The organism is Klebsiella sp. JB_Kp004 (genome assembly GCF_040065795.1).
Taxonomy (GTDB): domain Bacteria; phylum Pseudomonadota; class Gammaproteobacteria; order Enterobacterales; family Enterobacteriaceae; genus Klebsiella; species Klebsiella quasipneumoniae.
The window spans coordinates 1-55,828 of sequence record NZ_JBEAKW010000005.1; the positions used below are offsets into that span (position 1 = coordinate 1).

Annotated in this window: 55 protein-coding genes, 1 other RNA gene, 1 pseudogene and 1 other annotated feature; of the genes and pseudogenes, 34 read left to right on the top strand and 23 right to left on the bottom strand. The window is 55.7% G+C overall.

All coding sequences use genetic code 11. From position 1 onward, the window contains the following. Positions 1-214: 214 nt before the first annotated feature. Positions 215-1,057: a formyltetrahydrofolate deformylase gene (gene purU, locus ABLX76_RS06015; protein ID WP_004203178.1), complete on the bottom strand. Its 843-nt coding sequence runs from the start codon at positions 1,055-1,057 to the stop codon at positions 215-217. Between the two features lie 42 nt (positions 1,058-1,099). Beyond that, positions 1,100-1,558: a YchJ family protein gene (locus ABLX76_RS06020; RefSeq protein WP_348874224.1), complete on the bottom strand. Its 459-nt coding sequence runs from the start codon at positions 1,556-1,558 to the stop codon at positions 1,100-1,102. A 112-nt stretch (positions 1,559-1,670) separates the two neighbouring features. Between ABLX76_RS06020 and rssA the strand changes: the two genes are divergently transcribed. From rssA to galU, 3 genes are all read left to right on the top strand, one after another. Next, on the top strand, positions 1,671-2,573 hold the full coding sequence (rssA, locus tag ABLX76_RS06025; protein ID WP_004203175.1) for a patatin-like phospholipase RssA: 903 nt from the start codon (positions 1,671-1,673) through the stop codon (positions 2,571-2,573). Positions 2,574-2,662: 89 nt separating this feature from the next. Next, complete coding sequence (gene rssB, locus ABLX76_RS06030; protein ID WP_032453277.1) at positions 2,663-3,676, top strand: two-component system response regulator RssB; 1,014 nt, start codon at positions 2,663-2,665, stop codon at positions 3,674-3,676. A 197-nt stretch (positions 3,677-3,873) separates the two neighbouring features. Beyond that, on the top strand, positions 3,874-4,776 hold the full coding sequence (galU, locus tag ABLX76_RS06035; RefSeq protein ID WP_023290127.1) for a UTP--glucose-1-phosphate uridylyltransferase GalU: 903 nt from the start codon (positions 3,874-3,876) through the stop codon (positions 4,774-4,776). Positions 4,777-4,899: 123 nt separating this feature from the next. Here galU and hns read toward each other — a convergent pair whose 3' ends face one another. Together hns and ABLX76_RS06045 are read right to left on the bottom strand one after the other, a co-directional pair. Next, positions 4,900-5,307, bottom strand: a complete 408-nt coding sequence (gene hns / locus ABLX76_RS06040) for a histone-like nucleoid-structuring protein H-NS (RefSeq protein ID WP_002910103.1) — start codon at positions 5,305-5,307, stop codon at positions 4,900-4,902. Between the two features lie 422 nt (positions 5,308-5,729). After that, positions 5,730-5,861: a hypothetical protein gene (locus ABLX76_RS06045; protein WP_032428897.1), complete on the bottom strand. Its 132-nt coding sequence runs from the start codon at positions 5,859-5,861 to the stop codon at positions 5,730-5,732. A gap of 7 nt (positions 5,862-5,868) precedes the next feature. On the opposite strand from ABLX76_RS06045, the gene tdk reads away from it, so the two are divergent. Beyond that, positions 5,869-6,486, top strand: coding sequence for a thymidine kinase (tdk, locus tag ABLX76_RS06050; RefSeq protein ID WP_032429180.1), 618 nt, complete (start codon positions 5,869-5,871; stop codon positions 6,484-6,486). A gap of 146 nt (positions 6,487-6,632) precedes the next feature. Here tdk and adhE read toward each other — a convergent pair whose 3' ends face one another. Continuing rightward, a complete protein-coding gene (adhE, locus tag ABLX76_RS06055) occupies positions 6,633-9,308 on the bottom strand; it encodes a bifunctional acetaldehyde-CoA/alcohol dehydrogenase (RefSeq protein ID WP_023290125.1) in 2,676 nt (891 codons plus the stop codon). Positions 9,309-9,385: 77 nt separating this feature from the next. Between adhE and ABLX76_RS06060 the strand changes: the two genes are divergently transcribed. From ABLX76_RS06060 to ABLX76_RS06095, 8 genes are all read left to right on the top strand, one after another. Beyond that, positions 9,386-9,601 carry a hypothetical protein gene (locus ABLX76_RS06060; protein WP_032428896.1) on the top strand — a complete coding sequence of 72 codons (216 nt, stop codon included), beginning with the start codon at positions 9,386-9,388 and terminating at the stop codon, positions 9,599-9,601. Between the two features lie 183 nt (positions 9,602-9,784). Continuing rightward, positions 9,785-10,432 carry a YchE family NAAT transporter gene (locus ABLX76_RS06065; protein ID WP_002910095.1) on the top strand — a complete coding sequence of 216 codons (648 nt, stop codon included), beginning with the start codon at positions 9,785-9,787 and terminating at the stop codon, positions 10,430-10,432. Positions 10,433-11,175: 743 nt separating this feature from the next. After that, entirely contained in the window at positions 11,176-12,810 is a 1,635-nt protein-coding gene (oppA, locus tag ABLX76_RS06070; protein ID WP_023290124.1) for an oligopeptide ABC transporter substrate-binding protein OppA, read from the top strand. Positions 12,811-12,895: 85 nt separating this feature from the next. Then, positions 12,896-13,816 (top strand): oligopeptide ABC transporter permease OppB, encoded by a 921-nt coding sequence (gene oppB, locus ABLX76_RS06075; RefSeq protein WP_002910089.1) that lies wholly within the window; start codon positions 12,896-12,898, stop codon positions 13,814-13,816. A 14-nt stretch (positions 13,817-13,830) separates the two neighbouring features. Further along, positions 13,831-14,739: an oligopeptide ABC transporter permease OppC gene (gene oppC, locus ABLX76_RS06080; protein ID WP_004145396.1), complete on the top strand. Its 909-nt coding sequence runs from the start codon at positions 13,831-13,833 to the stop codon at positions 14,737-14,739. 11 nt (positions 14,740-14,750) lie between these two features. Further along, positions 14,751-15,764 (top strand): ABC transporter ATP-binding protein, encoded by a 1,014-nt coding sequence (locus ABLX76_RS06085; RefSeq protein WP_023290123.1) that lies wholly within the window; start codon positions 14,751-14,753, stop codon positions 15,762-15,764. Next, positions 15,761-16,765: a murein tripeptide/oligopeptide ABC transporter ATP-binding protein OppF gene (oppF, locus tag ABLX76_RS06090; protein ID WP_002910083.1), complete on the top strand. Its 1,005-nt coding sequence runs from the start codon at positions 15,761-15,763 to the stop codon at positions 16,763-16,765. Before ABLX76_RS06085 ends, oppF begins: the two co-directional genes overlap by 4 nt. A gap of 54 nt (positions 16,766-16,819) precedes the next feature. Then, complete coding sequence (locus ABLX76_RS06095) at positions 16,820-17,647, top strand: ion transporter (protein ID WP_032428894.1); 828 nt, start codon at positions 16,820-16,822, stop codon at positions 17,645-17,647. A gap of 63 nt (positions 17,648-17,710) precedes the next feature. On the opposite strand, the gene ABLX76_RS06100 is transcribed toward ABLX76_RS06095, so the two are convergent. Together ABLX76_RS06100 and cls are read right to left on the bottom strand one after the other, a co-directional pair. Beyond that, entirely contained in the window at positions 17,711-18,040 is a 330-nt protein-coding gene (locus ABLX76_RS06100) for an HI1450 family dsDNA-mimic protein (RefSeq protein ID WP_002910079.1), read from the bottom strand. A 34-nt stretch (positions 18,041-18,074) separates the two neighbouring features. Beyond that, positions 18,075-19,535 carry a cardiolipin synthase gene (gene cls, locus ABLX76_RS06105; protein WP_023290121.1) on the bottom strand — a complete coding sequence of 487 codons (1,461 nt, stop codon included), beginning with the start codon at positions 19,533-19,535 and terminating at the stop codon, positions 18,075-18,077. A gap of 143 nt (positions 19,536-19,678) precedes the next feature. On the opposite strand from cls, the gene ABLX76_RS06110 reads away from it, so the two are divergent. Further along, a complete protein-coding gene (locus ABLX76_RS06110; protein WP_023290120.1) occupies positions 19,679-19,852 on the top strand; it encodes a YciY family protein in 174 nt (57 codons plus the stop codon). 276 nt (positions 19,853-20,128) lie between these two features. Here the strand turns inward: ABLX76_RS06110 and ABLX76_RS06115 are convergent, their stop codons facing one another. Both ABLX76_RS06115 and ABLX76_RS06120 read right to left on the bottom strand, forming a co-directional pair. After that, positions 20,129-20,764, bottom strand: a complete 636-nt coding sequence (locus ABLX76_RS06115) for a YceI family protein (protein WP_348874227.1) — start codon at positions 20,762-20,764, stop codon at positions 20,129-20,131. A gap of 698 nt (positions 20,765-21,462) precedes the next feature. Continuing rightward, positions 21,463-21,759 (bottom strand): YciI family protein, encoded by a 297-nt coding sequence (locus ABLX76_RS06120; protein WP_002910042.1) that lies wholly within the window; start codon positions 21,757-21,759, stop codon positions 21,463-21,465. 210 nt (positions 21,760-21,969) lie between these two features. Between ABLX76_RS06120 and tonB the strand changes: the two genes are divergently transcribed. Continuing rightward, a complete protein-coding gene (gene tonB, locus ABLX76_RS06125) occupies positions 21,970-22,716 on the top strand; it encodes a TonB system transport protein TonB (protein WP_032453270.1) in 747 nt (248 codons plus the stop codon). A gap of 43 nt (positions 22,717-22,759) precedes the next feature. Here tonB and ABLX76_RS06130 read toward each other — a convergent pair whose 3' ends face one another. From ABLX76_RS06130 to pfkB, 3 genes are all read right to left on the bottom strand, one after another. Further along, positions 22,760-23,632, bottom strand: a complete 873-nt coding sequence (locus tag ABLX76_RS06130; RefSeq protein WP_069602893.1) for a fructosamine kinase family protein — start codon at positions 23,630-23,632, stop codon at positions 22,760-22,762. 105 nt (positions 23,633-23,737) lie between these two features. After that, positions 23,738-24,022 (bottom strand): type V toxin-antitoxin system endoribonuclease antitoxin GhoS, encoded by a 285-nt coding sequence (ghoS, locus tag ABLX76_RS06135; protein WP_348874230.1) that lies wholly within the window; start codon positions 24,020-24,022, stop codon positions 23,738-23,740. A gap of 93 nt (positions 24,023-24,115) precedes the next feature. Then, positions 24,116-25,048 (bottom strand): 6-phosphofructokinase II, encoded by a 933-nt coding sequence (gene pfkB / locus ABLX76_RS06140; protein ID WP_023290115.1) that lies wholly within the window; start codon positions 25,046-25,048, stop codon positions 24,116-24,118. Between the two features lie 355 nt (positions 25,049-25,403). Between pfkB and ABLX76_RS06145 the strand changes: the two genes are divergently transcribed. The 10 genes from ABLX76_RS06145 (at position 25,404) to ihfA (ending at position 34,265) form a co-directional block, all read left to right on the top strand. Further along, positions 25,404-26,162 (top strand): YdiY family protein, encoded by a 759-nt coding sequence (locus ABLX76_RS06145; protein WP_004203142.1) that lies wholly within the window; start codon positions 25,404-25,406, stop codon positions 26,160-26,162. A gap of 269 nt (positions 26,163-26,431) precedes the next feature. After that, complete coding sequence (locus ABLX76_RS06150) at positions 26,432-26,665, top strand: hypothetical protein (RefSeq protein ID WP_048297753.1); 234 nt, start codon at positions 26,432-26,434, stop codon at positions 26,663-26,665. Between the two features lie 431 nt (positions 26,666-27,096). After that, positions 27,097-29,025, top strand: a complete 1,929-nt coding sequence (thrS, locus tag ABLX76_RS06155; RefSeq protein ID WP_017900777.1) for a threonine--tRNA ligase — start codon at positions 27,097-27,099, stop codon at positions 29,023-29,025. Between the two features lie 3 nt (positions 29,026-29,028). Next, entirely contained in the window at positions 29,029-29,571 is a 543-nt protein-coding gene (gene infC, locus ABLX76_RS06160; protein ID WP_004189469.1) for a translation initiation factor IF-3, read from the top strand. A 92-nt stretch (positions 29,572-29,663) separates the two neighbouring features. Continuing rightward, positions 29,664-29,861: a 50S ribosomal protein L35 gene (gene rpmI, locus ABLX76_RS06165; protein ID WP_001124225.1), complete on the top strand. Its 198-nt coding sequence runs from the start codon at positions 29,664-29,666 to the stop codon at positions 29,859-29,861. Between the two features lie 50 nt (positions 29,862-29,911). Next, entirely contained in the window at positions 29,912-30,268 is a 357-nt protein-coding gene (rplT, locus tag ABLX76_RS06170) for a 50S ribosomal protein L20 (RefSeq protein ID WP_000124850.1), read from the top strand. A 118-nt stretch (positions 30,269-30,386) separates the two neighbouring features. Further along, positions 30,387-30,511 (top strand) — a sequence feature (Phe leader region). Further along, positions 30,392-30,436, top strand: a complete 45-nt coding sequence (gene pheM / locus ABLX76_RS06175; RefSeq protein ID WP_001386830.1) for a pheST operon leader peptide PheM — start codon at positions 30,392-30,394, stop codon at positions 30,434-30,436. Its footprint overlaps the feature before it by 45 nt. A gap of 63 nt (positions 30,512-30,574) precedes the next feature. After that, complete coding sequence (gene pheS / locus ABLX76_RS06180) at positions 30,575-31,558, top strand: phenylalanine--tRNA ligase subunit alpha (protein WP_002909105.1); 984 nt, start codon at positions 30,575-30,577, stop codon at positions 31,556-31,558. Between the two features lie 15 nt (positions 31,559-31,573). After that, the gene (gene pheT, locus ABLX76_RS06185) at positions 31,574-33,961 is read left to right on the top strand and encodes a phenylalanine--tRNA ligase subunit beta (RefSeq protein ID WP_348874233.1); all 2,388 of its coding nucleotides are present in this window, start codon (positions 31,574-31,576) and stop codon (positions 33,959-33,961) included. Between the two features lie 4 nt (positions 33,962-33,965). Then, on the top strand, positions 33,966-34,265 hold the full coding sequence (gene ihfA / locus ABLX76_RS06190) for an integration host factor subunit alpha (protein ID WP_002909098.1): 300 nt from the start codon (positions 33,966-33,968) through the stop codon (positions 34,263-34,265). 52 nt (positions 34,266-34,317) lie between these two features. On the opposite strand, the gene ABLX76_RS06195 is transcribed toward ihfA, so the two are convergent. Genes ABLX76_RS06195 through ABLX76_RS06205 form a run of 3 tightly spaced genes read right to left on the bottom strand, consistent with a single transcriptional unit; the run spans position 34,318 to position 36,885 of the window. After that, complete coding sequence (locus tag ABLX76_RS06195; protein WP_074442547.1) at positions 34,318-34,671, bottom strand: RidA family protein; 354 nt, start codon at positions 34,669-34,671, stop codon at positions 34,318-34,320. Next, a complete protein-coding gene (locus tag ABLX76_RS06200) occupies positions 34,668-35,933 on the bottom strand; it encodes a D-amino acid dehydrogenase (RefSeq protein ID WP_348874367.1) in 1,266 nt (421 codons plus the stop codon). The genes ABLX76_RS06195 and ABLX76_RS06200 overlap by 4 nt, the downstream gene beginning before the upstream one ends. Positions 35,934-35,970: 37 nt before the next feature. Then, complete coding sequence (locus ABLX76_RS06205; RefSeq protein ID WP_023290110.1) at positions 35,971-36,885, bottom strand: LysR family transcriptional regulator; 915 nt, start codon at positions 36,883-36,885, stop codon at positions 35,971-35,973. Positions 36,886-37,161: 276 nt separating this feature from the next. Here ABLX76_RS06205 and ABLX76_RS06210 point away from each other — a divergent pair, with 276 nt between their 5' ends. Together ABLX76_RS06210 and btuC are read left to right on the top strand one after the other, a co-directional pair. After that, positions 37,162-38,595: a H+/gluconate symporter gene (locus ABLX76_RS06210; protein ID WP_023290109.1), complete on the top strand. Its 1,434-nt coding sequence runs from the start codon at positions 37,162-37,164 to the stop codon at positions 38,593-38,595. A 120-nt stretch (positions 38,596-38,715) separates the two neighbouring features. Then, complete coding sequence (gene btuC / locus ABLX76_RS06215; protein WP_065881301.1) at positions 38,716-39,693, top strand: vitamin B12 ABC transporter permease BtuC; 978 nt, start codon at positions 38,716-38,718, stop codon at positions 39,691-39,693. Positions 39,694-39,738: 45 nt separating this feature from the next. On the opposite strand, the gene ABLX76_RS06220 is transcribed toward btuC, so the two are convergent. Next, positions 39,739-40,539, bottom strand: a complete 801-nt coding sequence (locus tag ABLX76_RS06220; protein WP_004203125.1) for a MetQ/NlpA family lipoprotein — start codon at positions 40,537-40,539, stop codon at positions 39,739-39,741. 236 nt (positions 40,540-40,775) lie between these two features. Here ABLX76_RS06220 and ABLX76_RS06225 point away from each other — a divergent pair, with 236 nt between their 5' ends. The 4 genes from ABLX76_RS06225 to selO all read left to right on the top strand — a co-directional run bounded on the left by ABLX76_RS06225 (position 40,776) and on the right by selO (position 44,178). Further along, positions 40,776-41,327 carry a glutathione peroxidase gene (locus ABLX76_RS06225; protein WP_004203124.1) on the top strand — a complete coding sequence of 184 codons (552 nt, stop codon included), beginning with the start codon at positions 40,776-40,778 and terminating at the stop codon, positions 41,325-41,327. Beyond that, the gene (gene btuD, locus ABLX76_RS06230; protein ID WP_348874236.1) at positions 41,327-42,076 is read left to right on the top strand and encodes a vitamin B12 ABC transporter ATP-binding protein BtuD; all 750 of its coding nucleotides are present in this window, start codon (positions 41,327-41,329) and stop codon (positions 42,074-42,076) included. Before ABLX76_RS06225 ends, btuD begins: the two co-directional genes overlap by 1 nt. An 81-nt stretch (positions 42,077-42,157) precedes the next feature. Beyond that, a complete protein-coding gene (locus tag ABLX76_RS06235; protein ID WP_002909082.1) occupies positions 42,158-42,622 on the top strand; it encodes an NlpC/P60 family protein in 465 nt (154 codons plus the stop codon). A gap of 113 nt (positions 42,623-42,735) precedes the next feature. Then, the gene (gene selO, locus ABLX76_RS06240) at positions 42,736-44,178 is read left to right on the top strand and encodes a protein adenylyltransferase SelO (RefSeq protein WP_101977398.1); all 1,443 of its coding nucleotides are present in this window, start codon (positions 42,736-42,738) and stop codon (positions 44,176-44,178) included. A 29-nt stretch (positions 44,179-44,207) separates the two neighbouring features. Here selO and hemP read toward each other — a convergent pair whose 3' ends face one another. From hemP to ABLX76_RS06260, 4 genes and pseudogenes are all read right to left on the bottom strand, one after another. After that, entirely contained in the window at positions 44,208-44,387 is a 180-nt protein-coding gene (gene hemP, locus ABLX76_RS06245) for a hemin uptake protein HemP (protein WP_086076121.1), read from the bottom strand. Positions 44,388-44,542: 155 nt separating this feature from the next. Then, positions 44,543-45,589 carry a 3-deoxy-7-phosphoheptulonate synthase AroH gene (gene aroH / locus ABLX76_RS06250; RefSeq protein WP_032453261.1) on the bottom strand — a complete coding sequence of 349 codons (1,047 nt, stop codon included), beginning with the start codon at positions 45,587-45,589 and terminating at the stop codon, positions 44,543-44,545. Positions 45,590-45,743: 154 nt separating this feature from the next. Continuing rightward, positions 45,744-46,577 carry a pyruvate, water dikinase regulatory protein gene (locus ABLX76_RS06255; protein ID WP_002909061.1) on the bottom strand — a complete coding sequence of 278 codons (834 nt, stop codon included), beginning with the start codon at positions 46,575-46,577 and terminating at the stop codon, positions 45,744-45,746. A gap of 147 nt (positions 46,578-46,724) precedes the next feature. Next, a pseudogene (locus tag ABLX76_RS06260) lies at positions 46,725-46,840 on the bottom strand (hypothetical protein); the annotation flags it as partial. A gap of 75 nt (positions 46,841-46,915) precedes the next feature. Here ABLX76_RS06260 and ppsA point away from each other — a divergent pair. After that, positions 46,916-49,294: a phosphoenolpyruvate synthase gene (gene ppsA, locus ABLX76_RS06265; RefSeq protein ID WP_004203115.1), complete on the top strand. Its 2,379-nt coding sequence runs from the start codon at positions 46,916-46,918 to the stop codon at positions 49,292-49,294. 86 nt (positions 49,295-49,380) lie between these two features. Here ppsA and rprA read toward each other — a convergent pair. Together rprA and ydiK are read right to left on the bottom strand one after the other, a co-directional pair. Then, positions 49,381-49,488, bottom strand: an RNA gene (gene rprA, locus ABLX76_RS06270) — antisense sRNA RprA. Positions 49,489-49,677: 189 nt separating this feature from the next. Then, positions 49,678-50,790 carry an AI-2E family transporter YdiK gene (gene ydiK / locus ABLX76_RS06275; protein ID WP_023290101.1) on the bottom strand — a complete coding sequence of 371 codons (1,113 nt, stop codon included), beginning with the start codon at positions 50,788-50,790 and terminating at the stop codon, positions 49,678-49,680. 218 nt (positions 50,791-51,008) lie between these two features. On the opposite strand from ydiK, the gene ABLX76_RS06280 reads away from it, so the two are divergent. The 3 genes from ABLX76_RS06280 to ABLX76_RS06290 all read left to right on the top strand — a co-directional run bounded on the left by ABLX76_RS06280 (position 51,009) and on the right by ABLX76_RS06290 (position 54,924). Beyond that, entirely contained in the window at positions 51,009-54,065 is a 3,057-nt protein-coding gene (locus tag ABLX76_RS06280) for an FAD-binding and (Fe-S)-binding domain-containing protein (RefSeq protein WP_032453253.1), read from the top strand. Beyond that, positions 54,062-54,472, top strand: coding sequence for a 1,4-dihydroxy-2-naphthoyl-CoA hydrolase (menI, locus tag ABLX76_RS06285; protein ID WP_023290099.1), 411 nt, complete (start codon positions 54,062-54,064; stop codon positions 54,470-54,472). Before ABLX76_RS06280 ends, menI begins: the two co-directional genes overlap by 4 nt. 203 nt (positions 54,473-54,675) lie before the next feature. Continuing rightward, positions 54,676-54,924, top strand: a complete 249-nt coding sequence (locus tag ABLX76_RS06290; protein ID WP_004203110.1) for a GlsB/YeaQ/YmgE family stress response membrane protein — start codon at positions 54,676-54,678, stop codon at positions 54,922-54,924. A gap of 98 nt (positions 54,925-55,022) precedes the next feature. On the opposite strand, the gene ABLX76_RS06295 is transcribed toward ABLX76_RS06290, so the two are convergent. Then, positions 55,023-55,343 (bottom strand): hypothetical protein, encoded by a 321-nt coding sequence (locus tag ABLX76_RS06295; RefSeq protein ID WP_072419985.1) that lies wholly within the window; start codon positions 55,341-55,343, stop codon positions 55,023-55,025. Positions 55,344-55,828 lie beyond the last annotated feature (485 nt).

Below are 55,828 nucleotides of genomic sequence, written 5' to 3' on the forward strand. Positions count from 1 at the left end.
AGTCGATGACGGCAGATTTACAGTCTGCTCCCTTTGGCCGCTCGGGAACCCCACCACGGGGTAATGCTTAGTACTGGCCTGCTTCCTTCTCGGGAAGCGGGGCGCATCATACCAAATGATGCGCCCCTGTAAAGCATTCCTTTGACAAAAATAAACTGGTTGCCTGATTTTTACCCGTAACGCCGGAAAGCTAACCAATTCATTTCTCAGTCGATTAAAGAATAATCGTCCGGTTACCGTAGACGAAGACGCGCTGCGCCAGGACCTGATACAGCGCCCGGCTCAATACGTTTTTTTCGACATCGCGCCCGGCACGCATCATATCTTCTGCGGTATAAGTATGATCGACGTGAATGACGTCCTGCATAATGATGGGACCTTCGTCCAGGTTATCATTCACGTAGTGGGCGGTGGCGCCGATGATCTTCACGCCGCGCTCATAGGCCTGATGATACGGACGCGCGCCGATAAACGCCGGCAGGAACGAGTGGTGAATATTAATGATCTTGTTCGGGAAACGAGCGACAAATTCCGGCGTAAGAACGCGCATATACTTGGCCAGCACCACGTAATCCGGTTCATGGGCGGCAATCGCGTCGCCCATCTGCTTGTCGTGCTCTTCGCGGCTCAGCCCTTCATGGCTGACCAGTTCAAACGGGATGCCAAAACGTTCCACCAGCGGGCGCAGGGTGTCATGGTTGCCAATAACCGCGGCAATGTCGACATCCAGCCCGCCGTAGTTGGCTTTCATCAGCAGATCGCCGAGGCAGTGCGCCTCTTTCGTCACCAGAATCACTACCCGGCGGCGGCCTGCCGGATTGAGTTCACGAATCGAGCCTTCCGGCAGGGCGCTGTCCAGATCGGCCAGCAGAATAGCGTCGTTGAAGATGCCTTCCAGTTCGGTGCGCATAAAGAAACGACCGGTACGGTGGTCAACAAATTCGTTGTTCTGCACAATGTTAAGTTCGTGCTTGTAGCAGATATTGGTGATACGCGCGATGAGGCCTTTCTGATCAGGGCAAATAGTGCGTAGTACTTTACGTTGTAATGAATGCATCGCGAGGAAAATCCTGTAGTGTTTGCAAGCGCTGCGGTAGCGTTACTGGCCGCAGCATTTTTTAAATTTGTTACCTGAACCGCAAGGGCAGGGGTCGTTACGGCCAATCAGCGGCCGTGTCCCGTCGATATAGTACCACTGTCCATTTTCTTTTAAGAATCTGGAACGTTCAATAATGGCGCCCGGGCGGTTATTGTCATTAAAGCGGGCGATAAAGCTGACAAAGCCTTCATTGGCGGCTCGTCCATCATCGCTGGCGAACAGGGTTAAGCCCAGCCATTCGGTGTGGGCAAAGCCTTTCTCCAGTTCGGCGCGAAACTGCTGCGCCTGACAGGACGGATGCCAGGTTTTGATCAGATAGTCGGCATCTTTCGTGACGAACGCGCTGTAACGGGAGCGCATAAGCTGTGACGGGCCTGGCGCAAGCTCAGCGCCGGACAGATATCGCTGGCAACATGAGCTATACTCCAGTGCGCTGCCACAGGGGCATAATTGCGACAAAACTGCCTCCATGGAAGAAAGAGTAACGGCGCTTCTACGCCAAAGGGCTTTATGTTAACTGAGCCGTGACAATGTTGCCACGCTCAGAGTGGAAGGATAGTTATCAGTACTAATGAGAAAGCTTAAAATTGGTCTGGCGTTAGGTGCGGGCGCCGCCCGCGGATGGTCGCACATTGGCGTCATCAACGCCCTCCAGCAGGCCGGCATTGAGATTGATATCGTGGCCGGTTGCTCTATCGGTTCGCTGGTAGGGGCGGCGTATGCCTGTAACCGACTCCCGGCCCTTGAGTCCTGGGTCTGCTCTTTCAGTAACTGGGACGTTTTGAAACTGATGGACCTCTCCTGGCGCCGCGGTGGACTACTGCGGGGTGAAAAGGTGTTCAATCATTATCGCCGCATCATGCCCGTGACCGATATCGAACACTGCGAGCGGCGATTTGCCGCCGTCGCGACAAATTTAAGCACTGGCCGGGAGCTGTGGTTTACCGAAGGCGATCTGCACTTAGCGATTCGAGCCTCCTGCAGTATGCCGGGGTTAATGTCGCCGGTCAGGCATAACGGTTACTGGCTGGTCGATGGCGCGGTGGTCAATCCGGTTCCCGTATCGCTTACGCGGGCAATGGGGGCGGATATCGTGATTGCCGTGGATTTGCAACATGATGCCCACCTTATGCAGCAGGATTTATTCTCCCTCGAAACGCCGCGGCGGGAAGCCGAAGCGAAGGAGGGGCCATGGCATACTCGTCTGCGCGCACGCTTGACGCAAATGAGTTCCCGCCGTACGGCCGTGACGCCGACGGCGATGGAGATCATGACCACCTCTATCCAGGTCCTGGAGAACCGTCTTAAACGCAATCGTATGGCGGGTGACCCGCCGGATATCCTGTTGCAACCGTACTGTCCGCAAGTCTCGACGCTTGATTTCCATCGCGCCGGCGAGGCGATTACCGCAGGGCAGTTGGCGGTAGAAAAGAAAATGGATGAATTATTACCCTTAGTGCGTACCGCGATTTAACGCACGAGTACCTGACTTAAGCAAATTCTGACAGGCGATAGTGAGAATAGCGTGCCACTATTGAATTATCGTCAGCCAGGGGAGATATCATGACGCAGCCATTGGCGGGAAAACAGATTCTGATAGTTGAAGACGAACCCGTTTTCCGCTCACTCTTGCATGGATGGCTGACCTCGCTGGGAGCAACAACCTTCCAGGCGGAAGATGGCAAGGATGCCCTGCATAAAATGACGGAGGTGCATCCGGACCTGATGATTTGCGACATTTCGATGCCGAGAATGAACGGTCTGGAGCTGGTGGAAACGTTGCGTAATCGCGGCGAGCAGCTACCGATCCTGATGATTTCCGCTACCGAAAACATGGCCGATATAGCCAAAGCGTTGCGGCTTGGCGTTCAGGACGTGTTGTTAAAGCCAGTAAAAGATTTCGATCGCCTGCGCGAAACCGTTTATGCCTGCCTCTATCCTGCGATGTTCAGTTCACGGGTGGAAGAGGAAGAGCGATTATTTGAGGACTGGGACGCGCTGGTCAGTAATCCCACTGCGGCTTCACGATTACTGCAGGAATTACAGCCGCCGGTGCAACAGGAAATGTCGCACTGCCGCATTCATTATCGCCAGCTGGTGTCGGCGGATAAACCCGGTCTGGTACTTGATATCGCGCCGCTCTCAGACAATGATTTGGCCTTCTATTGTCTGGATGTCACACGGGCAGGAGATAATGGCGTCCTGGCCGCTTTATTATTGCGCGCGTTGTTCAATGGCTTGCTACAGGAGCAGCTGGCGCATCAGGGACAGCGGCTACCAGAAATGGGGAGTCTGCTAAAACAGGTGAATCAGCTCCTGCGTCAGGCAAACCTTCCCGGCCAGTTTCCTTTGTTAGTGGGGTATTACCACAGCGGACTGAAAAATTTAATTCTGGTGTCGGCGGGACTTAATGGCACGCTGAATACCGGTGAGCATCAAATTCAGATTAGCAATGGCGTTCCTTTGGGCACCCTGGGTGATGCTTACCTTAATCAAATTAGTCAACGCTGTACCTCATGGCAGTGCCAAATTTGGGGGGCGGGAGGCCGTTTACGCTTAATGTTGTCTGCGGAGTGAGCAATTGCGTTTATATCTAAGCAGACGGGATTACCCGTTGTCCTTTAGCGGTGGTAACATCGAGCAGTTTTATGCGTAAAAGTCCTAATTCGAGGCTATCGGAAGCTTTTCAGACCAGTGAATACGCGGTTGACTGATATACTCGACACGTTATTTGTAACGAGAAGTTTAAAAAACAAACAGTCCAGGAGATTTCAATGGCTGCCCTTAATTCTAAAGTCAGAAAAGCGGTTATCCCGGTTGCGGGATTAGGCACCAGGATGCTGCCGGCCACCAAAGCGATTCCAAAAGAAATGCTGCCGCTGGTAGATAAGCCGTTAATTCAGTACGTTGTTAATGAATGTATCGCTGCAGGAATTACTGAAATTGTTCTGGTAACGCACTCGTCCAAAAACTCTATCGAAAACCATTTCGATACCAGTTTTGAGCTGGAAGCGATGCTGGAAAAACGTGTGAAACGCCAGCTGCTGGAAGAAGTACAGTCTATTTGTCCGCCGCACGTAACCATTATGCAAGTTCGTCAGGGCCTGGCAAAAGGTCTGGGACACGCGGTGCTTTGCGCCCATCCGGTGGTGGGTGATGAGCCGGTCGCAGTTATTCTGCCAGACGTTATTCTGGATGAATATGAATCCGATCTGAGCCGCGATAACCTCGCAGAGATGATCTCTCGTTTCGATGAGACCGGCGCCAGCCAGATTATGGTTGAGCCTGTCGACGACGTGACCGCTTACGGTGTCGTTGACTGCAAAGGTGAATCTCTCAAGCCGGGAGAAAGCGTGCCGATGGTAGGCGTGGTCGAGAAGCCAAAAGCTGACGTCGCCCCGTCCAACCTGGCGGTGGTGGGGCGCTATGTCCTCAGCGCCGATATCTGGCCGCTGCTGGCGAAGACTCCTCCGGGTGCCGGTGATGAAATTCAGCTGACTGACGCGATTGATATGCTGATCGAAAAAGAGACGGTCGAAGCTTATCATATGAAAGGCAAGAGCCATGACTGCGGTAATAAGCTTGGCTACATGCAGGCGTTCGTCGAATATGGTATTCGCCACAAAACGCTGGGTGACGATTTTAAAGCCTGGCTGGAAACCGCGGTTGCTAAGTAATCTGCAGCGCTGCTGAAAGCACAAAACCGGGAGTCGCAGATGCGCTCCCGGTTTTTTATATCGGCCCCTGGGGGCAAAAAAAATCCCGCCGCAGCGGGATTTTTTATATCGTAACAACGGAGATTAGATCAGGAAATCGTCCAGTGATTTACCTTGCTCATCCATTGCTTTTTTGATCACCGCCGGGGTACGGCCCTGGCCGGTCCAGGTTTTGGTTTCGCCGTTTTCGTCGACATAGCTGTATTTAGCCGGACGTGCAGCACGCTTGGTTTTGGTACCGGCTTTAACGGCTGCCATGGTGCTCAGCAGTTCATTCGGATCAATACCGTCAGCGATCAGCATTTCACGATATTGCTGCAGCTTACGCGTACGCTCTTCAATTTCTGCCGCGGCGGCGTTTTCTTCTTCACGGCGCTCGTTAACAACGACTTCTAATTTTTCCAGCATTTCTTCGAGCGTTTCCAGGGTGCATTCTCTTGCCTGCGCACGAAGAGTACGGATGTTGTTCAAAATTTTAAGTGCTTCGCTCATTGTAGTAATCTCAAACTTATATTGTGGGGTGGTTTGTTGAACTAATAATAGAGCGATAAAATGCGTTGTGCAATAGGGGGGAATGTAAGGAATTCAAAATTACTGGTTATTTGTCGCGAGAATTAATTAATTTAAGTTAAAATTCCCGTGCCGCTTCACATCTTTCATCCTTATAGCGATGAGCAGAAGGTAAGCTAAAACACTGAGACGGTATGCTTTTTCTGAGGTTCGGTGAGAAAAATTATCCTTTACATGGGTAAATAACCCTTGTCAGTATTAGCGCATTTTTGGTTATGAGGCTTAATATAAAACAACGCGCGGCGCCGCTTATAGCCCCATAGGTAACCGCCCTATAAGCACGAAAAGACAATGGTTACCCCGCCAGTAGCGTAGCGGGGCGTACAAATAATGGCCCTGAAAATTCAATTCATCCTCTTAATCCTTTGGCTTTGCAGGCTCTTCAGCTGCGATACAATACCCCTGCCGAATGGGCGGCTGTACGCATAAAATATGGTACAATCGCCGCCGCGATAAAACACTTTGATTGGGGTCACGCAGCCGATGGCACAACTTTATTTCTACTACTCTGCAATGAATGCAGGTAAGTCGACCGCTCTGTTGCAATCTTCGTACAATTATCAGGAGCGGGGGATGCGTACCGTCGTTTATACCGCTGAGATTGATGACCGCTTTGGCGCCGGAAAAGTCAGCTCGCGTATCGGTCTCTCCTCGCCGGCCCGATTGTATAACCCACAGACGTCGCTATTTAACGATATTGCCGCAGAGCACAAGCTAAAGCCGATTCACTGCGTGCTGGTGGATGAAAGCCAGTTTCTGACGCGCGAGCAGGTTCACGAGCTGTCTGAAGTTGTCGATACGCTGGATATTCCTGTGCTTTGCTATGGTTTGCGGACAGACTTTCGCGGTGAGCTCTTTACCGGCAGCCAGTATTTACTGGCCTGGTCAGATAAGCTGGTGGAGCTGAAAACCATCTGTTTCTGCGGCCGGAAGGCCAGTATGGTGCTGCGCCTCGATCAGGAGGGGCGTCCTTACAACGAGGGCGAGCAGGTCGTCATCGGCGGCAATGAGCGGTACGTGTCAGTTTGTCGTAAGCATTATAAAGAGGCGCTGAGCGTCGGCTCGTTAACTCAGGTACAAAACCAGCACCGCCCCAGCTAATACGCGCAGAAGCTCGTCCAGGCGCCTGTGGGCGCCTTTTTATTGCCTGCGCTCCGTTGGGCCAGCAGGCGTTAAAGCTTGGCTGTCGGCGGGCAAAAAAAAGCCCCGTCAGATGACGGGGCTTGCAGAACGTTTATGCTTGTCGATTAAGCGGATTTTTTCGCTTTTTTCTCAGCTTTCACCGGAGCTGCTTCGGCTTTCGCGGCTGCTTCGCCTTCGACGAACTCGCGACCGTAGTAGGTATCCAGCAGGATCTGTTTCAGCTCGGAGATCAGCGGGTAGCGCGGGTTAGCGCCGGTGCACTGGTCATCGAATGCATCTTCAGACAGCTTATCAACGTGGGCCAGGAAGTCAGCTTCCTGAACGCCAGCTTCGCGGATAGATTTCGGAATACCCAGCTCAGCTTTCACGCTTTCCAGCCATGCCAGCAGCTTCTCGATTTTCGCTGCGGTACGGTCGCCCGGTGCGGAGAGACCCAGGTGATCGGCGATTTCAGCGTAGCGACGACGAGCCTGCGGACGGTCGTACTGGCTGAACGCGGTCTGCTTGGTCGGGTTGTCATTCGCGTTGTAGCGGATAACGTTGCAGATCAGCAGGGCGTTGGCCAGACCGTGCGGAATATGGAACTGGGAACCCAGTTTGTGCGCCATGGAGTGACACACGCCGAGGAAGGCGTTAGCAAACGCGATACCGGCGATGGTGGCGGCACTGTGTACGCGCTCGCGGGCAACCGGGTTCTTGGAACCTTCGTGGTAGGAAGCCGGCAGGTACTCTTTCAGCAGTTTCAGCGCCTGCAGAGCCTGGCCGTCAGAGAACTCAGAAGCCAGCACGGAAACGTAAGCTTCCAGGGCGTGGGTCACGGCATCCAGACCACCGAACGCACACAGCGATTTCGGCATATCCATCACCAGGTTGGCATCGACGATGGCCATATCCGGGGTCAGCGCGTAGTCCGCCAGCGGATATTTCTGACCTGTCGCATCATCGGTCACAACGGCGAACGGCGTAACTTCAGAACCGGTACCGGAGGTGGTAGTGATCGCCACCATCTTGGCTTTAACGCCCATTTTCGGGAACTTGTAGATACGTTTACGGATGTCCATAAAGCGCAGCGCCAGTTCTTCGAAGTGGGTTTCCGGATGTTCGTACATGACCCACATGATTTTTGCCGCATCCATCGGGGAACCGCCGCCCAGCGCGATGATCACGTCTGGTTTAAAGGAGTTCGCCAGGTCGGCGCCTTTACGTACGATGGTCAGCGTCGGGTCAGCTTCAACTTCGAAGAAGACTTCAGTTTCAACACCCGCTGCTTTCAGTACGGAGGTGATCTGATCGGCATAGCCGTTGTTGAACAGGAAGCGGTCAGTCACGATCAGCGCGCGTTTGTGACCATCAGTAATCACTTCATCCAGTGCGATAGGCAGGGAGCCACGACGGAAGTAGATAGATTTCGGAAGTTTGTGCCACAACATGTTTTCAGCTCGCTTAGCAACGGTTTTCTTGTTGATCAGGTGTTTCGGACCAACGTTTTCAGAGATGGAGTTACCACCCCAGGAACCACAACCCAGAGTCAGGGAAGGAGCGAGTTTGAAGTTGTACAGGTCACCGATACCACCCTGAGAAGCCGGGGTGTTGATCAGGATACGCGCCGTTTTCATCATCTGGCCGAAGTAAGCCACGCGAGCCGGCTGGTTATCCTGGTCGGTGTACAGGCAAGAGGTATGACCGATACCGCCCATGGCGACCAGTTTTTCAGCTTTGGTCACGGCGTCTTCGAAATCTTTCGCACGGTACATCGCCAGCGTCGGAGACAGTTTTTCGTGAGCAAACGGCTCGCTTTCGTCAACGTCGGTGACTTCGCCAATCAGAATTTTAGTCGTGGCCGGTACGGTGAAGCCTGCCAGTTCAGCGATTTTCGCCGCAGGCTGACCAACGATAGCGGCGTTCAGCGCGCCATTTTTCAGGATAATGTCCTGAACGGCTTTCAGCTCTTTACCCTGCAGCAGGTAGCCGCCGTGGCTGGCGAAACGTTCGCGAACCGCGTCATAAACGGAATCAACCACCACAACGGACTGCTCAGAAGCACAGATAACGCCGTTATCGAAGGTTTTAGACATCAGAACGGAAGCAACGGCGCGTTTGATGTCAGCCGTTTCATCAATCACCACCGGGGTGTTACCGGCACCTACGCCGATAGCAGGTTTACCGGAGCTGTATGCTGCTTTCACCATGCCTGGACCACCGGTCGCAAGGATCAGGTTGATGTCCGGGTGGTGCATCAGGGCGTTAGACAGTTCAACAGACGGCTGATCGATCCAGCCAATCAGGTCTTTCGGCGCGCCGGCAGCAATGGCAGCCTGCAGGACGATGTCAGCCGCTTTGTTGGTGGCTTCTTTAGCACGCGGGTGCGGAGAGAAAATGATGGCGTTACGCGTCTTCAGGCTGATGAGCGATTTGAAGATGGCTGTTGAAGTCGGGTTAGTGGTCGGTACGATACCGCAGATGATGCCGATAGGTTCAGCGATAGTGATGGTACCAAAGGTGTCGTCTTCTGACAGGACGCCACAGGTTTTTTCGTCTTTATAAGCGTTGTAAATGTATTCGGAAGCGAAGTGGTTTTTGATCACTTTGTCTTCAACGATGCCCATACCGGATTCGGCAACGGCCATTTTGGCGAGAGGGATTCGAGCATCTGCAGCGGCCAGCGCGGCGGCGCGGAAGATTTTGTCGACTTGTTCTTGAGTGAAACTGGCATATTCACGCTGGGCTTTCTTGACACGCTCAACAAGCGCGTTCAGTTCAGCGATATTAGTAACAGCCATAATGCTCTCCTGATAATGTTAAACTTTTTTAGTAAATCAGTCGCTCGATTCGACATTATAGACAGGCTGTAAACAGCTTGCATGTAAATGTTTATGTAGGAAAATCAGGACGCTGTTTTACCGATTTACTAAAAAAGCTTTCTCTTTTTAACTTTCAGGTACTGCTGCCTTCCACTCTTTTGGTGTCATCAAGATTACTCACTTCTGAGTACAAATTACGTGATTTAGATCAAGTATTGGCACTGCTGATACCTTTCAGCTGGCTGCTTTTTGACCGGTTCGATCAAGTGTAATGGGAGGGTTTTGAAATTAAAAAAACGATTAGCATTAAAACTACAAATAGCTAACATTCGATACATATCACCGGGTTATGCATATTTATAATGAATATTGCATGCAAAAAGCGTATGTTTCGCGCAGTTATTTTATGCTGTTAACAGTCAACCGCCAATTTTGATGATGCTGCGGAGCCCATTGTGACTCAATCACTGTTCGATTTTTCTGCATATTTCAAGTTTTTCATCGGCTTATTTGCCCTGGTTAACCCGGTGGGCATTATTCCGGTGTTCATTAGTATGACCAGCTACCAGCCGGCAGCAGTGCGCAATAAGACCAACCTGACCGCCAACCTGTCGGTGGCGATCATCCTCCTGACGTCACTGTTTCTCGGCGATGGCATTCTGCAGATCTTTGGTATCTCCATTGATTCCTTCCGTATCGCCGGCGGCATCCTGGTGGTGACCATTGCGATGTCGATGATCAGCGGTAAGCTCGGCGAAGATAAGCAGAACAAGCAGGAGAAGTCGGAGACGGCGGTGAGGGAGAGCATCGGCGTCGTTCCTCTCGCGCTACCGTTAATGGCCGGACCGGGGGCAATCAGTTCCACTATCGTATGGGGTACGCGGTATCACTCCTGGGTGCATCTCGTCGGTTTTTCACTGGCGATTGCGGTCTTTGCCCTCTGCTGCTGGGGAATTTTCCGCATGGCGCCATGGCTGGTGCGTCTGCTGGGGCAGACAGGGATTAACGTTATCACCCGTATTATGGGCCTGCTGCTGATGGCTCTCGGCATTGAGTTTATTGTGACGGGGATTAAAGCGCTCTTCCCGGGGCTGCTGAGTTAGTTCGTTGCCACGCAGGCGGGGAGGCTCCCTTCACGCCTGCGCGATTATTAGCAAAACCTATTAACCAGCGTGGAACCGGCGGTAGGAATACGATTTTGCGATATCGCTATTAATTCATGTTTTTCATTAAGATATGAAATATTTCTCTTAACATTCCCCTCACGTCTCTCCCTCCTGTGATGTTATTTTCTTCACATCATTCTCTGGCGCTTGCTGTCGGATCATCGAAATGATATTAGTAATTTTAACAAGGCTGCAGATGAATGTGCTAAAAAGTAATCTATTGTTAAATTTTTGTACAAAAAATCATCTCGCGGTCGCTGCGCAGTATGATGACTGATGGAAATTTAGTAACTATATGATCGATAAAAACATTTTTCTGTCGGCATATTGTGGCAACCGCTAGTGACGCTGGCAAAGCCGGCAATAAAAGAGAATCCGGTAACATATTTGCAAATTGCATTGGCGGAGGTGTTTACCTTTTGGTACTTTCCGCCGTTATCGTCTGCTGAATTATGCGTGTAAATGAGAATCATTTTTAATCGTCTCATTGCGCCTGAACTGCCCTCCAGCGAGGGGGAACGAATCGACGTTAAGACTGCCGTTCGAGCGGTCGTAATAAATAAGTCGGTGATAGCAATCTGCCAATCGCAAACACTCCTGCGTTGGACAGATCCCGAAAACGGGAAAAAAAACAGGCTGGTTAAAAAACCAGTAATTATAATGACTGGAGTTACAACACAATGACCATCATCACTAAAAAACGTTTGATCGCCGCAGGAGTGCTATCCGCGCTCATGGCTGGCAATATGGCTATGGCAGCGGATGTCCCGGCCGGTGTGCAGCTTTCGGATAAGCAAACGCTGGTGCGAAATAGCGGCGCCGAGCCGCAATCGCTGGACCCGAATAAAATTGAAGGGGTGCCCGAGGCGAATATTAGCCGCGACCTGTTCGAAGGCTTGCTGAATACCTCGCCGAAAGATGGCCACCCGATCCCTGGTGTGGCAGAGAGCTGGGATAATAAAGATTTCAAAGTCTGGACCTTCCATCTGCGTAAAGATGCGAAATGGTCTAACGGCGAGCCGGTTACCGCCCAGGATTTCGTTTATAGCTGGCAGCGTCTGGTAGACCCGAAAACAGCGTCTCCTTATGCCAGCTACCCGCAGTATGGTCATATCCTCAACGTTGATGAAATCATTGACGGCAAGAAAGCCCCAGGCGAGCTGGGCGTAAAAGCCATTGACGACCATACGCTGGAAGTCACCCTCAGCGAGCCGGTCCCCTATTTTTACAAACTGCTGGTTAACCCGGCGATGTCTCCTGTCTATAAACCAGCGATTGAAAAGTTTGGCGAGAAGTGGACGCAGCCTGGCAATATCGTCACCAACGGCGCCTACACCCTGAAAGACTGGGTGGTCAACGAACGTATCGTGATGGAGCGCAACCCGCATTACTGGGATAATGCCAAAACCGTTATCAACACCGTCACCTGGCTGCCGACCTCTTCTGAAGTGACCTATGTTAACCGTTATCGCAGCGGTGAACTGGATATGACCTATAACCAGCTGCCGATCGAGCTCTTCCAGAAACTGAAAAAAGAGATCCCGAACGAGCTGCACGTTGACCCGTATCTGTGTACTTATTACTACGAAATTAACAACCAGAAAGCGCCGTTCACCGACGTGCGCGTGCGTACCGCGCTGAAGCTGGGTCTGGATCGCGATATCATTGCCAATAAGGTGAAAGGACAGGGCGATCTGCCGGCCTACGGCTACACCCCGCCGTATACCGATGGCGCGAAGCTGACCGAGCCGGAATGGTTTACCTGGTCGCAGGAAAAACGGAATGAAGAAGCGAAAAAACTGCTGGCCGAAGCCGGCTATAGCGCCGATAAACCGTTGACCTTCAACCTGCTGTATAACACCTCTGATTTGCACAAGAAGCTGGCGATTGCCGCCGCCTCGCTGTGGCGTAAAAACCTGGGCATTGACGTGAAGCTGGTCAACCAGGAGTGGAAGACGTTCCTCGATACCCGTCATCAGGGCACCTATGACGTGGCGCGTGCGGGCTGGTGCGCTGACTATAACGAGCCAACCTCTTTCCTGAACACCATGCTTTCTGACAGCTCAATGAACACTGCGCACTATAAGAGCCCGGCGTTCGACAAAATTATGGCTGAATCCGTAAAAGCATCCGATGAAGCACAGCGCACGGCGGCCTATGCGAAAGCAGAGCAGCAGCTGGATAAAGACAGCGCGATCGTACCGGTCTATTACTATGTTAACGCCCGCCTGGTGAAACCGTGGGTCGGTGGCTACACCGGTAAAGACCCGATGGATAACGTCTATACAAAAGACCTTTACGTTATCAAACATTAATGGCAATACGTGGAGCGGGCCTGTGCTCGCTCCATCGTGTCTTATTTGAGAGCAGTGCAAAGGCACACGCCAGAAGGTACGGGCAATGTTAAAATTTATCTTACGTCGCTGTCTGGAAGCGATTCCGACGCTATTTATTCTTATTACCATCTCATTCTTCATGATGCGTTTGGCTCCGGGAAGTCCTTTTACCGGGGAACGCACGCTACCGCCGGAAGTCATGGCGAATATTGAAGCAAAATACCATTTAAACGACCCCATCATGACGCAGTACTTCAATTACCTGAAGCAGCTGGCGCATGGCGATTTTGGTCCCTCTTTTAAATACAAAGATTATTCGGTCAACGATCTGGTGGCGGCCAGCTTCCCGGTTTCGGCGAAACTGGGCTTCGCCGCCTTTTTGCTGGCGGTTGTGATCGGTGTCGCTGCGGGCGTTATTGCTGCTTTGAAGCAGAATACCCGCTGGGACTATGCGGTGATGGGGGTAGCCATGACCGGCGTGGTTATTCCGAGCTTTGTGGTGGCGCCTCTGCTGGTGATGATCTTTGCCATTACCCTGCACTGGTTGCCGGGCGGAGGCTGGAACGGCGGGGCGCTGAAATTTATGATCCTGCCGATGGTGGCGCTTTCCCTGGCCTATATCGCCAGTATCGCGCGTATTACCCGCGGCTCAATGATTGAAGTGCTGCACTCTAACTTTATCCGCACCGCGCGGGCGAAGGGGCTACCGATGCGCCGCATTATTTTGCGTCATGCGCTGAAGCCGGCGCTGCTGCCGGTGCTCTCCTATATGGGGCCGGCTTTCGTGGGCATCATTACGGGCTCAATGGTCATTGAAACCATTTACGGCCTGCCGGGGATTGGCCAGCTGTTCGTTAACGGGGCGCTTAACCGCGACTACTCGCTGGTGCTCAGCCTGACGATCCTGGTTGGCGCCCTGACTATCCTGTTCAACGCCATCGTTGACGTGCTGTACGCCGTTATCGATCCGAAGATTCGCTACTGAAGCCGGAGTTCGCCATGATGTTAAGTAAGAAAAATAGCGAGGCGCTGGAAAACTTCAGTGAGAAGCTGGAAGTGGAGGGGCGTAGCCTCTGGCAGGATGCGCGTCGCCGCTTTATGCACAACCGCGCCGCGGTCACCAGCCTGATTATGCTGGTGCTTATTGCGCTGTTCGTGACCTTCGCGCCGATGGTGTCGTCATTCTCCTATTTCGACACCGACTGGGGCATGATGTCTAACGCCCCGGACATGGCCTCTGGCCACTACTTCGGGACCGACTCCTCCGGTCGCGATCTGCTGGTGCGCGTGGCGATCGGCGGGCGTATTTCGCTGATGGTCGGGGTGGCGGCGGCGCTGGTGGCGGTGATCCTCGGCACGCTGTACGGTTCGCTTTCCGGTTATCTCGGCGGCAAAGTGGATTCGGTGATGATGCGTCTGCTGGAGATCCTCAACTCCTTCCCGTTTATGTTCTTCGTTATCCTGCTGGTGACCTTTTTTGGCCAGAATATCCTGTTGATTTTTGTCGCTATCGGCATGGTCTCCTGGCTGGATATGGCGCGTATCGTACGCGGACAGACCTTGAGCCTGAAGCGCAAAGAGTTTATTGAAGCGGCGCAGGTCGGCGGGGTCTCCACAGCGAGCATCGTGCTGCGCCATATCGTTCCTAATGTGCTGGGCGTGGTGGTGGTGTACGCCTCGCTGCTGGTCCCCAGCATGATCCTCTTTGAATCCTTCCTCAGCTTCCTGGGGTTGGGGACGCAGGAGCCGCTCAGCAGCTGGGGGGCATTGCTCAGCGATGGCGCCAACTCAATGGAAGTCTCGCCCTGGCTGCTGCTGTTCCCGGCGGGTTTCCTGGTGGTGACCCTGTTCTGTTTCAACTTTATCGGCGATGGTCTGCGTGATGCCCTCGACCCGAAAGACCGCTAAGGAGCGCTGCCATGACCATGATTGAAACGGCAAAAGCGCCGCAAGCGCAGAGCCACAGCGGCCTGCTGCTGGACGTGAAAGATCTTCGCGTCACCTTTAAAACGCCGGATGGCGATGTCACCGCCGTTAATGATCTGAACTTCACCCTGCAGGCGGGGGAGACGCTCGGTATTGTCGGGGAGTCCGGCTCCGGTAAATCGCAGACCGCCTTCGCCCTGATGGGACTGCTGGCGGCCAACGGCCGAATCGGGGGTTCCGCCACCTTTAACGGTCGGCAAATCCTCAATTTGCCTGAGCGTGAGCTGAATAAACTGCGCGCCGAGCAAATTTCGATGATTTTCCAGGATCCGATGACCTCTCTGAACCCGTATATGCGGGTGGGCGAGCAGTTAATGGAAGTCCTGATGCTGCATAAAGGGCTGAGCAAAGCCGAAGCGTTTGAAGAATCGGTGAAGATGCTCGACGCGGTAAAAATGCCGGAAGCGCGCAAGCGCATGAAAATGTTCCCACACGAGTTCTCCGGCGGGATGCGCCAGCGCGTGATGATTGCCATGGCGCTGCTCTGCCGGCCCCGGCTGCTGATTGCCGATGAGCCGACCACCGCCCTGGACGTCACCGTGCAGGCGCAGATCATGACGTTACTGAATGAGCTGAAACGCGAATTTAATACGGCCATCATTATGATCACCCATGACCTCGGAGTGGTGGCGGGGATCTGCGATAAAGTGCTGGTGATGTACGCGGGCCGCACCATGGAGTATGGTCAGGCGCGCGATGTCTTCTATCAGCCGTCTCACCCTTACTCTATTGGGCTGTTGAATGCGGTTCCTCGTCTGGATGCCGAAGGCGATGCGTTGTTGACCATTCCGGGCAACCCGCCAAACCTGCTGCGTTTGCCGAAGGGCTGCCCATTCCAGCCGCGCTGTCCGCACGCAATGGAACAGTGCAGCAGCGCGCCGCCGCTGGAGTCGTTCGCGCCAGGCCGCCTGCGCGCCTGCTTTAAACCGGTGGGGGAGCTGCTATGAACGCCGTAACTGAACAACGAAAAGTCCTGCTCGAAATTGCCGACCTGAAGGTGCATTTCGATATTAAAGATGGCAAACAGTGGTTCTGGCAGCCGTCGAAAACGCTGAAAGCCGTAGATGGCGTGACGCTGCGTCTCTATGAAGGTGAGACCCTCGGCGTGGTGGGGGAGTCCGGCTGCGGTAAATCGACTTTCGCCCGTGCCATCATTGGTCTGGTGAAGGCTACCGATGGCAAAGTGGCCTGGCTGGGTAAAGATCTGCTGGGCATGAAGCAGGAAGAGTGGCGCGACGTGCGCAGCGATATCCAGATGATCTTCCAGGATCCGCTGGCCTCGCTGAACCCGCGTATGACCATCGGAGAAATCATCGCTGAGCCGTTGCGTACCTATCATCCGAAGATGCCGCGTCAGGAAGTGCGCGATCGCGTGAAGGCGATGATGATGAAAGTCGGGCTGCTGCCTAACCTGATCAACCGCTATCCGCACGAGTTCTCTGGCGGTCAGTGTCAGCGCATCGGCATTGCGCGGGCGCTGATCCTCGAGCCGAAGCTGATTATCTGCGATGAGCCGGTGTCCGCGCTTGACGTGTCCATCCAGGCTCAGGTGGTCAACTTGCTGCAGCAGCTGCAGCGTGAAATGGGACTGTCGCTGATATTTATCGCCCACGATCTGGCGGTGGTTAAGCACATCTCCGATCGCGTACTGGTGATGTATCTGGGCCATGCGGTGGAGCTGGGAACCTACGATGAGGTGTACCATAATCCGCTACACCCCTATACCAAAGCGCTGATGTCGGCGGTGCCGATCCCCGATCCGGACCTCGAAAAAACGAAAACCATCCAGCTGCTGGAGGGCGAATTACCCTCGCCGATTAATCCGCCGTCGGGCTGTGTCTTCCGCACCCGCTGTCCGCTCGCCGGACCGGAGTGCGCCAAAACCCGCCCGGTGCTGGAGGGCAGTTTCCGCCATGCGGTTTCCTGCCTTAAGGTAGACCCGTTATAATCTCAGGGGCTGACGCAGGTCAGCCCTTTTTTTTGCGAGGTTAACGAAGTGGGTATGCTTTCTGCCGCTCGCCTGCGGCTTTATCATTTGCTTTTCGATCAAAACCGACGTTCCGGCCGCCGCTTCGAAGGGCTGTGCGGACTTTTCGCCTTGCTCAGCGTGGTGGTGATATTTGTCGAATCGGGGCTGGGCACGCAATATCATCTGACATTAGATGAATGGCATTTATTCGTCTGGCTGGAGCTGATGGTGACCGCGGTCTTTACCCTGGAGTATCTGCTGCGTATTGCGACATGGCCCAATCCGCTCCACTACATTTTCAGCTTCTGGGGGGTTATTGACTTAGCGACCATCCTGCCGCTATACGTGATGTGGCTGTGGCCGGAAATTAGCCTCAATTATGTCTTTGCCTGGCGGGCAATGCGGGCGATCCGCGCGTTGCGTATTCTCAAACTGTTGCGCTTTATGCCTTCGCTCAATGTGTTCTGGCGGGCGATTGTCAGCGCGCGCCATCAGCTGATCCTGTTCTATTCGTTTATCGCCATTGTGATGGTGATTTTCGGCTCGTTAATGTACCTGATAGAAGGGCCAGAGTATGGTTTTACCACGCTCAACGCTTCGGTCTATTGGGCCATTGTGACCATCACCACCGTCGGCTACGGGGATATTACGCCGCACACGCCGCTGGGCCGCATCCTGGCCTCCATTCTCATCCTGATCGGCTACTCCATTATTGCCATTCCGACCGGGCTTATCACCACCCATATGACCAGCGCCCTGAACCGGCGGCGCCAGCAGCGGGTATGCCCGCAGTGCCAGCAGGGTGACCATGACGATAACGCCCGGTTTTGCCACGCCTGCGGTCATGTCTTACCGAAGTAAACTCTCGGCATAAAAAAAGCCTGCCGGGTGGAACGCGGCAGGCTTTTCACTGGCGGGTCAGCGTTATTCACGCCACAGAATATGACACAGCTTGTGATCTTTCTCGCGGCACAGCAGCACGCGGGCGAAGATATCATTGATTTCCCCGCCGTCGGTATCCGCCAGGCCAATCACCACTTCGGCGAAGAAATCCGGGTTCAGATCGTAATCCACATGCTCTTCCCAGTCTGCGGATGGGTCGAACAGCTCGGCGCCGCCGCGCTCCTCAAACTGCAGGTTAAACAGAATGATGTCCGCCGGGTCGAGGTTATCGGCCGCCAGTTCGAGGAAGATGTCGTATGCCTGCTCAAGCGTTTCGTCTTCGGTCAGGCGGTTGTTTAAATCCATATCCATGATTGCTACTCATTCGGTATCTGATGGGCACGTTTTACAGCAACGGGCTGAAGAAGTAAAACAGTCGCTCGGCGATCCGCTGCCACAGCGGACGTTTTAACCAGAGACGGGCGTCCAGCAGGCGCGAGCGCGAGATATAGTCATCCTGAACCGCCGCCAGATCGCTGCCGAAGCCGGCGTCATCAATGACCAGCGTGATTTCAAAATTGAGCCACAGGCTGCGCATATCCAGATTCACGGTTCCCACCAGGCTCAGTTCGCCATCGACCAGCACGCTTTTGGTATGCAACAGGCCGCCTTCAAACTGGTAAATCTTCACCCCTGCCGCCAGCAGCTCGGTGAAAAAGGCCCGGCTGGCCCAGCCCACCAGCAGCGAATCGTTCTTGCGCGGTAAAATAATACTCACGTCCACGCCGCGCTGGGCGGCGGTACAGATAGCGTGCAGCAGGTCGTCGCTGGGTACGAAGTAGGGCGTGGTCATGATCAAATGCTCTTTCGCCGCGTAGGCGGCGGTGAGCAGCGCCTGATGGATCAGATCTTCCGGAAAGCCCGGACCGGAGGCGATCGTGTGGATGGTATGCCCACTGGCCTCTTCAAACGGCATGATATTGACGTCCGGCGGCGGTGGCAGAATACGCTTTCCGGTCTCGATCTCCCAGTCACAGGAGTAGACGATGCCCATCGAGGTCGCCACCGGGCCTTCCATGCGCGCCATCAGGTCAATCCACTGCCCGACCCCCGAGTCCTGCTTAAAGTAGCGGGGATCGACCAGATTCATGCTGCCGGTGTAGGCGATATAGTTATCGATCATCACCATTTTACGATGTTGGCGCAGGTCCATCCGGCGCAGAAACACACGCATCAGATTGACCTTGAGAGCCTCGACCACTTCAATGCCGGCGTTACGCATCATCGCCGCCCATGGGCTACGGAAAAAGGCCACACTGCCCGCGGAGTCGAGCATTAACCGGCAGTGAACCCCGCGACGGGCGGCGGCCATTAGCGATTCGGCGACGCTGTCGGCCATACCGCCTGGCTGCCAGATATAGAAGACCATCTCTATGTTATGGCGAGCCAGTTGAATATCGCGGATCAGGGCCTGCATGACGTCGTCAGATTCCGTCAGCAGCTGCAGCTGGTTGCCTTTTACGCCGCCAATGCCCTGGCGCCGTTCGCAAAGCTTGAACAGGGACTCGGCCACCGGGCTGTTATCTTCGGCAAAGATATGTTTGCAGGCTTTGAGGTCGTTTAACCATTTGGCCGTGGAAGGCCACATCGCCCTCGCGCGTTCTGCCCGCCGCTTGCCAAGATGCAGCTCGCCAAAGGAGAGATAGGCGATGATCCCCACCAGCGGCAGGATATAAATGATCAATAACCATGCCATGGCGGACGGCACAGCGCGGCGTTTCATTAGAATTCGTAATGTTACACCGGCGATCAACAGCCAGTACCCCAGAATGACCAGCCAGTTCACCACCGTGTAAAAGGTTGTCATAGATGTAAAATCCTTTTGAATGACGTTATGTGATGAGTTTACGCATCAGTATTTTTCTGGCAAATAAAAACGCAGCGAAAGCGGTGGTCAGTCGCCGGCAGAGGTTTATAATGGGGGCTGTTTTCACTCGTAGAGTCGTTGCAATGAAGCGTAGTAGAACGGAAGTAGGGCGCTGGCGCATGCTGAGACAGGTGAATCGCCGTAAAGCGCGCTGGCTGGAAGCCCAATCACGCCGCAATATGCGGATCCTCGCTATCAGGAAGGGACTGGTGAAACGGCAGCGTCATGCTCTGCTGTTTATCTTCCCCGACTGTTAAACGAGCAGAACAACGGCACCGAACGCGGTGCCGTTGTCGTTTTCCCGCTCTGCGCGGCATTCCCTTTTAACATCGCCAGATCGCCTATTGAAATATCTATGCGATGCCTGTCAGGGTATGACGGGGATTATCGACAGAACGCCTTTTTCCGCAACAGGCATTCACCGCCGAGTGGAAGTCCGGACAGGGCGTGGGGTCGTCGATCGTTTTTCAATGTCGTGCTCACTATCAGGATAACCACCCGGAATAAAACGCACCGCTTTTGCGGGCGTTAATTTATTTGGCATAGGCTTCCGTGGATAACGTGATAGTCACGTTATCACTCACCGCCGGAACATATTTATCAAGCTTGAAGTCTGAACGTTTTATTACCCCTGTGGCATCAAAACCAATGGCCTGTTTTTTCACCATCGGATGCATATCCTGTTTATTCAGAGTGGCATGCAATACAACCGGTTTGGTGATGCCCTTAATGGTCAGGTTACCTTCAACATCATATTTATTGTCGCCTTTACTTTCCACCCGGGTGCTCTGAAAAGTGGCCTCAGGATACGTGTTGACATCGAAGTACTCTTTGCCTAAAAACTCATCCGTTAACGCTTTGACGTGAGTGTCAATGGTTTTGACTGGCAGCGTGACGTGCACAGAGGATTTCTCCGGGTTGTCTTTGTCGAAAGACAGTTTCCCTGAAACATCAGAGATATACGCTGTAGGGTTAGAGAAGCCAAAATGGTTCCAGGCAATAACAACGGAAGTATGCTGCGGATCCAGGCTATATTCTGTCGCTGCGGCTTGTGACACAGGAATATATAAGGCAAGCAGAGAAAGCAATGCGGTTTTTTTCAGGGTATTCACACAAAAATCCTCATAGGCGTCAGGTACATAAATGGTAGCCCAAAAAAAATGCGGCACTTATTGAAAACATTTGTTATTCCCGTTCAAATTTTTTAATCAACCAAAAATCACCCTACAATTACTCTGCGTGAAGTTTACCCAGCGAAATTAATCGACTTTAAAAAATGATCATCTGCAACGTAAATCTGGTTGCGTAGTTTTATACGTTCCTTCCATATTGATATGTGCCTGTATCAGCGCACTCCGTTTATTTTCAGACGCTTTCAAGCCACCGCGTTTCTGAATGCAGTAAGATGGCGATATGGGGTCCCATACCTGCGGAACGGGATATGCATGCTTATTTACTCCAGGCCTTTATATCTGTTGATCAGCATCTATCTCTCTTTAACGATCTTCTTTCAATTGTGTTTTGGATTTACCGGGCGATGTCAGGATGTGCTGGCTTGTAAAGCAAGCGCTAAATCCAATGCAAGGCCTCTGTTCCAGACTGATTCAATACATTTACAATTCAAAATCATGCCCGGCGTCGACGTTTGGTCCAGCATTTTCAATGGCCGTAAAAGGCGAGGTGAGGGTCGATGATGTCGTCGAAGGAGAAGGGATGTGCTCATCTTCCTGGCGTCTCCGGCGGATAACAGACAACGCTTGCGTGCGGTTAAAAAGGGCGACATTTTAATGTGATGTAGCAAAATGCGCCCTTTCATCTGATGGCCTGGTGCGTTGTTGTTAACCAGAAAAATCGAAGGGAATATTTTTCAAAACACTTTTTTGTACGGCTTCACCGAGACCTGGCGGTAGACGCCGGCGGCGATATACGGATCGTCATTAGCCCAGGCCTGAGCCGCTTCCAGCGATTCAAACTCAGCGATCACCGTTGAGCCGCTGAATCCGGCTGCGCCCGGTTCGTTGCTGTCAACGGCCGGCATTGGCCCGGCGGTAAGCAGCCGACCTTCATCATGTAAAAGTTGTAGACGCGCAAGGTGCGCGGGGCGAACCGAGAGCCGCTTTTCCAGAGAATCGGCGATATCTTCAGCGTAGATAACGTAAAGCACGGCAAAGCTCCTTATCATTAAACAGGCGAATTACGTTAAGTTAAACGACGATGGACTGCAATGCAAAGATGCGCCCCGGTGTCGAATGCCCCGCTGACGCGGCTTTTTTCCGCAAATGGTGGCAAAAATTGACTCAGGTTAAGACGGCTTATTGAATATGATTGCTATTTGCATTTAAAATCGGTGCATCATTTTTCAACAGAAACGACTATGAGCGCAATGACCCTTGATTTACCTCGCCGCTTCCCGTGGCCAACGCTGTTATCCGTGGCTATCCACGGTGCCGTTGTGGCGGGGCTGCTTTATACCTCGGTACATCAGGTTATTGAACAGCCTTCCCCGACGCAGCCGATAGAGATCACGATGGTGGCGCCGGCCGATCTTGAGCCGCCCCCGGCGGCGCAACCCGTCGTGCAGCCCGTTGTTGAACCTGAACCGGAGCCGGAGCCTGAGGTGGTCCCGGAGCCGCCGAAAGAGGCGCCGGTGGTGATCCATAAACCAGAACCTAAGCCGAAGCCCAAACCTAAACCGAAGCCCAGGCCGGAGAAAAAGGTTGAGCAGCCGAAGCGGGACGTCAAACCGGCCGCGGAGCCGCGTCCGGCTTCACCGTTTGAAAACAACAATACGACGCCAGCGCGCACCGCGCCGAGCACCTCCACCGCAGCGGCCAAACCCACCGTCACTGCCCCGAGCGGCCCGCGGGCGATCAGCCGCGTTCAGCCGACCTATCCGGCGCGCGCTCAGGCGCTGCGCATTGAAGGAACGGTGCGGGTGAAGTTTGACGTCACGCCTGATGGCCGAATTGATAATCTGCAGATCCTCTCCGCCCAGCCGGCGAATATGTTTGAGCGCGAGGTGAAAAGCGCGATGCGCAGATGGCGTTACGAGCAGGCAAAACCGGGAACCGGCGTGACGATGACCATTAAATTCCGTCTCAACGGCGTCGAGATTAACTGATAATGCAGGGCGGCGGACCGGGGAGGTCCGCCGTAAACCTTGTCTAACGCGTTTTTTCCATCAAGACATCGTCCAGCGCCTGCTGGACCGTCACCAGGTGCTGGCCACCGAACAATATCGCCCGGTTCAGCAGGGTATAAAGCTGGTAGATCGGCTGACGCTCGAGAAAACCAGCCGGCAGCGGTGAGACGGACTGATAGCCGTCATAGATCTGCGGAGGTTGTTCCGGGTGCATCGGCAGCATAGCTAAATCACATTCGCGATCGCCCCAGTAGCAGGCCGGGTCGAAGATGTAGGGGCCATCCGGCCCTAAGGCGCAGTTGCCGGACCACAGGTCCCCGTGTAGCAGCGAAGGTTGCGGCTGATGGTTGGCCAGCCGCTGCTGTACCATATCGACTAAGGTATCGATATCGCCAAAGTGCAACCCTTTCTCCGCCGCCAGCTCCAGCTGCCAGCCGATACGCTGCTCGGCGAAGAACACCGACCAGCGACGTTGCCAGGCGTTGGGCTGCGGCGTGGTGGAAAGATCGTTATCAAAATCCAGACCGAACTGCGGCTGATCGCTCCACTGATGCAGGTGGGCTAACTGCTGGCCAAGCAGGAAAGCGTTATGCGCATCCAGCGGACGGGGAGGGAGGTATTCCATGACCACGAAGCTGTAGTCGCGATCGCTGCCGACGGCAAAGACCTGCGGTACGCGAACGGTTTTGCTTCGCGACAGCAGCTCCAGCTGATCGGCCTCGGCGGTGAAGATAGGCAGGAGTTCCCGTTCGTCGCATTTCACGAAGTAATCTTTGCCGCCGAAACGCAAATGCCAGGCGGAATGGATCTCTCCGCCGGGCAGCTCGGTTTTCAGTTCGATTTCAGCGTCTTCGGTATGCCAATCGCGTAAAAGAGTACTGATTGCTTGCCACATGCTGTCTCTCCCCATGTTTTCCACCATATCATAAGGTTAGCGCATTACTACCGGGTAAACCTGGAACTGACGCACAACTGACGCTTTACGTTGCGCTAAACGCACTTATTGAGCTTTTAACCATTCAGCGAATGTGCTGACGGCGATCTCCGCCGGGCGGCCAAGGGCCGCTTCCGCCAGTCCGGCGCCAAGGGCCTTCACTTCCTCGGCTGCCTGGGCGCTCAGCAGGCCAAAGGTATTGGTGCCCAGCTCATGGGGAGTGCCCTCTTCATCATTGAGCGTCAGTACAAACCCTGCCCGGGTAAAATGGTTGCTGACCTCATTGATCTCCGTTAGCGCCAGTTCGTGGAAGTTCACGCTGACGACCCAGGCGGTAATATCATTGCTCATTTCTACACCCCGTTGTTATGCATGGCCTTTCCAGCATAGACCATCCTGCAAATATCGTGGTTCCCCTCCGCCAGCGCGGAGAGGCAGGGGAGATCAACGCCCGCAGAGATAATCGTAGATTTTTTGCGTATTGGCCTGCGAGCAGAGGCGGGTGCCCTGGTTGATGGTCGCGGCGCTACCGGCGGCGACGCCAAAGCGTACCATGTCTTCGAGGCTGGCGTTCTCCGCCAGACGTAAGGTCATGGCGCCCACCATGCTGTCGCCGGCGCCGACGGTGCTCTGGCTTTTCATTGGCGGTGGCACCACCTGAACACTGCCGCTGGCGTCAACCCCCAACGCCCCCTGCGGACCAAGGGAGACCACCACCCGGCGAACTTTACCGGACTGGATCAACGACTGAGCGGCAAGGCGGACATCATCGGGCTGGCTCAGATCGCGCTGCACGAGGGCGCTGAGCTCTTTCTGGTTTGGCTTCACTAATTCAATATTGCCGACGTCCAGCGCGGCGGCCAGCGCGTCGCCGGAGCTGTCGATAATGCAGCGCAGGCCCTGCTGTTGCGCATGCTTAACCAGCTGCATCAGATTTTCGACGCTGATTCCTGGCGGCAAACTGCCGCTGATCACCAGCAGAGAGCCGGGATCGATGGTCAGGACTTTCTCTTCCAGACGGCGGAATTCATCGTCTGTCAGCGCGGCGCCGGGCATCACAAAGCGATACTGTTCGCCGCTGGCGGCTACGTGAACGTGCAGGTTCTGTCGCGTCCAATCGCGGGTTTCGACGGTCTCGACCGGCACCTGCTCATCGGCCAGCAGGGCGGCAAGGTGCTCGCCGGTGGCGCCGCCAATAGGGAAAATGGCGGTGGCTTTCCCGCCGAGAAAGGTCACGGCGCGGGCGACGTTGATCCCGCCGCCGCCGGGTTCAAATACCGGCGCGCTGCAGCGGAGTTTCCCTTCCGGGTAGATCTGCGGGGTTTGGGTGGCGCTATCCAGCGAGGGGGCCAGCGTGAGCGTATAAATTTTGGTCATTCCTTCTCCTCCTTAATACGGCGACTGTACTTTATTTAAGCATGGCACGATGATCCAGGGAGGGAAAGTGCTGTCCCTGAGAGATTTGCAAAGAAGCCTGTATTTTCATTATGAAATAAAGATTGTTTCCGGAGCTGTCTTATTCAAAAAACGAAAGAGTAAGTGATTGCTATGTTATTCGTGCTTTTTTATAATTTGCTACCTTTCTTAGGACCTGCACTCCGCGATCCTCGCGAAAGTTTCCGGGACCCACAGGTCTCTTTTATGTTGTACGGACGCTAAATTCAATGAGCCGGCAAAGTGACGCCTGTTCATCATTTGTACTGTCCTAAAAAATGTATTTTAGAGAGTTATAATGAAGCTTTTAAAGACAGTACCCGCAGCGGTCATGCTGGCGGGGGGGCTTTTTGCGTCTGTTGGCGCAATGGCCGATGATTCTGTATTTACCGTCATGGATGACCCTTCCGCTGCCAAAAAACCGTTCGAAGGAGTGGTCAACGCAGGTTACCTGGCGCAGTCCGGCAACACCAAGAACTCCTCAATGACGGCCGATTCCACCCTGACCTGGTATGGCAATACCACCGCCTGGTCGCTGTGGGGCAACGCCAGCAACACCTCGTCCAACGATGAGCGCTCCTCAGAGAAATATGCTGTCGGTGGCCGTAGCCGCTATAACCTGACCGATATGAACTACGTCTTTGGGCAGGGCAGTTGGCTAACCGACCGCTACAACGGCTATCAGCAGCGCGATGTTCTGACGGCGGGCTATGGTCGTCAAATCCTCAACGGACCAGTGCATAGCCTGCGGTTTGAATTTGGTCCTGGCGTCCGCTATGACGAATACACCGACGGGGATACCGACACTCAGCCGCTGGGTTACGCCTCCGGAACCTGGGCCTGGCAGATGACCGACAACGCCAAATTTACTCAAGGGGTATCGGTGTTTGGCGCCGAGGACACCACGGTCAACTCAGAGAGCGCGTTAAACGTGGCGATTAACGCCCACTTTGCGCTGAAAGTGGCGTACAACGTCACCTGGAACTCGGAGCCGCCTGCGTCTGCGCCGGAGCATACCGATCGCCGGACCTCGCTCTCCCTCGGGTATAAGATGTAATATTTTCAGGCCGGGTTTCCCGGCCTGATCGTTTTAGATTTAGCAATAAGTGACATTATTTTTTCTGGCAATTCGTTTTAGTTTTTATAAAAAGAAACGGGCCTCCATCTTTTCTCCATTATTCTCCGTTTGCTGACAAATATTCATTCTATTTGACACGAAAAGCTAAATATTCGACGGACAAATATGTGATCTGGATCTATACTAAGAGTCACTGACCGAATGGCGACATTGTTCGGTCCGTCTTCCGTAATAAGAGAATAAACATCATGAAAAACAGCCAATTTACCATCGCAGCCCTGGCGCTGTGCGTGCTTTCCTTTGGCGCATCAGCCGCCACGCCAGTTCCGCCGTCGGGTAACCAGGACCATACGCAGGTAGGTATCGCCAAAGCAACCGACGTTGAGGCCGGTTCGAATATTGCCCCCGGTTCCCATAGCACCGGACAATCCATGAGCGATGCCTTTAATGTGCATACGCTGGTAGCAGGCGAGTGGTCTTAATATCGCAGGCTACTGCTTCACGGGCAGACTATTAAGCCGGGTAGAGTGGTACCGGTTTAACGACCCGCGCTAAACATCACGCAGGCAATATCAAGGTGTCTCTTTTAGTTTGTCCGCATAATATCATCCGGCTTCGCTGCTGATTATTTTCGCGTCTTCCTGGCGGATATTCTGCTTTTATCCGCGCGGCTCTTGTTTTCTCCACATTCCGCCATCATTTATGCTATTACGGCTTTAATCACGTACCAATGATGTGTAAACTACTCCCCGGTGTTATCAGCAGGCGGCAGCAGGCGGGAACGATCGCTCCGGTCGTGCTCATCTTTTCGCAGAGTGAAGCGGGAACTGCGCCTTAACCTGATGATAATGATGATTATATAGTTTTGTATGTGCTCTTTCGTGTGGGGCACCACTGCAAATAAGGACATAAAATGCCTGTAATTACGCTTCCTGATGGCAGCCAACGCCATTTTGATCACGCTGTCAGCCCGATGGACGTCGCGCTGGATATCGGCCCGGGCCTGGCGAAAGCCACCATCGCCGGGCGGGTAAACGGTGAACTGGTAGACGCCTGCGACCCGATTGAAACTGATTCCACCCTCTCTATTATCACGGCTAAAGATGAAGAAGGGCTGGAGATCATTCGTCACTCCTGCGCGCACCTGTTAGGTCATGCCATCAAGCAGCTGTGGCCCAACACCAAAATGGCTATCGGTCCGGTTGTTGATAATGGCTTCTACTATGACGTAGACCTCGACCATACCCTGACTCAGGAAGATATCGACGCGCTCGAAAAACGTATGCATGAGCTCGCCGAGAAAAACTACGATGTCATCAAGAAGAAAGTGAGCTGGCACGAAGCGCGTGAAACCTTCGTGAAGCGCGGCGAAAGCTATAAAGTTTCTATTCTTGACGAAAACATTGCCCATGATGACAAGCCTGGCCTGTATCATCATGAAGAATATATCGATATGTGCCGCGGTCCGCACGTGCCGAACATGCGCTTCTGCCATCACTTCAAGCTGATGAAAACCGCCGGTGCCTACTGGCGCGGCGACAGCAACAATAAAATGTTGCAGCGTATCTACGGCACCGCGTGGGCAGATAAAAAAGCGTTGAATGCTTATCTGCAGCGTCTGGAAGAGGCCGCCAAGCGCGACCACCGTAAAATCGGTAAGCAGCTCGACCTGTATCATATGCAGGAAGAGGCGCCTGGGATGGTGTTCTGGCACAACGACGGCTGGACTATCTTCCGTGAACTGGAAACCTTTGTCCGTTCGAAACTGAAAGAGTATCAGTACCAGGAAGTCAAAGGTCCGTTCATGATGGACCGTGTGCTGTGGGAAAAAACCGGCCACTGGGACAACTACAAAGATGCGATGTTCACCACCTCTTCTGAGAACCGTGAATACTGCATTAAGCCGATGAACTGCCCGGGCCACGTGCAGATCTTCAACCAGGGGCTGAAATCCTACCGCGATCTGCCGCTGCGTATGGCGGAGTTTGGTAGCTGCCACCGTAACGAACCATCAGGCGCGCTGCACGGTCTGATGCGCGTTCGCGGTTTTACCCAGGATGATGCGCATATCTTCTGTACTGAAGATCAGGTTCGCGATGAAGTGAACGCCTGTATTCGTATGGTTTATGATATGTACAGCACCTTTGGCTTCGAGAAGATCGTCGTCAAACTGTCGACTCGCCCGGAAAAACGTATCGGCAGCGACGAGACCTGGGATCGCGCGGAAGCGGATCTGGCGGTGGCGCTGGAAGAAAATAATATCCCATTTGAATATCAACTGGGTGAAGGGGCGTTCTACGGCCCGAAAATTGAATTTACCCTGTATGACTGCCTCGATCGTGCATGGCAGTGCGGTACGGTACAGCTGGACTTCTCTCTGCCGCAGCGTTTAAGCGCCTCCTATGTGGGCGAAAACAACGAGCGTCAGGTGCCGGTCATGATCCACCGTGCGATTCTCGGTTCTCTGGAGCGCTTCATTGGCATCCTGACCGAAGAGTTCGCTGGCTTCTTCCCAACCTGGATTGCACCAGTGCAGGTGGTGGTCATGAATATCACCGATTCTCAGGCTGAATACGTTAACGAATTGACGCGTAAACTACAAAATGCGGGCATTCGTGTAAAAGCAGACTTGAGAAATGAGAAGATTGGCTTTAAAATCCGCGAGCACACTTTACGTCGTGTCCCGTATATGTTGGTCTGTGGCGACAAAGAAGTCGAAGCCGGCAAAGTGGCCGTGCGCACCCGTCGCGGGAAAGACCTCGGCAGCATGGACGTAAATGAAGTGATCGAGAAGCTGCAACAAGAGATTCGCAGCCGCAGTCTTCAACAACTGGAGGAATAAGGTATTAAAGGCGGAAAACGAGTTCAAACGGCACGTCCGAATCGTATCAATGGCGAGATTCGCGCCCAGGAAGTTCGCTTAACAGGTCTGGAAGGTGAGCAGCTGGGTATTGTGAGTCTGAGAGAAGCTATCGAAAAGGCTGAAGAGGCTGGAGTAGATTTAGTTGAAATCAGCCCTAACGCCGAGCCGCCAGTTTGTCGTATCATGGACTACGGCAAGTTCCTTTATGAAAAGAGTAAGTCTTCTAAGGAACAGAAGAAGAAGCAGAAAGTTATCCAGGTTAAGGAAATTAAATTCCGCCCTGGTACTGATGAAGGTGACTATCAGGTAAAACTCCGCAGCCTGATTCGCTTTCTCGAAGATGGCGATAAGGCCAAAATCACGCTGCGTTTCCGCGGTCGTGAGATGGCCCACCAGCAGATCGGTATGGAAGTGCTTAACCGCGTGAAAGACGATCTGGTTGAACTGGCAGTAGTCGAATCCTTCCCAACGAAGATCGAAGGCCGCCAGATGATCATGGTGCTCGCTCCTAAGAAGAAACAGTAAGGCCATCAAGAAACATTTCCGGTGGGCTTCGGCTCACTGGTTTTGTTCGCCTTTGTTTCGTTTATTAACAATGCGAAGTGGAAGTTATTAAAATGCCAAAAATTAAGACCGTACGCGGTGCTGCTAAGCGCTTCAAAAAAACCGGTAAAGGTGGTTTTAAGCACAAGCACGCTAACCTGCGTCACATTCTGACTAAAAAAGCTACCAAGCGTAAACGTCACCTGCGTCCGAAAGCCATGGTTTCCAAAGGCGATCTGGGCCTGGTTATCGCGTGCCTGCCGTACGCATAAGTCGTTAACGTTTAACTTTTTTAACTTAGAATAGATACAGGAGAGCACACATGGCTCGCGTAAAACGTGGTGTAATTGCACGTGCACGTCACAAGAAAATTTTGAAACAAGCTAAAGGCTACTATGGTGCGCGTTCTCGCGTATACCGCGTTGCCTTCCAGGCTGTTATCAAAGCTGGTCAGTACGCTTACCGTGACCGTCGTCAACGTAAACGTCAGTTCCGTCAACTGTGGATTGCACGTATCAACGCAGCAGCACGTCAGAACGGTATTTCTTACAGCAAATTCATCAATGGCCTGAAAAAAGCCTCTGTTGAAATCGACCGTAAGATCCTGGCTGACATCGCTGTATTCGACAAAGTAGCGTTCACCGCTCTGGTCGAAAAAGCGAAAGCAGCTCTGGCATAAGCCAGTTGAAAGAGGGAGCTTGTCTCCCTCTTTTCGTTTCAACACCATCAATACATTGACTTTTATCGGCGCAGGCTTTTCAATACAGGTCTGACGTTTCTTACCAGACAAGGTAATGCAAGCATGAATGCTGCTATTTTCCGCTTCTTTTTTTACTTTAGCACCTGAACTCAGGAGGCTAGCGCGTGAAAGAAGAAACGGAAAACAGCGCCAGAAAGCCTCCCCTGTGGAGGCTTTTTTCGTATATGGATTCGGAATATTAATTTCACTATAACCGGTGTCTGCACCGACATAATGAGGAAAACCATGTCACATCTCGCAGAGCTGGTTGCCAGTGCCAAGGCAGCCATTAACGAGGCATCAGATGTTGCTGCGCTGGACAACGTCCGCGTGGAATACCTGGGTAAGAAAGGGCATCTGACCCTGCAAATGACCACCCTGCGTGAGTTGCCGCCGGAAGAGCGTCCGGCAGCCGGTGCGGTCATCAACGAAGCGAAAGAGCAGGTACAGCAGGCGCTGAACGCGCGCAAAGCCGAACTGGAAGGCGCGGCGCTGAATGCTCGTCTGGCTGCAGAGACCATCGACGTCTCGCTGCCGGGCCGCCGCATTGAGAATGGCGGTCTGCATCCGGTCACCCGCACCATCGACCGTATTGAAAGTTTCTTCGGTGAGCTCGGCTTTACCGTGGCGACGGGCCCGGAAATCGAAGATGATTACCACAACTTCGATGCGCTGAATATCCCGGGCCACCATCCGGCGCGCGCTGACCACGACACTTTCTGGTTCGATGCCACTCGCCTGCTGCGCACCCAGACCTCCGGCGTGCAGATCCGCACCATGGAAAACCAGCAGCCGCCCATCCGTATTATCGCGCCGGGCCGCGTCTATCGTAACGACTACGATCAGACCCACACCCCGATGTTCCACCAGATGGAAGGTCTGATCGTTGATAAAAACATCAGCTTCACCAATCTGAAAGGAACCCTGCACGACTTCCTGAACAACTTCTTTGAAGAAGATCTGCAGGTACGCTTCCGTCCGTCCTACTTCCCATTCACCGAGCCGTCCGCGGAAGTTGACGTGATGGGTAAAAACGGCAAATGGCTGGAAGTGCTGGGCTGCGGGATGGTGCACCCGAACGTGCTGCGCAACGTGGGAATCGATCCGGAAGTGTACTCCGGCTTCGCCTTCGGCATGGGCATGGAGCGTCTGACCATGCTGCGCTATGGCGTCACCGATCTGCGCGCGTTCTTCGAAAACGATCTGCGTTTCCTCAAACAGTTTAAATAAGGGCAGGACAGAACAATGAAATTCAGTGAACTGTGGTTACGCGAGTGGGTTAACCCGGCGATCGACAGCGAAGCGCTTTCCGATCAGATCACCATGGCGGGCCTCGAAGTGGACGGCGTTGAGCCGGTTGCCGGCACCTTCAACGGCGTCGTTGTCGGTGAAGTAGTGGAGTGCGGTCAGCACCCGAACGCCGACAAACTGCGCGTCACCAAAGTCAACGTCGGCGGCGAACGCCTGCTGGACATCGTCTGCGGCGCGCCAAACTGCCGTCAGGGGCTGAAAGTCGCCGTGGCGACCATCGGCGCCGTGCTGCCGGGCGATTTTAAAATCAAGGCCGCGAAACTGCGCGGCGAGCCGTCAGAGGGGATGCTGTGCTCCTTCTCCGAGCTGGGCATTTCCGATGATCATAGCGGAATTATCGAGCTGCCGGCGGATGCGCCGATCGGTACCGATATTCGCGAATATCTGAAGCTTGACGATAACACCATCGAAATCAGCGTCACCCCGAACCGCGCCGACTGCCTGGGCATCATCGGCGTCGCGCGCGATGTGGCCGTGCTGAACAAGGCGCCGCTGAACGCGCCGGAAATCACCCCGGTAGCCGCCACCATTGACGATGTGCTGCCGATTCAGGTTGACGCCCCGCAGGCGTGCCCGCGCTATCTGGGCCGCGTGGTGAAAGGCATCAACGTCAAAGCGCCGACGCCGCTGTGGATGAAAGAGAAACTGCGCCGCTGCGGGATCCGCTCCATCGACGCGGTGGTTGACGTGACCAACTATGTGCTGCTTGAGCTGGGCCAGCCGATGCACGCCTTTGACCGCGACCGTATTGAAGGCGGGATCGTGGTGCGCATGGCGAAAGAGGGCGAAACCCTGGTCCTGCTCGATGGCTCCGAAGCGAAGCTCGACAGCGATACCCTGGTCATTGCTGACCACAACAAAGCGCTGGCAATGGGCGGGATCTTCGGCGGGGAGCACTCCGGCGTTAACGACGAAACCCAGAACGTACTGCTGGAGTGTGCCTTCTTCAGCCCGCTGTCCATTACCGGCCGCGCGCGCCGTCACGGCCTGCACACCGATGCCTCTCATCGCTATGAGCGCGGCGTCGATCCGGCCCTGCAGTATAAAGCGCTGGAGCGCGCCACGCGTCTGCTGATCGACCTCTGCGGCGGCGAAGCCGGCCCGGTGATCGACGTGACCAACGAAGCGACCCTACCAAAACGCGCCACCATCACTCTGCGTCGTAGCAAACTGGATCGCCTGATTGGCCACCATATCGACGATGCGCAGGTCACTGACATTCTTCAGCGCCTCGGCTGCGAAGTGACGATGGGCGAGGGCGAATGGCAGGCGGTGGCCCCGAGCTGGCGTTTCGACATGGAGATCGAAGAGGATCTGGTCGAGGAAGTGGCTCGCGTTTATGGCTACAACAACATTCCTGATGAGCCGGTGCAGGCGGGTCTGATCATGGGTACCCATCGTGAAGCCGACCTGTCGCTGAAGCGCGTGAAAACGCTGCTGAATGACAAAGGCTATCAGGAAGTGATCACCTACAGCTTCGTCGACCCGAAAGTCCAGCAGCTGATCCACGCCGGTGAAGAGGCGCTGATCCTGCCAAGCCCGATCTCCAGCGAAATGTCGGCCATGCGCCTGTCGCTGTGGACTGGCCTGCTGGGGACCGTGGTCTACAACCAGAACCGTCAGCAGAGCCGGGTTCGCATCTTTGAGAGCGGTCTGCGCTTTGTGCCGGACACCAATGCGCCGCTGGGCATTCGTCAGGATGTGATGCTGGCCGGGGCGATCTGCGGCAACCGCTACGAAGAGCACTGGACACTGGCGAAAGAGACGGTCGATTTCTATGATCTGAAAGGCGATCTGGAAGCCGTTCTGGATTTAACCGGCAAATTAGCGGATATCGAATTCCGTGCGGAAGCGACCACCGCGCTGCATCCGGGGCAATCCGCAGCGATTTATCTTAAAGGTGAACGCATTGGTTTCATTGGGGTTGTTCATCCTGAGCTGGAACGTAAACTGGATCTGAACGGTCGCACTCTGGTGTTTGAACTGGAGTGGAACAAGCTCGCAGACCGCGTGGTGCCTCAGGCGCGCGACATTTCCCGCTTCCCGGCGAACCGTCGCGACATCGCGGTGCTGGTCGCGGAAAACGTGGCTGCCGCCGATGTTTTAGCCGAATGTAAGAAAGTTGGCGTAAATCAGGTAGTTGGCGTAAACTTATTTGACGTGTACCGTGGTAAAGGTGTGGCGGAAGGGTATAAGAGCCTTGCGATTAGCCTGATCCTGCAGGATACCAGCCGTACACTCGAAGAAGAGGAGATTGCCGCTACCGTTGCCAGATGTGTAGAGGCATTAAAAGAGCGATTCCAGGCATCATTGAGGGATTGAACCTATGGCGCTTACAAAAGCTGAAATGTCAGAATATCTGTTTGATAAGCTTGGGCTTAGCAAGCGGGATGCCAAAGAACTGGTCGAGTTGTTTTTCGAAGAGATCCGTCGTGCTCTGGAAAACGGAGAACAGGTCAAACTCTCCGGGTTCGGCAACTTCGATTTGCGGGATAAAAACCAACGCCCGGGACGTAACCCGAAGACGGGGGAGGATATTCCCATTACAGCCCGGCGCGTGGTGACCTTCAGACCCGGTCAGAAGCTGAAAAGCCGTGTCGAAAACGCGTCGCCTAAAGACAAATAATCTGAACTAATTAAAAAGGCCGCATTGCGGCCTTTTTCTTTTCTGTCGAATCTTACGCTTTAACGGCGGTGAGCATGATCTCCACCAGGATGTCTGGTCGCGCCATCTCCGCCTGCACGGCCGCGCGCGCCGGGCTATGGCCTTCCGGCATCCACTCCACCCACGCCTCATTGAACGCGGCAAAGTCACGCTCGATATTTTTCAGCCAGATCTGCGCGGAGAGAATGTGCCGCTTATCGCTCCCGGCCGCCGCCAGCAGGGCGTCGATTTTCTCCAGCACTTCGCGGGTCTGCAAGGCGATGTCCTCCTCGTTGCTTTTCGGCGTCTGTCCGGAGAGGAACAGCAGATTACCATACGCAACGCTGGCGGAAAGACGAGGTTGAGGATGATTGCGAATAATTGTCATGCGGTTTGTTTCCATGTGAGACCTTCTAAAGAAATGTCTGGCATCTGATTGTCGATTAACGCGCCCAGCACCACCGCGCTGCCGGCGGCGAGGGTAAAACCGAGGCTGCCCTGGCCGAGATTCATCCACAGGTTGGGGTAGCCGGCGCGTCCCAGTAGCGGTGGCCCGGCTGGCGTTGAGGGGCGCATGCCGGTCCAGGCTTCGGCCTGGTCCAACCCCTCGAGTTCGGGAAAGCTGCGGGAGACGATTTTTTTCAGCGCCTGAATGCGGCTCTCGCGCAGTGTGTCGCCGTCGTAGCCGATGTCCACCATCGCCGCGATGCGCAGCTGCTGGCCCAGGCGGGCATAAACGATTTTGTGCCCGTAATCGGTGACGCTGATGTCCGGCGCAATGCCCGCCTGCTGCGGATAGGGAAGGGTCAGGCTGTACCCCTTCAGGGCGCAGAGCGGCACGCGAACGCCCATGTGCCCCAGCAGCGGACCGCTGCCGTTGCCGGCGGCGACGACGTACTCATCGCCGGTGATGGTCCCGCGGCTGGTCTCCAGGGCGCAGACGCGTCCGCCGCGCCTGGCGAGCCGCTGCACCTCACAGTGGGTCAGCAGGCTGAAGCGGCTGCTGGCGGTGAGCTTGCCGATCAGCGCAAGGCAAAACTGATGGCAATCCGCCGTTTCATCCCCCGGCGAATAAATTCCGCCCTGCAGCGAAGGGCTGATATGTTTTAGCGCCGGTTCCAGCTGCAGGCAGGCTTCAGCATTCAGCGCCTGCTGATACTGAGGATCTATCCCTTTTGCCGCTTTAGTAAAATCATATTCCCGGCGATGGATAATTAATTTTCCGCTGCGCCGCCAGTGAAAATCGGCAAGATTATCCTCTTCCCGCCACGACTGCATGACCTGCCGGCTGAGCAGCGACAGACGCAATATATGAGCGCCGTTTATTTTATTGGTCTGGCTATTACAGGCGCGCAGGAACTGCAGCAGCCAGCGCCACTGCTGTAAAGAGATATTGAGACGCATATTGAGCGGCGAATCGGCTTTGCCCATCCATTTTATCCCCTGCAGGGGAACGCCGCTGTCGGCAAGGGGGGCGACGTAGCGGTAACTTAATTGTCCGCCGTTGGCAAAACTGGTGGCGCTGGCCGGTTCGCCGTTGCGCTCCAGTAATTGCACCTGATGGCCGCGTTTGATCAGTTCCCAGGCCGTGGCCAGACCGACCACGCCGCCGCCGATAATGACAATGCGTTTGTTCATAACCCGATATATCCACCGCTGTTCAATTTATCGGGTTATGTCAAAGCATTTACCCTGGCGGCGCAATTGACTTTTTATGGTCAGGGTATAACCGCAGGTTAATCTCCTTGAGCTGCTGGCGCAGGCGCTGGCAGAGAAAATCGACGAATTTTTGCGCCATCGGGCTCAGGGAAACGTCGGCCCGACGCAGCAGGCAGAGGTTAATGGCCATCGGCGGCGTAATGGGATGGATCATCTCGGGAGCCAGGTTGTGCTGGGCGGAAAAGATATCGGTAATGCTGCAGCCCATGCCGCGCTTCACGAACTCGGTGGCCATGTAGTAGGTCTGGACATTCAGCCGGGTAGTGGAAAAGTCGCGACGGGTGGCGATGGCGGCGGAAAGCGAGTGCGGCCCCGGCGAGATCCAGCGCTGCTGGTCGATCTGGCTGATATCCACCGCTCCCTGACGATAATGACGGTCGATATAGACCAGCGGCACTTCGGCAATCAGGGTGGTAAGGATCTCTCCCTGCTGCACCGGCTGCAGCGTCAGCGCTAAGTCTATCTCGCGTAAATCCAGTTTTCTGACCAGCGTCTCGGTGTGCTCGGTGGTGAGCGTCATCACCAGGTTGCTGTTTTGCTGATAAAAATCGGTCACCAGCTCCGGCACCAGGCTTAACCCCAGGCTCGGCAGACAGCCTAAGGTGATTTTGGCGCGCGGATCGCGGGCCAGGTTATCGGCCAGCAGGCGCAGGTTGTCCAGGTCCTGATAAATAGTCTGCGCTTTTTCGAAAAGTGTGATCGCCTCGCTGGTCGGCAGCAGCTTGCCGCGCACCCGCTGAAACAGGGTAAAGCCCAGCTTCAGTTCGGCGCTTTTTAACGCTTTGCTGGCCGCTGGCTGGGAGATATTGAGCGATTCCGCCGCCCGTGACAGAGAGCCGCAGGTCATGACGGCATAGAAGATTTCCAGATGACGCAGTTTCATGAACAGTTAACTCAGGGTTATAGCCTACCGATAAAAAGTCATTTTCTACTAACACTAAGTTAACATAAATTTAATCACCAATCAGCGCATTGGTTACATATTGTGCTGCTGGCCCCGCCTGATGGCGGAATAAAACGCTCTCAGAATCGTTTCCTTTGTACCCCAACAGACCCTCAGGCTGCGGCCAATAATGAAAAAGAGGGAGGATATTTTCTGAGCAGGCCCCCATACACCACCTGACCATCATGGTCGGATTGATTGGCATTAAGGAGTGTTATGAGTGACTCAACGCTCGCAGGCAATACGCCTGTCAGACGAAATATCACGCGAAAAAACGTTATTACCGGTCTGTTATTGCTGCTGTTCGTGTTGATTGCGCTGTGGTGCCACGGTCGACCGGGCAGCGAGCTTGGCCTGCTGGGATTTACGCCGCTGGTGGCGTTAGCGATATTATCGCTGATCGGCGTCGATATAGTGCTGGCGGTCATCTCCTCGATTATTATCGCCATGATCATGACCTCGACCGGTCTGCCGGAAATGGGCGCGATGCTGGCGAAGTCCACCGGGTCATTTATTGCCACCGTCGGGCTTATCATTATGCTCGGCGCCGGCGTGGGGGAAGTGGCCACCCGCACCGGCGCGGCGGTTGAACTGGTGAAATTCGTGGTCCACCGTATTGGGCTGTCGAGCCAGACGCGGGTCAAGTTCGGCATTGTGGTGTCATCGATTTTAATTTGCGGTTCGCTGGGCACCATGGCCGGCGGCAATGCGATTATTGTCGCAGTGATTATCCCCGTAGCGGCGGCGGTACGCTTAACGCCGCCGACGGTAGCCGCGCTGATGATGACCGCCGGTTCCGTTGGACTCTTTACCGGGCCCTTCACCCCCAGCACCGTGACGATCCTCAGCCTCGGCGGTCTGAGCTATCCGGATTATCTGCTGTATGTCGGCCTGCCGATGAGCGCCGTCACCCTGTTAGCCGGCTGGATCATGGCCGGACGGATCCAGAAGATGACCGAAGGCAAACTGCGCTATGAGGTCGATCTCTCGGAAAAGCCGCAAGAGGACCTTAGCGCCGCGCAGCAGCGCCGGCGTAAATTAAGCGCGCTGGCTTTCGCCGCGACCATCATCGTGATGGCGGTGGTTGGGGTGGTGATTAAAGCCGGCTTCAGCTTTGCGATTATCGTCATGCTGCTGGTGGCACTGATGACCGGGCTGGTGGGCGGCCTGCGGCCGACGCAGATCCTGCAGGCGCTGTATCACGGCTGCGGTCGTCTGGTGTGGATGTTTATTCTCTACTGGCTGTATAACCCGATCCTTGAGCTGATGGATGGCCTGCACGCCTATCAGGGGCTGCTGGAGTATACTCAGCCGCTGCTGGAAGGGATCTCCCCGGCCTGGCTGTGCTTTAGCATCTTCGCGTTCAATATTATCGGCCATGTGCCCGGCGCGGCGGTAGCCCAGATGACCTTTACGCATAAAATCTTTGGCCCGATGCTGATGGCCGCCGGCGTGCCGCCGCAGGGGACCACCGCGGTGCTGCTGGCCTCGTCTCAGGTGGACTGGTTCGGGCCGTTTCCCTCATCGGACATGTTCGGCCAGATGGGGCTGGCGCAGTCTACACATCTGAAGTATATGCTCTATAACGGCTGGGCAATCGTGGTGGCGAACATCATTCTCTTCGCGCTGCTGTTTCAGATTCTGGTGTAAAGCGGGATGGTCGACGGGGGGAGGGTCCTCCGCGTCGACCTTTGGTCGTGAGGTTTTCCTTTTCTCACCGCGACACCCACCGTAAAATCAGCCTCTTGTTCCCACTGCGTAATGGAATCTATGCTGACTCTCGCCCATCTTCAACAGCGCCGCAGCCGGCGTTGGCTCCTTAGTTTAACGCTGTTGCTGCTGGTCACCCTGCTGATCAGCCTGTGCGCGGGGGATCAATGGATCCCGCCCGGCGAGTGGCTCAGCGCCAAAGGTCAGCTGTTTATCTGGCAGATCCGCCTGCCGCGGACCCTGGCGGTGCTGCTGGTGGGGGCGGCGCTGGCGCTCTCCGGGGCGATAATGCAGGCGCTGTTTGAAAATCCGCTGGCGGAACCGGGTCTGCTGGGCGTCTCCAACGGCGCGGGCGTCGGGCTGATTGCCGCCGTCCTGCTGGGTAAAGGCCTGTTACCGGGTTGGGCGCTCGGGCTGTGTGCGATCCTGGGCGCGCTGCTGATCACCTTTATTCTGCTGCGTTTTGCCCGCCGCCATCTTTCCACCAGCCGCCTGCTGCTGGCGGGGGTAGCGCTGGGGATCATCTGCAGCGCCCTGATGACCTGGGCGGTCTATTTCTCCACCTCTTTTGACCTGCGTCAGCTGATGTACTGGATGATGGGCGGGTTTGGCGGCGTCGACTGGCAGCAGCTGTGGCTGATGATAGCCCTCCTGCCAGCGCTCTGCTGGGTCTGTCTGCAGTCGCAACCCCTGAATTTACTGGCGCTGGGCGAAGTCTCCGCCCGTCAGCTCGGCCTGCCGCTGTGGCTGTGGCGTAAGCTGCTGGTGGTGGCGACCGGCTGGATGGTCGGCGTTAGCGTGGCGCTGGCGGGGGCGATTGGCTTTATCGGCCTGGTGATCCCACACATTCTGCGGCTATGCGGCTTGAGCGATCACCGGGTCTTGCTCCCGGCCTGCATGCTGGCAGGGGCAAGCGCCTTGCTGGGGGCGGATATTATCGCCCGGCTGGCGCTTTCCGCCGCTGAGCTGCCGATTGGCGTGGTGACGGCGACGCTGGGCGCGCCGGTCTTTATCTGGTTGCTGCTGCGCTCGCGGTGACGGGAATAGCGCGACGCCGTCTGCAGGGACGGCGCCGGCTCGGGCTTACCAGCCTTTGATCGCGTCGCCTTTGTAGACTTCCTTCGCTTTTTCCGCGACTTCACTGGTCTGGAAGGCGGCTTTCAGTTCCTGAATTTTCTTGCTGTCCTTGTTATCCTCGCGGGCGACAATCGCATTCACGTAAGGGGAATCTGGTCCCTCCATGAACAGGCCGTCGCGGGCGGCCGACAGGCCCGCCTGGGCGGAGAAGTTGGTGTTAATGATTGACAGGCTGACGTTCGGGTCATCCAGGGTGCGGGTCAGCTGCGGGGTATCCACCTCCACAATCTTCAGCTGTTTCGGGTTGTCGATGATATCCAGCGTGGTGGGTAAATAGCCGACGCCCGGTTTCAGCTTGAGCAGCCCCTGCGCCTGAAGCAGCAGCAGGCTGCGGCCCAGGGTAGTGGTTTCATTAGAGATGGTCACCGTCGCTCCCTCGGGGAGCTCGCTGATATTTTTGATGCGATGTGAATAGGCGGCGATAGGGAAGACAAAGGTTTTACCGACCACCGCGAATTTATAGCCGCGCTCTTTCGACTGCGCCTCAAGGTACGGCAGAGTCTGGAAGGCGTTGGCATCCACATCTTTGTTGTTCAGCGCTTCGTTAGGCAGCACATAATCATTGAAGGAGACCACTTCGACGTCGAGGTGATATTTATCCTTCGCCACTTGCTCCACCACTTTCCAGATGGCTTCGTCCGGCCCGGTGTTGATAGCGACTTTCACTTTATTATCTTCATCCGGAGAGCAGGCGCTCAGCAGGGCGACAGAGGCGGCGATTAACGCCAGGCTAAACAACTTCTTCATCAACAAAACTCTCTTAAATTAACAAGTAACGAAACCATATTACATTCATGGAACACTGTACACGTAAATAGGTGCCTGCCCAATTGAGAGGATTTCATGTTGCTGACGGGCAGCGAAGCGCTGTTACATCATGCGACAACTCGCGGGGATTGGCAGTAGAATGGCGGGCGCTGAATCCGCTACAGTAGATAGGGATCACCTTCACCGGAAACCGGTTTATCCATTGAGGACAGGCTATGCAACATGACATTCTGAATACCGAAGTGACGACCATTGATGGCGAGAAAACCACCCTGGCATCCTTTGCCGGCAAGGTACTGCTGATCGTCAATGTGGCCTCCAAATGCGGCCTGACGCCGCAGTATGAGCAACTGGAGGACCTGCAAAAGCAGTTTGCTGGCGAGGGCTTCAGCGTGCTGGGCTTCCCCTGCAACCAGTTCCTCGGCCAGGAGCCGGGGAGTGAAGAAGAGATTAAGACCTTCTGCAGCACCACCTACGGCGTCACCTTCCCGCTGTTCAGCAAGATTGACGTCAACGGCGAGCATCGCGCACCGCTCTATCAAAAGCTGGTTGCCGCCGCGCCGAAGGCGGTGGCCCCGGAAGGCAGCGGTTTTTATGAGCGGATGGCCAGCAAGGGCCGCGCGCCGCTGTACGTAGACGACATTCTGTGGAATTTCGAAAAATTCCTCGTCGATCGCCAAGGCAACGTCATTCAGCGCTTCTCTCCGGATATGACGCCGGACGATCCGCAGCTGGTGGCGGCGATTAAAGGAGCGCTGGCGAAATAATGTCGTTTCTGATGCAGCTACAGGATGTAGAAGCGGCGGGGCGTCTGGCCCCGTTTTCTGCGGCCTTTCGCGCCGGGGAGATCGTCCACCTGGTGGGGCCGAACGGCGCAGGGAAGAGCACGCTGCTGGCCCGCATGGCGGGGCTGTCCGACGGCCCCGGCACAATTCATTTTAACGGACGGTTGCTTGACGAGTGGCCGGCGACGGAGCTGGCGCGCCGCCGCGGATATCTGTGCCAACAGCAGACTCCGCCGTTCGCCATGCCGGTGTGGCACTATCTGGCGCTGCACAGGCAGCAGCAGGGCGACAGCGCCCGGGTGAACGATATCGCGGCCAGGCTTGGCCTTGACAATAAGCTGGGCCGTCAGGTCAATCAGCTGTCGGGCGGCGAGTGGCAGCGCGTGCGGCTGGCGGCAGTGATCCTGCAGATCGATCCCTTAAGCAATCCCGCGGGTCAGCTGCTGCTGCTGGATGAGCCGATGAACAGTCTGGATGTGGCCCAGCAGGCGGCGCTGGATCGGCTGTTACGCGAGCTGAGCGCGGCGGGAATCGCGGTGGTGATGAGCAGTCACGATCTCAACCACACTTTGCGCCATGCCGGACAGAGCTGGCTGCTCTGCCAGGGGGAAGCCATCGCCTGCGGGGAGACCGACGAGGTGCTGAACGAGGAAAATTTAACCGCTGCCTATGCGATCCCGTTCCAGCGCGTGGAGGTGGCCGGTCATATTATGCTCATCGCGTCACAGTAGCACGCAGTTATCTTGTCACTATATTGATAAACAAGCTAAATTATTGCGATAAAGAGACTAGGGACAGAGGGATCATCTGAAATGCGCTTCTGGTTCATGTTGGCGGCGGCGTTAATTTTAGCCGGCTGCAGCAGCCATCGGGCACCGCCGCCGAATCCTCGGCTGGCTGACTCCATTACGGTGGTGGCGAATCTGAACGAGCAGCTGCGCAGCTGGCGCGGCGCACCGTATCGCTACGGCGGCATGACGCCGCGCGGCGTCGACTGCTCCGGCTTTGTGGTGCGCACGTTTCGCGATAAATTTGCCCTCCAGCTGCCGCGCGAAACCCGCGAGCAGGCGGAAATCGGCACCCGAATTGATAAGCGCGATCTGCTGCCCGGCGATCTGGTGTTCTTCAAAACCGGCTCAGGCGAAAGCGGCCTGCACGTCGGCATCTACGATACCGATAACCAGTTTATTCATGCCTCCACCAGTCAGGGCGTCACCCGTTCCTCGCTGGATAACGTCTACTGGAACAAAAAATTCTGGCAGGCGCGGCGTATCTGACGTCATTCAGCGGCCGGAGGGAAGCGAGCGCTTCCCTTTTTTATGCCGATAACCCTGCACTCCGCCCGTGTTAATCCGCTGTTCCAGGCACTACACTGGAGAGAGGAGGAACCATGACCCTTTCTTTTACCACCCACTGGCGGGATGAACTGCCGGACTTTTACACTTCCCTGTCACCGACGCCGCTCGATAACGCCCGACTCATCTGGCGCAACGCTCCGCTGGCGCAACAGCTGGGCGTCCCTGACGCGCTGTTTGCGCCGGAAAGCGGGGCCGGCGTCTGGGGCGGCGAAGCGCTGCTCCCGGGCATGTCGCCGCTGGCGCAGGTTTACAGTGGCCATCAGTTTGGCGCCTGGGCCGGCCAGCTGGGCGACGGACGCGGGATCCTGCTCGGTGAGCAGCAGCTGGCGGATGGCCGCCGTTACGACTGGCATCTGAAAGGCGCCGGCCTGACCCCCTATTCACGGATGGGGGACGGCCGCGCCGTGCTGCGCTCGACGATCCGGGAAAGCCTGGCGTCGGAGGCGATGCACGCCCTGGGGATCCCGACGACGCGCGCCCTGGCGATGGTCACCAGCGATACCCCGGTCTACCGCGAGCGCGTGGAGCCTGGCGCGATGCTGATGCGGGTGGCCGAGAGCCATGTCCGCTTTGGTCATTTCGAACATTTTTACTATCGTCGCGAGCCGCAGAAGGTTCAGCAGCTGGCCGATTATGTCATTCGTCACCACTGGCCGCAGCTGCAGGATGAAGCGGACAAGTACCTGTTATGGTTCCGTGACGTTGTCACGCGTACCGCGCAGACCATCGCCAGCTGGCAAACCGTGGGCTTTGCCCATGGGGTGATGAATACCGACAACATGTCGATTCTCGGTTTGACCATCGACTACGGGCCGTATGGCTTCCTTGACGATTTTCAGCCGGACTTTATCTGCAACCACTCCGATTACCAGGGGCGCTACAGTTTTGAAAACCAGCCGGCGGTGGGGCTGTGGAATCTGCAGCGTCTGGCCCAGTCGCTGTCGCCGTTTATCAGCGCCGAAGCGCTGAACGCGGCGCTGGATGAGTATCAGCACGCCTTGCTGACCGCCTATGGCCAGCGGATGCGCGACAAACTTGGCCTGTTCACTCAGCAGAAAGGGGATAACGATCTGCTCGACGGTCTGTTTGCCCTGATGATCCGCGAGAGAAGCGACTATACCCGAACGTTCCGCCTGCTGAGCCACAGCGAACAGCTCAGCGCGGCCTCGCCGCTGCGCGACGAGTTTATCGACCGTGCGGCATTCGACAGCTGGTTCGCCAGCTATCGCGCGCGGCTTCGTGATGAACAGGTGGAGGATGCCCAGCGCCAGCAGCGGATGCAGGGCGTCAACCCGGCGCTGGTGTTACGTAACTGGCTGGCGCAGCGGGCGATCGAGCAGGCTGAGGCTGGCGATATGGGGGAGCTGGAACGTCTGCATGCCGCGCTGGCCGATCCCTTCACCGATCGCGAGGACGACTACGTCCGCCGGCCGCCGGACTGGGGTAAACGTCTGGAAGTCAGCTGCTCGAGCTAACTCGCCTCGCCCCGCGCGCTGCGGGGCGATTATTTGGTCAGGATCAACTTCCCGGCGTGGGTCTGGCGCAGCAGATAGCGCTGGCCGCCATGCTCAATGACTACCCGTCCTTCGCTGCCTAACAGAACCCGACTGCTGATCTGTCTGTCCGTCGCCATGGGATAGGGGGCATTGTCTTTTGGTTTTTCAGCTGTGGCAGTGTTATCCATACGCGTCATAGCTCTCAAAATAAAAATCAAAGCAACAATGATAATCATTATCAATAATGTTGTTTTTGACGGCAAGCGTTATTTATCGTGTTACCGAATTTGGTAGGGGAATGGCAGAAGGGGATCGCCCACCGCAGGCGCGGCGGGCGGAGCGGTCACAGACGAGTGGCCGTGGCGGCCGCCAGTTCGCTCAATAAACGTTCGCTGTCTTCCCAGCTCAGGCAGGGATCGGTGATCGACTGGCCCCAGGCCAGGGGCTGGCCGGGAACCACTTTCTGGGTCCCTTCCTGCAGGAAGCTCTCCGCCATAATGCCGGCGATGGCGGTAGAGCCCGCGCGAATTTGCTGACAGATATCGGCGCACACCTCCAGCTGACGGCGATGCTGCTTCTGGCAGTTGCCATGGCTGAAGTCGACCACCAGCTGCTCCGGCAGATTGAATTCACGCAGCGCCTCGCCGGCGGCGGCGATATCCTCGGCGTGATAGTTCGGCCGTTTGCCGCCGCGCATAATGATATGCCCGTACGGGTTGCCGCTGGTCTGGTAAATCGTCATCTGCCCCTGCTTGTCCGGAGAGAGGAACATATGGCTGGCGCGGGAGGCGCGGATGGCGTCTACGGCGATGCGCGTATTGCCGTCGGTACCGTTTTTAAACCCGACCGGGCAGGAGAGCGCCGAGGCCATTTCACGGTGGATCTGGCTTTCCGTGGTGCGCGCCCCGATGGCTCCCCAGCTGATGAGATCGGCGATAAACTGACCGGTCACCATATCGAGAAACTCGGTGGCCGTCGGCACCCCCAGCTCATTAACCTGCAGCAGCAGGCGCCGTGCCAGTTCAATACCGTGGTTGACCCGATAGCTGCCGTTGAGGTCCGGATCGGAGATTAAGCCTTTCCAGCCCACCACGGTACGGGGTTTTTCAAAGTAGGTGCGCATCACGATCTCCAGCTGCGGCTGGTAGCGCTCGCGCATGGTCTGCAGGCGGCGGGCATACTCCATCGCCGCGTCGGTGTCGTGAATGGAGCAGGGGCCGATAATCACCAGCAGGCGGCGGTCTTCGCCGTTGAGGATTTTTTCAATGCGGCGACGGGAGGCCGAGACGTGGGCGGCCACGTCGGCGGTGACGGGATGGCGCTGGGCCAGCTCCGCGGGCGTTACCAGGCTTTCAATACGCGCGGTACGCAATTCGTCTGTTTTATTCATTGGGGTCTCAAAAATCTGTTTCTTCGCCAGCGAAAATGCCGGGAAGTGATGCGCATCACGATAAACCAATCCCTGCTTATTGCAAGAGCAGGGCATGATCCTGTATAGGCCACGGGTGATAGCATAAACAAATTTTTAATAATGTACTAGTGTATTAGTACATCCTGCGATTCAGTCCCATGATGTCCATGATTTTTGTCGCTATTTCCTCAACGGAATAGTTGGTGCTGTTCAGGCAGGGGATTTTATTCTTACGATACAGCGCCTCCACTTCGGTCACTTCCATCCGACACTGGCGCAGCGAAGCGTAGCGGCTGTTCTCCCGGCGCTCCTCGCGGATCGCCGCCAGACGCTCCGGATTGATGGTCAGGCCGAACATCTTATGCTGCAGGGGTTTCAGCGACGCCGGCAGAACCAGATTGTCCATATCGTCGGCGATAAACGGATAGTTGGCGGCGCGAATGCCGTACTGCATAGCGAGGTACAGACTGGTGGGCGTCTTGCCGCAGCGCGACACGCCGAGGAGGATCACCTGCGCCTGGTCAAGGTTGCGCAGCGAGATGCCATCGTCATGGGCGAGGGTGTAATCGATGGCGGCGATGCGCGCATCGTATTTGATCAGGTTCCCGGGGTTCAGGCCGTGGGTGCGGTGGGCCACTGGCGTCGGGTCGAGGTTGAGCTCCTGCTGCAGCGGGGCCACCAGCGCCTGAACGATATCCTGACAAAAGCCCTCGCTTTGCAGAATGATATCGCGGATTTCCGGAATAACGATGGAATAGAACACCAGCGGGCGGATGCCCGTTTGCTGATAAATGGCGTCGATCTGCTCTTTCACCGCCCGCGCGCGGCTGATATTTTCCACAAACGGCAGGGTCACGCTGCTGATGGCGACCGGGAATTGCGACATGACGGCATGCCCCAGCACCTCCGCCGTAATGGCGGTACCGTCAGAAATATAAAATACGTGGCGATCTACAGCACTTTCCATTTTGACCATCCGGTATAATGAGTTTAATTGCCTGAAAGCGGATATTAAATTTAAGCATATCCCTGTTTGATTTGTCTCTTCTTAAAATTGAAACGCTATTTTTGTTTTTTATGAAAAGGGTGGTTCATTTTCTTTTTTTTGCCGTAATTTCCAGCGTTTTTCGTCATAATTCCTAAAAATCATTGAGTTATCTATATCGGGGGAACAGTCCGAAAAAAGAAAAATAATTTGCTTGAACGATTCACCGTTTTTTTCAGCACCATAAATATGTCAGGATAATCTTGCAGTCGATCGTGAAATTTTTTTCACTGGTATTAAATCACAAAAGGATTGTCTCGATGTCCAACAATGGCTCGTCACCGCTGGTGCTTTGGTATAACCAACTCGGCATGAATGATGTAGACAGAGTTGGGGGCAAAAATGCCTCCCTTGGTGAAATGATTACGAATCTGTCCGGTATGGGTGTGTCCGTACCTAACGGGTTTGCCACCACCGCTGATGCTTTCAATCAGTTCCTGGACCAAAGCGGTGTTAACCAGCGCATTTATGCGCTGCTGGATGAAACCGACATTGACGACGTTTCCGCATTAGCGAAAGCGGGCGCGCAGATCCGACAGTGGATCATCGATACCCCCTTCCAGAGCGAACTGGAAAACGCGATTCGCGATGCTTATGACCTGCTGTCCGCCGATGACGCCGAGGCCTCATTCGCCGTGCGCTCTTCCGCCACCGCGGAAGATATGCCGGACGCCTCCTTCGCCGGGCAGCAAGAGACATTCCTCAACGTGCAGGGCTTTGACGCCGTGCTCGTTGCCGTGAAGCACGTGTTTGCTTCACTGTTTAACGATCGCGCGATCTCCTATCGCGTGCATCAGGGTTACGATCACCGCGGCGTGGCGCTCTCCGCCGGGGTGCAGAGGATGGTCCGCTCCGATCTGGCCTCCTCCGGCGTCATGTTCTCCATCGATACCGAATCCGGCTTTGACCAGGTGGTGTTTATCACCTCGGCGTGGGGTTTGGGCGAGATGGTGGTGCAGGGCGCGGTGAACCCGGACGAATTCTACGTCCACAAACCGACGCTGGCCGCTGGCCGCCCGGCGATCGTGCGCCGCACCATGGGGTCGAAAAAGATCCGCATGGTTTACGCGCCGACTCAAGAGCACGGCAAGCAGGTGCGTATCGAAGATGTGCCGCAGGCGCAGCGCGATATCTTCTCGTTAACCAACGAGGAGGTGCAGGAGCTGGCGAAGCAGGCGGTGCAGATCGAGAAGCACTACGGCCGTCCGATGGATATCGAGTGGGCGAAAGATGGCCACACCGGTAAGCTGTTTATCGTCCAGGCGCGTCCGGAAACCGTGCGTTCCCGCGGCCAGGTGATGGAGCGTTATACCCTCCACGCTCAGGGGCAGATCATCGCCGAAGGGCGCGCCATCGGCCACCGCATTGGCGCCGGTCCGGTGAAGGTGATCCACGATATCAGCGAGATGAACCGCATTGAGCCAGGCGATGTGCTGGTTACCGATATGACCGACCCGGACTGGGAACCGATCATGAAGAAAGCCTCGGCGATCGTCACCAACCGCGGCGGACGTACCTGCCACGCGGCGATCATCGCTCGTGAGCTGGGTATTCCGGCGGTGGTCGGCTGCGGCGATGCCACCGATCGCATTCAGGAAAACCAGAACGTGACCGTCTCCTGCGCCGAAGGCGACACCGGCTATGTCTACGCCGAGCTGCTGGACTTCAGCGTCAAGAGCTCCAGCGTCGGCGACATGCCGGATCTGCCGCTGAAGGTGATGATGAACGTCGGCAACCCGGATCGCGCCTTCGACTTCGCCTGCCTGCCGAACGAAGGCGTGGGTCTGGCGCGGCTGGAATTTATCATCAACCGCATGATTGGCGTTCACCCGCGCGCGCTGCTGGAGTTTGACGACCAGGAGCCGGGCCTGCAGAACGAAATCCGCGAGCTGATGAAAGGCTACGATTCGCCGAGAGAGTTCTACGTTGGCCGCCTGACCGAAGGGATCGCCACCCTTGGCGCCGCTTTCTATCCGAAACGGGTGATTGTGCGCCTCTCTGACTTCAAGTCGAACGAATACGCCAACCTGGTGGGCGGCGAGCGCTATGAGCCGGAAGAAGAGAACCCAATGCTCGGCTTCCGCGGCGCCGGACGCTACGTTTCCGAAAGCTTCCGCGACTGCTTCGCGCTGGAATGTGAAGCGATGAAGCGCGTGCGTAACGACATGGGGCTGACCAACGTCGAAGTGATGGTGCCGTTCGTCCGTACCGTCGCCCAGGCGAAAGCGGTGGTCGAAGAGCTGGAGCGTCAGGGGCTGAAGCGCGGCGAGAACGGGCTGAAGATCATCATGATGTGCGAGATCCCGTCGAACGCGTTGCTGGCCGAGCAGTTCCTCGAGTACTTCGACGGCTTCTCCATCGGCTCGAACGACATGACCCAGCTGGCGCTCGGTCTGGACCGCGACTCCGGCGTGGTCTCTGAGCTGTTTGATGAACGCAACGACGCGGTGAAAGCGCTGCTGTCGATGGCGATCCGCGCGGCGAAGCAGCAGGGTAAATACGTCGGCATCTGCGGCCAGGGGCCTTCTGACCATGAAGATTTCGCCGCCTGGCTGATGGAGGAGGGGATTGATAGCCTGTCCCTCAACCCGGATACCGTGGTGCAAACCTGGTTAGGTCTGGCGGAACTGAATAAATAAGTTCGCCCTGACAGTACAGATCCCCGGCAGCGATGCCGGGGATTTTTTTTGCCGGTGTCAGGCCGCCCGGCGTCGCGATGCGCAGGACAAAAAAAAGCCCATCGTGGGAGATGGGCAAAGACTACACACAGCAATTCGTTGTTTCACTCAGGGGATTTCCATGCTTATAAATCAAGGTGTTGATTTATAACCGTGAGCTAATAGTAGGCAGCGGGGCCTTTGCCGTCGATCAGATTCCTCTCAATAGTTAAATTGTTGTGAAGGACCGGGAGGGTAAAAGCGGGTGCGGGGCGTACAAGGCTGGCGTTTTGCCGCCGATCAATTAATTTTGCTTAACAATTGTCCAGGGGGGAGACAGGCGGGTCCCCCCGCCTGACAGGGCATTACTTGCGCCCGGCCTCCAGCTCGCTGAGCTCTTCGAGCACGACATCGGGGTCTTTCGGCGGCGGCGGCACTTCGTGCACCCAGGCGTCATACAGGCGCCAGGAGACGGCCAGCAGCACCGGACCGATAAACAGGCCGATCATGCCGAAGGCGATCAGGCCGCCAATGACGCCGGTAAGAATGAGGATCATCGGCAGGTCGGCGCCCATACGGATAAGCACAGGGCGGATAACGTTGTCCATGGTGCCGACCACGCAGCTCCACACCAGCAGCACGGTGCCCCAGGTGGTGTCCCCGCTCCAGTAAAGCCAGATAATCGACGGCACCAGAACCAGCAAAGGCCCGAGCTGGACCAGACAGGTAAAGATCATCACCACGGTCAGCAGGGCGGCGTAGGGCACGCCGGAGATGGCAAGGCCGATCCCGCCCAGCACCGCCTGAGTGAGGGCCGTCACCACCACGCCCAGCGCCACGGCGCGCACGGCCTGGCCGGCCAGCAGCACGGCGGCGTCACCGCGTTTAGCCGCCAGGCGCGTGGCGAAATAGCGAAAACCGTAGGCTACCTGCTCGCCGCGCCAGTAAAGCAGCGCGCTGAATAACAGCATCAGGCCGCAGTAGACCAGCAGCTTGCCGATGTGCGCCGCCTGACCGACAAACCAGCTGGTGGTGGTGCCAATGTAGGGGCGAACCTTGGCCATAATCGCCGAGCCGCCCATATCCAGCAGGCCATGCCAGGCGGCGTAGAGTTTATCGCCGACCAGCGGCACGCTGTTGAGCCAGGCGAAATCCGGCAGCGTCACATTTCCGCTGCTGATGAGTTTGATCAGCGGAACGCTGTTATCCACCAGGCTGTTAACCAGCAGAGCGATAGGAATCACGAATAGCAAAAACAGCAGCAGGGTCATCGCCAGCACCGCCAGCATCCGTTTGCCGAACAGCACGCGCTGCAGACGCAGCAGCACCGGCCAGGTGGCGATCACCACGGTGCCGGCCCAGGCGAAGGACAGAATAAACGGCTGCACAACCCACAGGCAGGATATGATAATCAGGGCCAGGAACAGCACCGACAGCAGTATTTGCGGTATGTCCCGAGGCTGATGGGGGTTAATCATAGAGAATTTTTACCTTTCCAGTCGCGCCAAAAAGCTGGCGCTGCGTAAATCCATGTACTGATAATAATATCAATAATTTTGCCGGGCTGATTTTGCACAGAAAACACGTGGGCGCATATGAAAAAAATGTGATAAAAAGTTGAATGCGCTACGCAAACGTTTAGTTAGCACCAACACAATATTTTCAAACACAACATAGTCAGGCAGGGTCAAGTGTGATGATCCCACAAATTTCTCAGGCGCCAGGGGTAGTTCAACTGGTGCTGAATTTTTTGCAGGTACTGGAGCAACAGGGTTTTACCGGCGATACCGCCACCAGCTATGCCGACAGGCTGACGATGGCCACCGACAACAGCGTCTATCAGCTGCTGCCGGATGCGGTCCTGTTTCCACGTTCCACGGCAGACGTAGCGTTACTGGCGCGGGTCGCCGCCGAACCACGCTTTAAATCGCTGATCTTCACCCCGCGCGGCGGCGGCACCGGCACCAACGGCCAGGCGCTGAACGGCGGAATTATCGTCGATATGTCCCGCTATATGAACCGCATTATTGAAATCAACCCCGAAGAGGGTTGGGTGCGCGTCGAAGCCGGAGTCATCAAAGATCAGCTGAACCAGTTTCTTAAACCCTATGGTTACTTCTTTGCGCCTGAGCTCTCCACCAGCAACCGCGCCACCCTGGGCGGGATGATAAACACCGACGCCTCCGGACAGGGATCGCTGGTGTATGGTAAAACGTCGGATCACGTGCTTGGCCTGCGGGCGGTGCTGATGGGCGGGGATATCCTCGATACCCAGGCGGTGCCGGTGGCGCTGGCGGAGACGCTGGGCAATACGCCCTCGACGATCGGCCGGATCTACAACACGGTCTACCAGCGCTGCAAGGCGCAGCGCGAGCTGATCATTGATAAGTTTCCCAAACTCAACCGCTTCCTCACCGGATACGATCTGCGCCACGTCTTTAACGATGAGATGAGCGAGTTCGACCTGACGCGGATTTTAACCGGTTCGGAAGGGACGCTGGCGTTTATCACCGAAGCGCGGCTGGATATTACCCGCCTGCCGAAGGTGCGCCGGCTGGTCAACGTCAAATATGACTCCTTTGACTCTGCGCTGCGTAATGCACCCTTTATGGTGGAAGCCAAGGCCCTGTCGGTGGAGACCGTCGACTCTAAAGTCCTCAATCTGGCGCGCGAGGATATCGTCTGGCACTCGGTGAACGAACTGATCACCGACGTACCGGATAAAGAGATGCTCGGGCTGAATATCGTCGAATTCGCCGGGGATGACGCGGCGCTGATTGACCAGCAGGTCACCACCCTGTGCCAGCGTCTGGACGAGCTGATGGCCCGCAGCGAGGCGGGAGTCATCGGCTGGCAGGTTTGTCACGATCTTGATGGCGTGGAGCGCATCTATGCCATGCGCAAGAAGGCGGTAGGCCTGTTGGGTAATGCCAAAGGTGCCGCCAAGCCGATCCCCTTTGCCGAGGATACCTGCGTCCCGCCCGAACACCTGGCGGATTATATCGTCGAGTTTCGCGCGCTGCTCGACAGCCACGGCCTGAGCTACGGTATGTTTGGCCACGTCGACGCCGGGGTGCTGCACGTGCGCCCGGCGCTGGACATGTGCGATCCGCAGCAGGAGGTGCTGATGAAGCAGATATCCGACGATGTGGTAGCGCTAACGGCGAAATATGGCGGTCTGCTGTGGGGGGAACATGGCAAAGGCTTCCGCGCCGAGTACAGCCCGGCATTCTTTGGCGAGGCGCTGTACGGCGAGCTGCGGAAGATCAAAGCGGTCTTCGATCCGGATAACCGACTGAACCCGGGGAAAATTTGTCCGCCGGAAGGGATTGACGCGCCGATGATGAAAGTCGACGCGGTGAAGCGCGGCACCTGGGATCGGCAGATCCCTATCGCGGTGCGCAGCGCCTGGCGCGGGGCGATGGAGTGTAATGGCAACGGGCTGTGCTTCAACTTTGACGTAAAAAGCCCGATGTGTCCGTCGATGAAGGTGAGCAACCAGCGCATCCACTCGCCGAAAGGGCGGGCGACGCTGGTCCGCGAATGGCTGCGTCTGCTGGCGGATCGCGGCGTCGATCCCAATCAGCTGGAGAAGGCGCTGCCGGAGCAGGGCGTTAGCCTGCGCTCGCTGGTGGCGCGCACGCGCAACAGCTGGCATGCGCGCAAAGGGGAATATGATTTCTCGCACGAGGTCAAAGAGGCGATGTCCGGCTGTCTGGCCTGCAAAGCCTGTTCGACCCAGTGCCCGATCAAAATCGATGTCCCGGAGTTCCGCTCACGCTTCCTGCAGCTGTACCACAGCCGCTACCTGCGGCCGGTGCGCGATCATCTGGTGGCGTCGGTGGAATCCTATGCGCCGCTGATGGCCCAGGCGCCGAAGACGTTTAACTTCTTCATGAACCAGCCGTGGCTGAAAAAGCTGTCGGAGAAGCATATCGGGATGGTCGATCTGCCGCTGCTCTCGGCGCCGTCGCTGAAGCAGCAGATGGCCGGCCACCGCTCCGCCAACATGACCCTTGAGCAGCTCGAAGCGCTGAGCGCCGAGCAGAAAGCGAAGATGGTGCTGGTGGTGCAGGATCCCTTTACCAGCTATTACGACGCCCAGGTGGTGGCTGACTTTATCCGTCTGGTTGAGGCCTTAGGCTATCAGCCGGTGCTGCTACCGTTCTCGCCAAACGGCAAGGCGCAGCATATTAAAGGATTCCTGACCCGCTTCGCGCGCACCGCGCAGAAAACGGCAGACTTCCTTAACCGCGTGGCGCAGCTGGGTATGCCGCTGGTCGGGGTCGATCCGGCGCTGGTGCTCTGTTACCGCGATGAATATAAGCAAACGCTTGGCGACAAGCGCGGCGATTTTCAGGTGCTGTTAGTCCATGAGTGGTTGCCGAAGGTCCTGACCGCCGACGCCCGTCCCGATCCGGGCGGCGAGCCCTGGTACCTGTTCGGTCACTGTACGGAAGTGACCGCGCTGCCGGCGGCGACGAAGCAGTGGGCAGAGATTTTTGCCCACTTCGGCGCGAAGCTGGAAAACGTCAGCGTCGGCTGCTGCGGGATGGCAGGCACCTATGGTCATGAAGTGAAAAACCATGCCAACTCGCTGGCCATTTACGCGCTCTCCTGGCAGCAGGCGATGCAGCGGCTGCCGCGTAACCGCTGTCTGGTGACGGGCTACTCCTGCCGCAGCCAGGTGAAGCGCATTGAAGGCAGCGGCGTTCGCCATCCGCTGCAGGCGTTACTGGAGATAATCGGATGATTTGGAAACGTCAGGCCACGCTGGAGCAGCTCAACCGGCTCGGTGAGGGAAACATGGTAGGGCTGTTGGATATTCGCTTTGAGACCTTTACCGACGATACGCTGGAGGCCACCATGCCGGTGGATGGCCGTACACAGCAGCCGTTTGGCCTGCTGCACGGCGGGGCGTCGGTGGTGCTGGCGGAGACGCTGGGGTCGGTGGCGGGTTATCTGTGCAGCGAAGGCGAACAGAAGGTGGTGGGGCTGGAGGTTAACGCCAACCACATTCGTTCGGCGCGCGGGGGCCGGGTGCGGGGCGTGTGCAAAGCGCTGCACGTCGGGACTCGCCACCAGGTCTGGCAAATTGAAATCTTCGACGAACAGTCGCGATTATGCTGTTCATCGCGGCTAACCACCGCGGTAATATAAGTCGTAACCGGGAGGCGAATAGCCTCCCTTTTTTCAGGGGAATAAGCGGGGGCGGGTCCGCCAGCGCGAAACATCAGGCCAGCTGCGCTACCGCGCGGCGGCAAGAAATTATCTAATAAATAGATTATTACCGATCCAATCTCGTTATATATGCTACTCTTTTCAATACGAAATGCTTAAAGGTAACAAGAGGACGGTTAACCATGGGTATTCTTTCCTGGATCATTTTTGGACTTATTGCCGGTATTTTAGCCAAGTGGATTATGCCGGGGAAAGACGGCGGCGGGTTTATTGTAACCATTATTCTGGGGATCATCGGCGCCGTGGTCGGCGGCTGGATCAGTACCTTCTTTGGTTTTGGCAAAGTCGACGGGTTTAATTTCGGCAGCTTCGTGGTGGCGGTAATCGGTGCGCTGGTCGTGCTGTTTATCTACCGTAAAGTGCGCAGCTAATTTTCAGCATTCTGTTTTATTCAAGCTAACAAAAGCTGCCGCGATAAGCGGCAGCTTTTTTATTATCACAGGACTCAGGCAGAGCGCCGACGCCAGGGCTATTTCCCGTCGGCATCCTCCGCAACCGGCACCACCTCAACGTGAACTTCGTAGTGCTTCGCCTGACCGGTGGGGATCAGGGCGGTCAGTTTGTTAATGGTTTCCGCCGGCGTATCGGTCGCGACCGTTGCTGAAAACAGCACCGGCTTGCGCGGCGGAAACGGTGGTGGGAACGGCGGTTGGGGGCCATGACCCATCTCCAGCGGAGGACGACCGCCGTTGTCGACAGCGGGCGTCGGGGCGTCGGTTTTATCGGCGGCAAACGCGCTGGCGGCGGCCACGGCGGCGATAGCGAACAGGGCAAGGAGAGCTTTTTTCATCTGGTATTCCTCGATTAACAAGTACCAAAAGAGTAGAGGGCGGCGGCAGGCGGGACAATCCCGTGCGGCGCGAATCCTCTGAATCTCCTTTATTCCTCGCGAATGTGAAGGTCAGATGAGTGCGGGTGTCATTGTGTTCGGGAGCCTCTTAATTCAGCAGTACGCTCATAATCAGCAGCACGGCCATGCACATCGACATAATACTGATATCAACAATCATTCTGTACGACAAAAGCTCCAGCTAAACGGGTACGACGGCTATGTTAAAGCACGTATTATAGTGGTTAAAGATTGTACCCTGGCATACATTCACACCACAAACGTTTATTAGCCTGACGTGGCCTGAACTGCCGCCCCTGACCATGGCATCATGACGATACCTCGAGTACACCTGGCGCTTAGCGGAGCAACATGAGGATAGCTCATGTTGCAATGAATTTAAGTCGCTTTCCCTCCATCACCGACTCTGGCAAAAATAGACCCAT

Excerpts from the sequence above, each read along its gene's own strand:
- purU (WP_004203178.1), bottom strand. The coding sequence starts at position 1,057 with ATGCATTCATTACAACGTAAAGTACTACGCACTATTTGCCCTGATCAG.
- rssA (WP_004203175.1), top strand. The coding sequence starts at position 1,671 with ATGAGAAAGCTTAAAATTGGTCTGGCGTTAGGTGCGGGCGCCGCCCGC.
- rssB (WP_032453277.1), top strand. The coding sequence starts at position 2,663 with ATGACGCAGCCATTGGCGGGAAAACAGATTCTGATAGTTGAAGACGAA.
- galU (WP_023290127.1), top strand. The coding sequence starts at position 3,874 with ATGGCTGCCCTTAATTCTAAAGTCAGAAAAGCGGTTATCCCGGTTGCG.
- hns (WP_002910103.1), bottom strand. The coding sequence starts at position 5,307 with ATGAGCGAAGCACTTAAAATTTTGAACAACATCCGTACTCTTCGTGCG.
- tdk (WP_032429180.1), top strand. The coding sequence starts at position 5,869 with ATGGCACAACTTTATTTCTACTACTCTGCAATGAATGCAGGTAAGTCG.
- adhE (WP_023290125.1), bottom strand. The coding sequence starts at position 9,308 with ATGGCTGTTACTAATATCGCTGAACTGAACGCGCTTGTTGAGCGTGTC.
- oppA (WP_023290124.1), top strand. The coding sequence starts at position 11,176 with ATGACCATCATCACTAAAAAACGTTTGATCGCCGCAGGAGTGCTATCC.
- oppB (WP_002910089.1), top strand. The coding sequence starts at position 12,896 with ATGTTAAAATTTATCTTACGTCGCTGTCTGGAAGCGATTCCGACGCTA.
- oppC (WP_004145396.1), top strand. The coding sequence starts at position 13,831 with ATGATGTTAAGTAAGAAAAATAGCGAGGCGCTGGAAAACTTCAGTGAG.
- ABLX76_RS06085 (WP_023290123.1), top strand. The coding sequence starts at position 14,751 with ATGACCATGATTGAAACGGCAAAAGCGCCGCAAGCGCAGAGCCACAGC.
- oppF (WP_002910083.1), top strand. The coding sequence starts at position 15,761 with ATGAACGCCGTAACTGAACAACGAAAAGTCCTGCTCGAAATTGCCGAC.
- ABLX76_RS06095 (WP_032428894.1), top strand. The coding sequence starts at position 16,820 with ATGCTTTCTGCCGCTCGCCTGCGGCTTTATCATTTGCTTTTCGATCAA.
- ABLX76_RS06100 (WP_002910079.1), bottom strand. The coding sequence starts at position 18,040 with ATGGATATGGATTTAAACAACCGCCTGACCGAAGACGAAACGCTTGAG.
- cls (WP_023290121.1), bottom strand. The coding sequence starts at position 19,535 with ATGACAACCTTTTACACGGTGGTGAACTGGCTGGTCATTCTGGGGTAC.
- ABLX76_RS06110 (WP_023290120.1), top strand. The coding sequence starts at position 19,679 with ATGAAGCGTAGTAGAACGGAAGTAGGGCGCTGGCGCATGCTGAGACAG.
- tonB (WP_032453270.1), top strand. The coding sequence starts at position 21,970 with ATGAGCGCAATGACCCTTGATTTACCTCGCCGCTTCCCGTGGCCAACG.
- ABLX76_RS06130 (WP_069602893.1), bottom strand. The coding sequence starts at position 23,632 with ATGTGGCAAGCAATCAGTACTCTTTTACGCGATTGGCATACCGAAGAC.
- ghoS (WP_348874230.1), bottom strand. The coding sequence starts at position 24,022 with ATGAGCAATGATATTACCGCCTGGGTCGTCAGCGTGAACTTCCACGAA.
- pfkB (WP_023290115.1), bottom strand. The coding sequence starts at position 25,048 with ATGACCAAAATTTATACGCTCACGCTGGCCCCCTCGCTGGATAGCGCC.
- ABLX76_RS06145 (WP_004203142.1), top strand. The coding sequence starts at position 25,404 with ATGAAGCTTTTAAAGACAGTACCCGCAGCGGTCATGCTGGCGGGGGGG.
- ABLX76_RS06150 (WP_048297753.1), top strand. The coding sequence starts at position 26,432 with ATGAAAAACAGCCAATTTACCATCGCAGCCCTGGCGCTGTGCGTGCTT.
- thrS (WP_017900777.1), top strand. The coding sequence starts at position 27,097 with ATGCCTGTAATTACGCTTCCTGATGGCAGCCAACGCCATTTTGATCAC.
- rpmI (WP_001124225.1), top strand. The coding sequence starts at position 29,664 with ATGCCAAAAATTAAGACCGTACGCGGTGCTGCTAAGCGCTTCAAAAAA.
- rplT (WP_000124850.1), top strand. The coding sequence starts at position 29,912 with ATGGCTCGCGTAAAACGTGGTGTAATTGCACGTGCACGTCACAAGAAA.
- pheS (WP_002909105.1), top strand. The coding sequence starts at position 30,575 with ATGTCACATCTCGCAGAGCTGGTTGCCAGTGCCAAGGCAGCCATTAAC.
- pheT (WP_348874233.1), top strand. The coding sequence starts at position 31,574 with ATGAAATTCAGTGAACTGTGGTTACGCGAGTGGGTTAACCCGGCGATC.
- ihfA (WP_002909098.1), top strand. The coding sequence starts at position 33,966 with ATGGCGCTTACAAAAGCTGAAATGTCAGAATATCTGTTTGATAAGCTT.
- ABLX76_RS06195 (WP_074442547.1), bottom strand. The coding sequence starts at position 34,671 with ATGACAATTATTCGCAATCATCCTCAACCTCGTCTTTCCGCCAGCGTT.
- ABLX76_RS06205 (WP_023290110.1), bottom strand. The coding sequence starts at position 36,885 with ATGAAACTGCGTCATCTGGAAATCTTCTATGCCGTCATGACCTGCGGC.
- ABLX76_RS06210 (WP_023290109.1), top strand. The coding sequence starts at position 37,162 with ATGAGTGACTCAACGCTCGCAGGCAATACGCCTGTCAGACGAAATATC.
- btuC (WP_065881301.1), top strand. The coding sequence starts at position 38,716 with ATGCTGACTCTCGCCCATCTTCAACAGCGCCGCAGCCGGCGTTGGCTC.
- ABLX76_RS06220 (WP_004203125.1), bottom strand. The coding sequence starts at position 40,539 with ATGAAGAAGTTGTTTAGCCTGGCGTTAATCGCCGCCTCTGTCGCCCTG.
- ABLX76_RS06225 (WP_004203124.1), top strand. The coding sequence starts at position 40,776 with ATGCAACATGACATTCTGAATACCGAAGTGACGACCATTGATGGCGAG.
- btuD (WP_348874236.1), top strand. The coding sequence starts at position 41,327 with ATGTCGTTTCTGATGCAGCTACAGGATGTAGAAGCGGCGGGGCGTCTG.
- ABLX76_RS06235 (WP_002909082.1), top strand. The coding sequence starts at position 42,158 with ATGCGCTTCTGGTTCATGTTGGCGGCGGCGTTAATTTTAGCCGGCTGC.
- selO (WP_101977398.1), top strand. The coding sequence starts at position 42,736 with ATGACCCTTTCTTTTACCACCCACTGGCGGGATGAACTGCCGGACTTT.
- hemP (WP_086076121.1), bottom strand. The coding sequence starts at position 44,387 with ATGGATAACACTGCCACAGCTGAAAAACCAAAAGACAATGCCCCCTAT.
- aroH (WP_032453261.1), bottom strand. The coding sequence starts at position 45,589 with ATGAATAAAACAGACGAATTGCGTACCGCGCGTATTGAAAGCCTGGTA.
- ABLX76_RS06255 (WP_002909061.1), bottom strand. The coding sequence starts at position 46,577 with ATGGAAAGTGCTGTAGATCGCCACGTATTTTATATTTCTGACGGTACC.
- ppsA (WP_004203115.1), top strand. The coding sequence starts at position 46,916 with ATGTCCAACAATGGCTCGTCACCGCTGGTGCTTTGGTATAACCAACTC.
- ydiK (WP_023290101.1), bottom strand. The coding sequence starts at position 50,790 with ATGATTAACCCCCATCAGCCTCGGGACATACCGCAAATACTGCTGTCG.
- ABLX76_RS06280 (WP_032453253.1), top strand. The coding sequence starts at position 51,009 with ATGATCCCACAAATTTCTCAGGCGCCAGGGGTAGTTCAACTGGTGCTG.
- menI (WP_023290099.1), top strand. The coding sequence starts at position 54,062 with ATGATTTGGAAACGTCAGGCCACGCTGGAGCAGCTCAACCGGCTCGGT.
- ABLX76_RS06290 (WP_004203110.1), top strand. The coding sequence starts at position 54,676 with ATGGGTATTCTTTCCTGGATCATTTTTGGACTTATTGCCGGTATTTTA.
- ABLX76_RS06295 (WP_072419985.1), bottom strand. The coding sequence starts at position 55,343 with ATGAAAAAAGCTCTCCTTGCCCTGTTCGCTATCGCCGCCGTGGCCGCC.